At 65.3% G+C, this 56,592-nt stretch carries 57 protein-coding genes and 1 pseudogene (2 of these 58 running past the window's edge); 12 read left to right on the plus strand and 46 right to left on the minus strand.

Annotated features, from left to right (window positions below):
• From ACOQFP_RS23455 to guaB, 3 genes are all read right to left on the minus strand, one after another.
• Positions 1-504: the beginning of an FAD-dependent oxidoreductase gene (locus tag ACOQFP_RS23455; protein WP_421585712.1), read on the minus strand. 1,251 nt of this gene lie to the left of the window's left edge; 504 of the gene's 1,755 nt are visible here — the first part of the coding sequence; its start codon is at positions 502-504; the stop codon falls past the left edge of the window.
• 186 nt (positions 505-690) lie between these two features.
• Positions 691-1,830 (minus strand): GuaB3 family IMP dehydrogenase-related protein, encoded by a 1,140-nt coding sequence (locus ACOQFP_RS23460; protein ID WP_206491801.1) that lies wholly within the window; start codon positions 1,828-1,830, stop codon positions 691-693.
• 58 nt (positions 1,831-1,888) lie between these two features.
• The gene (gene guaB, locus ACOQFP_RS23465; protein WP_206491803.1) at positions 1,889-3,412 is read right to left on the minus strand and encodes an IMP dehydrogenase; all 1,524 of its coding nucleotides are present in this window, start codon (positions 3,410-3,412) and stop codon (positions 1,889-1,891) included.
• 300 nt (positions 3,413-3,712) lie between these two features.
• On the opposite strand from guaB, the gene ACOQFP_RS23470 reads away from it, so the two are divergent.
• A complete protein-coding gene (locus ACOQFP_RS23470) occupies positions 3,713-4,117 on the plus strand; it encodes a DUF5319 domain-containing protein (RefSeq protein WP_206491805.1) in 405 nt (134 codons plus the stop codon).
• Between the two features lie 156 nt (positions 4,118-4,273).
• Here ACOQFP_RS23470 and ACOQFP_RS23475 read toward each other — a convergent pair whose 3' ends face one another.
• The 3 genes from ACOQFP_RS23475 to ACOQFP_RS23485 form a co-directional block, all read right to left on the minus strand.
• Positions 4,274-5,290 (minus strand): anti-sigma-D factor RsdA, encoded by a 1,017-nt coding sequence (locus tag ACOQFP_RS23475; RefSeq protein WP_421585713.1) that lies wholly within the window; start codon positions 5,288-5,290, stop codon positions 4,274-4,276.
• Positions 5,283-5,861, minus strand: coding sequence for a sigma-70 family RNA polymerase sigma factor (locus tag ACOQFP_RS23480; protein ID WP_206491807.1), 579 nt, complete (start codon positions 5,859-5,861; stop codon positions 5,283-5,285). The genes ACOQFP_RS23475 and ACOQFP_RS23480 overlap by 8 nt, the downstream gene beginning before the upstream one ends.
• A gap of 136 nt (positions 5,862-5,997) precedes the next feature.
• The gene (locus tag ACOQFP_RS23485) at positions 5,998-6,825 is read right to left on the minus strand and encodes a hypothetical protein (protein ID WP_421585714.1); all 828 of its coding nucleotides are present in this window, start codon (positions 6,823-6,825) and stop codon (positions 5,998-6,000) included.
• Between the two features lie 745 nt (positions 6,826-7,570).
• Between ACOQFP_RS23485 and ACOQFP_RS23490 the strand changes: the two genes are divergently transcribed.
• Positions 7,571-7,864, plus strand: a complete 294-nt coding sequence (locus ACOQFP_RS23490) for a WhiB family transcriptional regulator (RefSeq protein ID WP_027496361.1) — start codon at positions 7,571-7,573, stop codon at positions 7,862-7,864.
• A gap of 69 nt (positions 7,865-7,933) precedes the next feature.
• Here ACOQFP_RS23490 and groL read toward each other — a convergent pair whose 3' ends face one another.
• Together groL and groES are read right to left on the minus strand one after the other, a co-directional pair.
• On the minus strand, positions 7,934-9,547 hold the full coding sequence (groL, locus tag ACOQFP_RS23495) for a chaperonin GroEL (protein ID WP_206491810.1): 1,614 nt from the start codon (positions 9,545-9,547) through the stop codon (positions 7,934-7,936).
• Between the two features lie 97 nt (positions 9,548-9,644).
• Positions 9,645-9,944: a co-chaperone GroES gene (gene groES / locus ACOQFP_RS23500; protein WP_008718149.1), complete on the minus strand. Its 300-nt coding sequence runs from the start codon at positions 9,942-9,944 to the stop codon at positions 9,645-9,647.
• Positions 9,945-10,474: 530 nt separating this feature from the next.
• On the opposite strand from groES, the gene ACOQFP_RS23505 reads away from it, so the two are divergent.
• On the plus strand, positions 10,475-12,127 hold the full coding sequence (locus tag ACOQFP_RS23505; RefSeq protein WP_421585715.1) for an Hsp70 family protein: 1,653 nt from the start codon (positions 10,475-10,477) through the stop codon (positions 12,125-12,127).
• Here the strand turns inward: ACOQFP_RS23505 and tsaD are convergent.
• The 8 genes from tsaD to glmS form a co-directional block, all read right to left on the minus strand.
• Positions 12,112-13,149 carry a tRNA (adenosine(37)-N6)-threonylcarbamoyltransferase complex transferase subunit TsaD gene (gene tsaD / locus ACOQFP_RS23510; RefSeq protein WP_206491814.1) on the minus strand — a complete coding sequence of 346 codons (1,038 nt, stop codon included), beginning with the start codon at positions 13,147-13,149 and terminating at the stop codon, positions 12,112-12,114. The genes ACOQFP_RS23505 and tsaD overlap by 16 nt on opposite strands.
• Complete coding sequence (rimI, locus tag ACOQFP_RS23515; RefSeq protein WP_341244215.1) at positions 13,146-13,637, minus strand: ribosomal protein S18-alanine N-acetyltransferase; 492 nt, start codon at positions 13,635-13,637, stop codon at positions 13,146-13,148. The genes tsaD and rimI overlap by 4 nt, the downstream gene beginning before the upstream one ends.
• Complete coding sequence (gene tsaB / locus ACOQFP_RS23520; RefSeq protein WP_341244216.1) at positions 13,634-14,308, minus strand: tRNA (adenosine(37)-N6)-threonylcarbamoyltransferase complex dimerization subunit type 1 TsaB; 675 nt, start codon at positions 14,306-14,308, stop codon at positions 13,634-13,636. Before tsaB ends, rimI begins: the two co-directional genes overlap by 4 nt.
• Positions 14,309-14,409: 101 nt before the next feature.
• Positions 14,410-14,904, minus strand: a complete 495-nt coding sequence (tsaE, locus tag ACOQFP_RS23525) for a tRNA (adenosine(37)-N6)-threonylcarbamoyltransferase complex ATPase subunit type 1 TsaE (RefSeq protein WP_206491821.1) — start codon at positions 14,902-14,904, stop codon at positions 14,410-14,412.
• Complete coding sequence (locus tag ACOQFP_RS23530; protein WP_421585716.1) at positions 14,897-15,916, minus strand: alpha/beta fold hydrolase; 1,020 nt, start codon at positions 15,914-15,916, stop codon at positions 14,897-14,899. Before ACOQFP_RS23530 ends, tsaE begins: the two co-directional genes overlap by 8 nt.
• Positions 15,917-15,919: 3 nt before the next feature.
• Positions 15,920-17,092 (minus strand): alanine racemase, encoded by a 1,173-nt coding sequence (alr, locus tag ACOQFP_RS23535; protein WP_421585717.1) that lies wholly within the window; start codon positions 17,090-17,092, stop codon positions 15,920-15,922.
• Positions 17,093-17,181: 89 nt separating this feature from the next.
• Entirely contained in the window at positions 17,182-18,624 is a 1,443-nt protein-coding gene (locus ACOQFP_RS23540; protein ID WP_421585765.1) for an NAD(P)H-hydrate dehydratase, read from the minus strand.
• 79 nt (positions 18,625-18,703) lie between these two features.
• Positions 18,704-20,566 (minus strand): glutamine--fructose-6-phosphate transaminase (isomerizing), encoded by a 1,863-nt coding sequence (gene glmS, locus ACOQFP_RS23545; protein WP_206491825.1) that lies wholly within the window; start codon positions 20,564-20,566, stop codon positions 18,704-18,706.
• A 100-nt stretch (positions 20,567-20,666) separates the two neighbouring features.
• Here glmS and ACOQFP_RS23550 point away from each other — a divergent pair, with 100 nt between their 5' ends.
• Positions 20,667-21,527: a chlorophyllase/cutinase-like alpha/beta fold protein gene (locus tag ACOQFP_RS23550; RefSeq protein WP_421585718.1), complete on the plus strand. Its 861-nt coding sequence runs from the start codon at positions 20,667-20,669 to the stop codon at positions 21,525-21,527.
• A gap of 10 nt (positions 21,528-21,537) precedes the next feature.
• Here the strand turns inward: ACOQFP_RS23550 and ACOQFP_RS23555 are convergent, their stop codons facing one another.
• Genes ACOQFP_RS23555 through ACOQFP_RS23565 form a run of 3 tightly spaced genes read right to left on the minus strand, consistent with a single transcriptional unit; the run spans position 21,538 to position 24,022 of the window.
• Positions 21,538-21,807 carry a hypothetical protein gene (locus ACOQFP_RS23555; protein WP_421585719.1) on the minus strand — a complete coding sequence of 90 codons (270 nt, stop codon included), beginning with the start codon at positions 21,805-21,807 and terminating at the stop codon, positions 21,538-21,540.
• A complete protein-coding gene (locus ACOQFP_RS23560) occupies positions 21,804-23,720 on the minus strand; it encodes a hypothetical protein (protein ID WP_421585720.1) in 1,917 nt (638 codons plus the stop codon). Before ACOQFP_RS23560 ends, ACOQFP_RS23555 begins: the two co-directional genes overlap by 4 nt.
• Positions 23,717-24,022, minus strand: coding sequence for a hypothetical protein (locus ACOQFP_RS23565; RefSeq protein ID WP_421585721.1), 306 nt, complete (start codon positions 24,020-24,022; stop codon positions 23,717-23,719). The genes ACOQFP_RS23560 and ACOQFP_RS23565 overlap by 4 nt, the downstream gene beginning before the upstream one ends.
• A 148-nt stretch (positions 24,023-24,170) precedes the next feature.
• Between ACOQFP_RS23565 and ACOQFP_RS23570 the strand changes: the two genes are divergently transcribed.
• The gene (locus tag ACOQFP_RS23570) at positions 24,171-25,211 is read left to right on the plus strand and encodes an LLM class F420-dependent oxidoreductase (protein WP_206491834.1); all 1,041 of its coding nucleotides are present in this window, start codon (positions 24,171-24,173) and stop codon (positions 25,209-25,211) included.
• Positions 25,212-25,215: 4 nt separating this feature from the next.
• On the opposite strand, the gene glmM is transcribed toward ACOQFP_RS23570, so the two are convergent.
• From glmM to eccCa, 8 genes and pseudogenes are all read right to left on the minus strand, one after another.
• Entirely contained in the window at positions 25,216-26,571 is a 1,356-nt protein-coding gene (gene glmM, locus ACOQFP_RS23575) for a phosphoglucosamine mutase (protein ID WP_421585722.1), read from the minus strand.
• A 107-nt stretch (positions 26,572-26,678) separates the two neighbouring features.
• A complete protein-coding gene (gene rpsI, locus ACOQFP_RS23580) occupies positions 26,679-27,206 on the minus strand; it encodes a 30S ribosomal protein S9 (RefSeq protein WP_206491839.1) in 528 nt (175 codons plus the stop codon).
• Positions 27,203-27,646 carry a 50S ribosomal protein L13 gene (gene rplM / locus ACOQFP_RS23585; RefSeq protein ID WP_027496344.1) on the minus strand — a complete coding sequence of 148 codons (444 nt, stop codon included), beginning with the start codon at positions 27,644-27,646 and terminating at the stop codon, positions 27,203-27,205. The genes rpsI and rplM overlap by 4 nt, the downstream gene beginning before the upstream one ends.
• A 167-nt stretch (positions 27,647-27,813) precedes the next feature.
• Positions 27,814-28,155, minus strand: a complete 342-nt coding sequence (locus tag ACOQFP_RS23590; RefSeq protein ID WP_421585723.1) for a TraR/DksA C4-type zinc finger protein — start codon at positions 28,153-28,155, stop codon at positions 27,814-27,816.
• 106 nt (positions 28,156-28,261) lie between these two features.
• Positions 28,262-28,543, minus strand: a complete 282-nt coding sequence (locus ACOQFP_RS23595; protein WP_206491842.1) for a WXG100 family type VII secretion target — start codon at positions 28,541-28,543, stop codon at positions 28,262-28,264.
• Positions 28,544-28,606: 63 nt separating this feature from the next.
• Complete coding sequence (locus tag ACOQFP_RS23600) at positions 28,607-29,056, minus strand: WXG100 family type VII secretion target (protein ID WP_341244647.1); 450 nt, start codon at positions 29,054-29,056, stop codon at positions 28,607-28,609.
• Positions 29,057-29,131: 75 nt separating this feature from the next.
• Positions 29,132-30,589, minus strand: coding sequence for a type VII secretion-associated protein (locus ACOQFP_RS23605; protein ID WP_421585724.1), 1,458 nt, complete (start codon positions 30,587-30,589; stop codon positions 29,132-29,134).
• Positions 30,586-34,582 (minus strand): annotated as a pseudogene (gene eccCa / locus ACOQFP_RS23610) (type VII secretion protein EccCa). The gene ACOQFP_RS23605 and the pseudogene eccCa overlap by 4 nt, the downstream one beginning before the upstream one ends.
• 233 nt (positions 34,583-34,815) lie before the next feature.
• On the opposite strand from eccCa, the gene ACOQFP_RS23615 reads away from it, so the two are divergent.
• The 3 genes from ACOQFP_RS23615 to mycP all read left to right on the plus strand — a co-directional run bounded on the left by ACOQFP_RS23615 (position 34,816) and on the right by mycP (position 38,912).
• Positions 34,816-35,805 carry an LLM class flavin-dependent oxidoreductase gene (locus ACOQFP_RS23615; RefSeq protein ID WP_421585725.1) on the plus strand — a complete coding sequence of 330 codons (990 nt, stop codon included), beginning with the start codon at positions 34,816-34,818 and terminating at the stop codon, positions 35,803-35,805.
• Between the two features lie 126 nt (positions 35,806-35,931).
• Complete coding sequence (eccD, locus tag ACOQFP_RS23620; protein WP_421585726.1) at positions 35,932-37,524, plus strand: type VII secretion integral membrane protein EccD; 1,593 nt, start codon at positions 35,932-35,934, stop codon at positions 37,522-37,524.
• A gap of 50 nt (positions 37,525-37,574) precedes the next feature.
• Positions 37,575-38,912: a type VII secretion-associated serine protease mycosin gene (gene mycP, locus ACOQFP_RS23625; protein ID WP_421585766.1), complete on the plus strand. Its 1,338-nt coding sequence runs from the start codon at positions 37,575-37,577 to the stop codon at positions 38,910-38,912.
• A gap of 6 nt (positions 38,913-38,918) precedes the next feature.
• Here the strand turns inward: mycP and eccB are convergent, their stop codons facing one another.
• The gene (eccB, locus tag ACOQFP_RS23630; protein ID WP_421585767.1) at positions 38,919-40,373 is read right to left on the minus strand and encodes a type VII secretion protein EccB; all 1,455 of its coding nucleotides are present in this window, start codon (positions 40,371-40,373) and stop codon (positions 38,919-38,921) included.
• A 130-nt stretch (positions 40,374-40,503) separates the two neighbouring features.
• On the opposite strand from eccB, the gene eccE reads away from it, so the two are divergent.
• Positions 40,504-42,192: a type VII secretion protein EccE gene (gene eccE / locus ACOQFP_RS23635; protein ID WP_421585727.1), complete on the plus strand. Its 1,689-nt coding sequence runs from the start codon at positions 40,504-40,506 to the stop codon at positions 42,190-42,192.
• A 9-nt stretch (positions 42,193-42,201) separates the two neighbouring features.
• On the opposite strand, the gene ACOQFP_RS23640 is transcribed toward eccE, so the two are convergent.
• From ACOQFP_RS23640 to infA, 9 genes are all read right to left on the minus strand, one after another.
• On the minus strand, positions 42,202-42,759 hold the full coding sequence (locus ACOQFP_RS23640) for an NADPH-dependent FMN reductase (protein WP_421585728.1): 558 nt from the start codon (positions 42,757-42,759) through the stop codon (positions 42,202-42,204).
• A 27-nt stretch (positions 42,760-42,786) separates the two neighbouring features.
• Positions 42,787-43,683: a tRNA pseudouridine(38-40) synthase TruA gene (gene truA / locus ACOQFP_RS23645; RefSeq protein WP_421585729.1), complete on the minus strand. Its 897-nt coding sequence runs from the start codon at positions 43,681-43,683 to the stop codon at positions 42,787-42,789.
• Positions 43,684-43,688: 5 nt separating this feature from the next.
• Complete coding sequence (gene rplQ, locus ACOQFP_RS23650) at positions 43,689-44,276, minus strand: 50S ribosomal protein L17 (protein ID WP_206491852.1); 588 nt, start codon at positions 44,274-44,276, stop codon at positions 43,689-43,691.
• A 34-nt stretch (positions 44,277-44,310) separates the two neighbouring features.
• Positions 44,311-45,375, minus strand: a complete 1,065-nt coding sequence (locus tag ACOQFP_RS23655) for a DNA-directed RNA polymerase subunit alpha (RefSeq protein WP_027496332.1) — start codon at positions 45,373-45,375, stop codon at positions 44,311-44,313.
• A 99-nt stretch (positions 45,376-45,474) separates the two neighbouring features.
• Complete coding sequence (gene rpsD / locus ACOQFP_RS23660) at positions 45,475-46,080, minus strand: 30S ribosomal protein S4 (RefSeq protein WP_206491853.1); 606 nt, start codon at positions 46,078-46,080, stop codon at positions 45,475-45,477.
• Between the two features lie 21 nt (positions 46,081-46,101).
• The gene (gene rpsK, locus ACOQFP_RS23665; RefSeq protein ID WP_027496331.1) at positions 46,102-46,515 is read right to left on the minus strand and encodes a 30S ribosomal protein S11; all 414 of its coding nucleotides are present in this window, start codon (positions 46,513-46,515) and stop codon (positions 46,102-46,104) included.
• Entirely contained in the window at positions 46,515-46,889 is a 375-nt protein-coding gene (rpsM, locus tag ACOQFP_RS23670; protein ID WP_027496330.1) for a 30S ribosomal protein S13, read from the minus strand. The genes rpsK and rpsM overlap by 1 nt, the downstream gene beginning before the upstream one ends.
• A gap of 204 nt (positions 46,890-47,093) precedes the next feature.
• Entirely contained in the window at positions 47,094-47,207 is a 114-nt protein-coding gene (gene rpmJ / locus ACOQFP_RS23675) for a 50S ribosomal protein L36 (RefSeq protein ID WP_025347279.1), read from the minus strand.
• 89 nt (positions 47,208-47,296) lie between these two features.
• Positions 47,297-47,518 (minus strand): translation initiation factor IF-1, encoded by a 222-nt coding sequence (gene infA / locus ACOQFP_RS23680; protein ID WP_005140011.1) that lies wholly within the window; start codon positions 47,516-47,518, stop codon positions 47,297-47,299.
• 322 nt (positions 47,519-47,840) lie between these two features.
• On the opposite strand from infA, the gene ACOQFP_RS23685 reads away from it, so the two are divergent.
• Complete coding sequence (locus tag ACOQFP_RS23685; RefSeq protein WP_421585730.1) at positions 47,841-48,734, plus strand: glycosyltransferase; 894 nt, start codon at positions 47,841-47,843, stop codon at positions 48,732-48,734.
• Positions 48,735-48,756: 22 nt separating this feature from the next.
• Here ACOQFP_RS23685 and map read toward each other — a convergent pair whose 3' ends face one another.
• The 9 genes from map to rpsH form a co-directional block, all read right to left on the minus strand.
• Positions 48,757-49,554, minus strand: coding sequence for a type I methionyl aminopeptidase (map, locus tag ACOQFP_RS23690; RefSeq protein WP_421585731.1), 798 nt, complete (start codon positions 49,552-49,554; stop codon positions 48,757-48,759).
• Entirely contained in the window at positions 49,555-50,109 is a 555-nt protein-coding gene (locus tag ACOQFP_RS23695) for an adenylate kinase (protein ID WP_421585732.1), read from the minus strand.
• On the minus strand, positions 50,106-51,428 hold the full coding sequence (secY, locus tag ACOQFP_RS23700) for a preprotein translocase subunit SecY (protein WP_206491857.1): 1,323 nt from the start codon (positions 51,426-51,428) through the stop codon (positions 50,106-50,108). The genes ACOQFP_RS23695 and secY overlap by 4 nt, the downstream gene beginning before the upstream one ends.
• A 311-nt stretch (positions 51,429-51,739) precedes the next feature.
• Entirely contained in the window at positions 51,740-52,183 is a 444-nt protein-coding gene (gene rplO / locus ACOQFP_RS23705; protein WP_206491858.1) for a 50S ribosomal protein L15, read from the minus strand.
• Between the two features lie 2 nt (positions 52,184-52,185).
• Positions 52,186-52,365: a 50S ribosomal protein L30 gene (rpmD, locus tag ACOQFP_RS23710; RefSeq protein WP_008718256.1), complete on the minus strand. Its 180-nt coding sequence runs from the start codon at positions 52,363-52,365 to the stop codon at positions 52,186-52,188.
• On the minus strand, positions 52,365-53,036 hold the full coding sequence (rpsE, locus tag ACOQFP_RS23715) for a 30S ribosomal protein S5 (protein WP_206491859.1): 672 nt from the start codon (positions 53,034-53,036) through the stop codon (positions 52,365-52,367). Before rpsE ends, rpmD begins: the two co-directional genes overlap by 1 nt.
• A gap of 34 nt (positions 53,037-53,070) precedes the next feature.
• Entirely contained in the window at positions 53,071-53,487 is a 417-nt protein-coding gene (gene rplR / locus ACOQFP_RS23720) for a 50S ribosomal protein L18 (protein ID WP_241257311.1), read from the minus strand.
• Between the two features lies 1 nt (position 53,488).
• Positions 53,489-54,028 (minus strand): 50S ribosomal protein L6, encoded by a 540-nt coding sequence (gene rplF, locus ACOQFP_RS23725; RefSeq protein ID WP_206491860.1) that lies wholly within the window; start codon positions 54,026-54,028, stop codon positions 53,489-53,491.
• A gap of 13 nt (positions 54,029-54,041) precedes the next feature.
• Positions 54,042-54,440, minus strand: coding sequence for a 30S ribosomal protein S8 (gene rpsH / locus ACOQFP_RS23730; protein WP_008718266.1), 399 nt, complete (start codon positions 54,438-54,440; stop codon positions 54,042-54,044).
• Between the two features lie 397 nt (positions 54,441-54,837).
• Between rpsH and ACOQFP_RS23735 the strand changes: the two genes are divergently transcribed.
• Positions 54,838-56,205, plus strand: coding sequence for a glutamine synthetase (locus tag ACOQFP_RS23735; RefSeq protein ID WP_421585733.1), 1,368 nt, complete (start codon positions 54,838-54,840; stop codon positions 56,203-56,205).
• A 1-nt stretch (position 56,206) separates the two neighbouring features.
• Positions 56,207-56,592: the 5' portion of a DUF6885 family protein gene (locus tag ACOQFP_RS23740; protein WP_421585734.1), read on the plus strand. It continues 313 nt past the right edge of the window; 386 of the gene's 699 nt are visible here — the first part of the coding sequence; the start codon lies at positions 56,207-56,209; its stop codon lies beyond the right edge, outside the window.

The raw sequence follows: 56,592 nt of genomic DNA on the forward strand, positions 1-56,592 counted from the left end.
GAACACACCCACCGGCGTCTGGATGAAGGTGTCGGCAACGCCCATGTCCTCGGCAACCGACTTCATCACGTCGTCGGCCGGCGTCATGTGCGGATTGCGAACGACACCGAGCATGCGGCTGGCCTGGTCGTAGAACGGGGAGAGCTCACTGCTCCAGTCGGTGATGTGTGCCCACTGCTTGTCTTCGAAGAACGGCGCCTGAGGCTTGTACAGGGTGTTCGCGTAGTTGAGTGAACCCCCGCCCACCCCCGCTCCGGCGAGGATCAGGCAGTCACGCAACAGGTGTACGCGCTGAATACCGAACAGACCCAGTTTCGGTGCCCACAGGAAACGCTTGAGATCCCAACTGTTCTTCGCGAAGTCCTTGTCCTCGAAGCGCTGTCCGGCTTCGAGGATTCCGACGCGGTACCCCTTCTCGACGAGCCGGAGCGCGGTGACACTTCCACCGAAGCCCGAACCGACGATCAGGACGTCGTAATCCGTTGCGCGAACAGCTGAACCCATGGTGACCTCCGCTACATCCGATGCTGTCGAACAGTATGCACACCGGGGTGTGACTACCGCCACAAGCGATTCTAGCTGTTACGAGAAGTATCACCAACCCAGGGTGGGCTTATCTGGACGACATGCAGCAGAAAGGGCGCGTACCCCCGAGCGAAAGGAGTACGCGCCCTGCTGAAACAGACCAGATCAAGCCCTGACGTTCAGACCCACCTTCTGGAATTCCTTGAGATCGGAGTATCCCGACTTCGCCATCGACCGACGCAGCCCACCGACGAGGTTGATCGAGCCGAACGGCTCGCGCGACGGTCCGTGCAGCACCTGATCGAGGCTGGGACGCTCTCCCGCCGACATCGGCAGCAAGGCACCACGCGGCATCGATGGGTGCGCCGCGGCAGACGGCCAATACCAGCCGCCGCCGGGAGCCTCGGCCGCGACCGCGAGCGGGGCACCGAGAACAGCGGCATCGGCCCCGCACGCGATGGCCTTCGCCAGCGCACCGGACGTGGTGATGTCGCCGTCGGCGATGACATGCACGTAGCGTCCACCCGTTTCGTCCAGGTAGTCCCGACGTGCCGCGGCCGCGTCGGCGATCGCGGTGGCCATCGGCACGCCGATACCGAGCACCTCACCTGTGGTCGTGCCGCCCTCGACCGAGCCGTAACCGACGATGACCCCAGCCGCGCCGGTGCGCATCAGGTGCAGCGCAGTGCGGTGATCGCTGACGCCACCGGCGATGACCGGGACGTCGAGCTCGGCGATGAACGTCTTGAGGTTGAGCGGTTCGTCGACACCGTGTGCAACGTGCTCGGCGGAAATGATGGTGCCCTGGATGACGAGAAGATCGAGGCCCGCGGCGACCAGAGCAGGTGTCAGCGAGCGAGCACTCTGCGGGCTCACCCGCACGGCAACGGTCACCCCGGAATCGCGAATCTGGCCGACTGCAGCAGCCAACAGATCGGGTTGCAGCGGAGCGGCGTGCAGTTTCTGCAGAAAGGCGATCGGCGCGTCCGGGTCGAGATCGGTCTCGGCAATCTCGATCAGCTGCTCCAACTTGGACTGCACATCCGCATGGCGCGCCCACAGTCCTTCACCGTTGATGACGCCGAGCCCACCTTGGCGGCCCAGTTCGATCGCGAACTCGGGGGAGACCAATGCATCGGTCGGATGCGCGAGCACCGGGATGTCGAATCGATAGGCGTCGAGCTGCCAGGCAGTCGACACCTCCTTCGACGACCGGGTACGCCGCGACGGCACGATGTCCACGTCGTCCAGCTGGTAGGTGCGGCGAGCTTCTCTGCCCATGCCGATTTCAACGAGGTCGCGCACGCGCGCACCTTTCTACTTCGAGGGCGAATCGGGGTCGGCCGAATACCGGCCGACTCCACTATCGGGTGGTGTAGTTGGGGGCTTCTGCAGTCATCGTGATGTCGTGCGGATGGCTCTCCTTGAGGCCGGCCGCAGTGATCTGCACGAACTGGGCCTGCTGAAGTTCCTCGATCGAGGTGGCACCGGTGTAACCCATCGCCGCCCGCAGACCGCCGGTGAGCTGATGGATCACCTGATTCAGCGGGCCCCGATACGGCACCCGTCCTTCGATACCTTCGGGCACGAGCTTGTCCTCGGCGAGGACGTCGTCCTGGAAATAGCGGTCCTTGGAGAACGACTTCGCTCCCCCACGCCCCTGCATCGCCCCCAGCGATCCCATGCCGCGGTAGCTCTTGAACTGCTTGCCGCCCACCAGAATCAACTCACCGGGAGATTCGGCGGTGCCTGCCAGCAGCGATCCGAGCATCGCGGTCGACGCACCGGCAGCGAGTGCCTTGGCTATGTCGCCGGAGAACTGCAACCCGCCGTCGGCGATGACCGGGACACCGTGCGGCTTGCACGCGGCCACGGCTTCGAGGATGGCGGTGATCTGCGGGGCACCGACACCGGCAACCACGCGGGTCGTGCAGATCGATCCCGGACCGACGCCCACCTTGACCGCGTCCGCGCCCGCCTCGACGAGAGCGAGCGCACCAGCGCGAGTCGCGACATTGCCACCGACCACCTGCACCCGGTCACCGACCTCGGCCTTGAGCTTGCTGACCATCTCGAGCACCTGCGAATTGTGGCCGTGCGCGGTGTCGACGATGACCACATCGACACCCGCGTCGGTCAGTGCCATCGACCGGGCCCACGCATCCTGTCCGACGCCCACCGCGGCACCGACGAGCAGACGACCGTCTCGATCCTTGGTGGCGTCGGGGTGCTGCTCGGTCTTGACGAAGTCCTTCACCGTGATCAGACCGGTGAGCGCACCCTTGCCGTCCACGATCGGCAGCTTCTCGATCTTGTGGCGACGCAGCAAGCCCAGGGCCGCCTCCGCGGTGACGCCCTCCTGCGCGGTGATCAACGGTGCCTTGGTCATGACATCGGCGACGCGGCGGTTCTGATCGACCTCGAAACGCATGTCGCGGTTGGTGATGATGCCCACGAGCGCGCCCGTCTCGTCGGTGACCGGTAGCCCCGAGATACGGAACCGGGCGCACATGGCGTCGACCTCGGCCAGAGAATCGGTGGGCTTGCAGGTGACCGGATCGGTGACCATCCCGGCTTCGGAGCGCTTGACGGTTTCGACCTGGGACGCCTGATCCTGCAGCGACAGATTGCGGTGCAGCACACCCATTCCGCCTGCCCGGGCCATCGCGATCGCCATCCGCGCCTCGGTCACGGTGTCCATGGCCGAACTGACCAGAGGCACCCGCAACCGGATCTCACGAGTGATCTGACTGGACGTGTCGACCGAGCTGGGTATCAGGTCCGAAGCGGCCGGCAGCAGCAGGACGTCGTCGAACGTGAGGCCGAGCATCGCGACCTTGTTGGGATCGTCGCCGCCAGTGCGGACGTGGGCTCCGGGACTACTCATGCGAATCTGGCCCTCCCTAGAGCCTGGTTGCACCTGGGCGCGGCCTGTGAGCGGAGAAAGCCTCGCAAGCGCACCGCAGTGCGGTGTTTGGAGAACGGATGGAGTTTCGGCACCTGCACTCATCTGTTCAGCGCCGTGAACCATGGTATCGGCTAGTGCGCAACCAGTGCGAACGCCTCCCACTACGGCTCACCTGCGGCACCGAAATCCGGCCCGAATCGACGGCCCGGAGCGAGTGCGTCCGGCATGTCGGTTTCGAACAGCTGGCGCAGACCCACCAATCCTGCGTACCGTGGAGGCGTGCGCGATCAACTGCCTCCCGGTTTACCCCCGGATCCCTTCGCCGGAGACCCAGCCGACCCGTCGGCCGCCCTCGACGCTATCGAGCCAGGCCAGCCCCTCGATCCCCAGGAAAGACTGGCTGTCGAGGAGGACCTGGCGGATCTGGCCGTCTACGAAGCATTGCTGGGACACCGCGGCATTCGCGGCCTGGTCGTGTGCTGCGAGGACTGCCAGCAGGATCACTACCACGACTGGGACATGCTTCGGGCGAACCTGTTGCAGCTGCTGGTCGACGGAACGGTTCGGCCACACGAACCTGCGTACGACCCTGTTCCCGACGCGTACGTGACCTGGGATTACTGCCGCGGCTTCGCGGATGCATCGATGAACGACGCCATGCATGGTGACGGATTCGACAGCTGATCTGCGAAAACACCTCGACGACAGAAGAAGCCCGACACGATGATCGTGTCGGGCTTCTTCTGTCGTATGGAGTGACTGTCGTTCGGAGTGACTGTCGTTCGCAGTGACTGTCGCATCCTGTGACTGCGGTCCGGAAGGCCGCGGTCCGATGCTCGCTCAGCTACCGCCGGCCGGAACCGACGTGCGATCCCGAATTTCAGGCGAGGTGCTGCCGCTGGCAGTTGCCGTCGGCTGATCCGGCTCTTGCAATACCGTCGGTTGCACCGCGGTGGTCGTCGGGTCCGGGCTCGTCGTGGCCGTCGGCGGTTCCGGCGTCGATGTGACCGGACTCGGCGACACGGGCGGAGCACTCGTCTCCGGTGCCACCGTGTCCACCGTGGTGGGAGCCGCGGACACGTCGGGGCTCGAAGCAGAGTCCGGCGCACTCGGAGCCGGAGCCGGGGGCGGCGGCGGGGGCATGGTCAGGGCCTGCAATTGCTGCAGCAGGCGCTCGAGCCACTGATCGAGCTCGGCACGCTGGCCGTCGTCGAGCACGGCAGAGCTGAGGTTCGATGCCCCGTCGAGAACAGTGCGAGCGGCGTCGGCATTTCCCGAGGACAGCAGGGTCTCCGCTTCTTTCAGCTTCGACGTCGTGTCGATCTGCGCGACGGTCGAATCGGCCTGGTCGGAGAAGACGACGGACTTGACGCTCCACAACGGATCGTCGGGTGTGGAATTGTAGGAGATGACAACAAGGCCACCCATCACCACGGCGATCGCGGCGGCGGCACCGGCGATGGGACGCAGCAATCGCATCCGTCCACCCGTTTTCGCCGAGTTCGACCGAGCCATGTCGGCGGCGAGCTTCTCGCGCTCGACCGAGGCGACCACGACCTCGAGGGGCGGACCGGCAGGCATAGCCGGCGTGATCACCTCTGTTCGCCAATTGGCCAGCAGAAGCGCGAGCTGATACTCGTCCGCATCATCGGTGGCGATCGGTCCGTCTCCGCTTATCGCGTCGATGAAGGCATCGTCGCGACGTACGGCGGCGAGGTCCACCGGACCACCGTCCGCACCGATGTCGGCGTAGGGATCGTTCCGCTTCGGTTCAGTGGAGCTCATGTGGTCGCCGATACGCGAGATGCCGCGACGCGGCGTCTCATCGGGGCCACCCTGACCATTGTCCCTAGCCATACATTTCACCTGCTCTCACAACTTCGTTCTTCAGTTTTGCGATAGCTCGGTGCTGAGCCACGCGGATAGCGCCTGCAGTGCTGCCGACCGCTGCTGCTGTCTCCTCGGCCGACAATCCGACGATGAGTCGGAGCACCAGAATCTCGCGGTGCTTGGCGGGCAAGGTGTCCAGCAGTGCAGCCATCTGCCGACTCGACTCGGACTCGAGAGCACGTTGCTCCGGTCCGTGTTCCATCGACACGACATCTGGTACTTCGGCGGCCGGGTCCGATTTGTTACGCGAGGCGCTGCGATGGGCATCGGCGACCTTGTGCGCCGCGATGCCGTACACGAATGCCATGAACGGACGACCTTGGTCCTGGTAACGCGGCAAGGCGGTCATGACTGCCAAACAGACCTCCTGCGCCACGTCGTCGGCCGACAACTGACCGCGCTCAGCCGAACCGACTCGCGCCCGGCAGTACCGGACGACGAGTGGACGGATGAATTCCAAGACCCGGGACAGAGCCAGCCGATCGCCTTGCGCTGCGGCAACGACGAAAGAGTCCAACTCCTCACCCGCTGTGTTCATCGTCGACAAATTTCCCCGCGTTACAGGTACGCACCCGCCAGGGAGCGCTTCCACGTGGTGGTGGAACGAGACCAAGGATAGCGATACCCCCCATGCGCAACCGAACCGCTCGGTCCGTGTCCGATCGCGATCCTGGTCAGTCGACCGAAAGCGCACCTCTGGCACGGATCGATGCAGCCAGGTCGACGGACGAGACCATCCCGGTGTCGGTACCTCCCGTTCCTTCGCACAGCATGGTCGCGGCCCATCTCAACGGCAGCAGACCGTGCATCGCCGCAGTACAGGCCACGTGCACGGCCGAGTCGCGAGCGCGTGCGGTCTCGCCGACACAGCTGAGCGCGGCGGCCAGAACGAGATCCGTCTTGATGCTGTGGCGTAACGAATCTGCATCGTCGGCAAGAGCTCGAGCGGATTCGGCGTGTCGGACGGCCGCGGGGCCGTCACCGCGCACCATCGCCAACTCTGCCGCTACCCACGCTGCTCTCAACGCCGGACGCCACGAGCCACGAGCCACCGGGAACAGCCGCTGCTCTGCACTGCGGTCCAGCAGGGTCTGCGCCAACCGGAATCGGCCGCTGCCGAGTGCATCCGCGGCCAGTCCGGTCAACGCGTCACTGCGAGCCTGACTCGCATCATTCGACCTCGGTGGCCCTACGAGGCCGACAAGGAACACAGCCCTCCCGTCGAAACGGCCCGCCCGCACGTGCCGGCTCTGCTGGCGTAACCACGATGCTCTGGTCGAGGCGTGCAGCGACGCCAGTTCCGGGCTGTGCGGTCGATACCGCTGCAGCTCCATCTCCGCCGCGCTGTATCTACCCTGGCCTGCCAACGCGACACTGCGGTGCCAGCTCTCATGCGCATCGGCCGCCGGAGGAAGCGGGAATCGGCCGGGGTTCGCACCGAATGCCGCATCGAAGAGTGCGGACTGCGACGCGGCGAACAACGAGCTCTGTTCCGAGGACACGACGCAAGGGTAGGACCTTCGAACAGGCTCGTCTTCGGTAGCTGCCGCCCCCGCTCGAATCAGCCATGGCCCTCGCCCGGCGGGCAATCATCGGCGAGCAGACAATCATTGTTTCGGGCCGGTTCTCCTTCGACCACCACTGTCGAATGCATCCGTGACTTTCCGGTGCGAATGCAGTTTTCAAGGAATTAACAATGTCGGCCAAGGGCGATCAGGAAACAGGAATCTGAACGCCGTGTGGCGAATAGGTTAATTGCCATCACGAGAACTCGAATCGCACGCGGGCGCGCGGCGCACCTTCGGATGAGGTCTTCACTCGTACCGACTGGTCTGCGCATGCACGGCCGGCGGCCGCGCGTCGGGTCGAGGATCGAAACGATCGGACTCTTTCCAGCGTCCCGCACCGCGACCGACCTTGACTGAACCACCCTTGACCTGCATGAACACACGCGAACGTGGTGCTTTCCTGTACTGCGAATCGGCAGGCGACGGGCGTTGCAGTGCAGCCGAACGGCACGAGAGGCACCGCCGCTGCCTCCCCATACTCTCCCGCCGTTCCACTTTCTTCAACAGGAAGAGCACGCACGCCGGGGGTTCCAAGTAAATATCGCCAGTGTTAATTCTTCGCCCCACAACTATGCATTTGCCCACGACAGAGAAGTGTTGACTCGTTTTCGTCGATCCACATAACGTTGTCGGCATTCGGATCACGAATCCGAGAAGCCACACCACCCTAGGAGTTCTCATGCCGCAGCCGAACCACCTCCCTGGGCCGAATGCCGACATCTGGGATTGGCAGATGCACGGCTTGTGCCGTGGCGTCGACTCGTCCATGTTCTTCCACCCGGACGGAGAGCGCGGCCGGGCCCGAGCACAGCGCGAGATGCGCGCCAAGGAAATGTGCCGAAGCTGCCCCGTTCTCGCACAGTGCCGCACGCACGCCTTGAACGTCAGCGAGCCGTACGGCATCTGGGGCGGGATGTCGGAGACCGAACGGGAACTGCACGCCCGGCACAATCGTCGCCGCATCGCGGTGTAGCCGGACAGACAAAAGAAAGAAGCCCCCAACCCTGGGCGGGTTGGGGGCTTCTCCCTTGTCACCGAACGGTCAGTGAGCGTGTCCGTGTCCGGCCGCAGGCTCGGGATCCTCTTCCGGCTTCTCCACGATCGCGCTCTCCGTCGTCAGGATCATGCGCGCCACAGATGCCGCGTTGACCACTGCGGAGCGCGTCACCTTCACCGGATCGACGACGCCGTCGGCCAGCAGGTCGCCGTACGTCAGAGTCGCAGCATTGAATCCGTGACCCTTCGACAGCTCGGCAACCTTGTTGACGACAACCGAACCGTCGATGCCCGCGTTGGAGGCGATCCAGAACAGCGGAGCGTTGAGTGCCGTGCGCACGACGCCCACTCCGGTGGCCTCGTCTCCGGTCAGTCCGAGATCGTCGGCCAGAGCCAGCGCTGCCTGGGTCAGAGCCGAACCACCGCCGGGAACGATGCCCTCTTCGATGGCGGCCTTGGCCGCTGCGACAGCATCGTCGACGCGGAACTTGCGTTCCTTGAGCTCGGTCTCGGTGGCGGCACCGACCTTGATGACAGCGATACCGCCCGAGAGCTTCGCCAGTCGCTCTTCGAGCTTCTCGCGATCCCACTCGGAGTCGGTGTTGTCGATCTCGCGGCGGAGTTGCCCCACACGCGCATCGATGTCGTCCTGGGTGCCGGCTCCGTCGACGATGGTCGTCTCGTCCTTGGTGACGACCACGCGGCGGGCGCGTCCGAGCAGCTCGAGGCCTGCTTCCTTCAGACTGAGACCGACATCGGCGGTGATGACCTGACCGGCCGTCACAACCGCAAGGTCATCGAGGAACGCCTTGCGGCGATCTCCGAAGAACGGTGCCTTGACGGCGACGGCCTTGATCGTCTTGCGGATGGAGTTGACGACCAACGTCGAGAGCACCTCGCCTTCGGTGTCCTCGGCGATGATGAGCAACGGCTTACCGCTCTCGGCAACCTTCTCCAACAGCGGAAGGAAGTCGGGAAGCGAGGTGATCTTCTCGCGGTAGAGCAGGATGTACGCGTCCTCGAGGACGGCCTCTTGCGTATCGACGTCGGTGACGAAGTACGGCGAGAGGTAGCCCTTGTCGAACTGCACGCCCTCGGTGACCGAGAGTTCGGTGTGCAGAGTCGAGGACTCCTCGACGGTGACGACGCCGTCTGCACCGACACGGGTGAGGGCCTCGCCGACGAGCTCGCCGATCTCGGGGTCACGGGAGGACACAGTGGCAACCTGGGCGATGGCCTGCTTGCCCTCGACTGGGGTGGCGGCCGCGAGCAGTGCCTCGGCAACCTTGTCGGCGGCCTTGGAGATGCCCGATCCGAGCGCGATCGGGTTTGCACCCGCTGCGATGTTCTTCAGACCCCCGCGCACGAGCGCCTGCGCGAGAACCGTCGCGGTGGTGGTTCCGTCGCCTGCGACGTCGTTGGTCTTGGTGGCGACACTCTTGACCAGCTGCGCTCCGAGGTTCTCGAACGGATCTTCCAGGTCGATCTCACGAGCGATGGATACACCGTCGTTGGTGATCGTGGGACCACCGAAGGCCTTCGACAGGACGACGTGGCGTCCACGCGGTCCGAGCGTGACCTTGACTGCGTCGGCCAGCTTGTCGACGCCGCGTTCGAGTGCTCGGCGAGCTTCCTCGTTGAACTGAATTTGCTTTGCCATGTTTCGGTGTTACTCCTTCGAGTAAAGAAACTCGATCGAACGCACACCGCCCCGGGACCGACACGAGATCGGCTACCGGGGCGGGATGCGTTGTGGCCTACTTGGCGATGACTGCCAGCACGTCGCGTGCCGACAGAATCAGGTACTCCTCGCCGGCGTACTTGATCTCGGTGCCGCCGTACTTGCTGTAGATGACGGTGTCACCTTCTTTGACGTCGACCGGAATGCGGTTGCCCTTTTCGGTGACCCGGCCTTCGCCCACGGCGACGACGGTGCCCTCCTGGGGCTTCTCCTTGGCTGTGTCGGGGATGACCAGACCGGAGGCGGTCGTCGTCTCGGCCTCGTTGGCCTGGACGAGGATCTTGTCCTCGAGCGGCTTGATTTTCACGCTCGCCACGTTGAGCCCTCCAAAGTTATGGGGTACGCGCCCGAGGTCGGATCCCCGGGCAGCTGTGTGTAGGTACTTCTCGTACGGTCCTGACAAACACGGCACGAACTCGTTCCCGTCGTCGCGGGTGCCGGGACTTCGCTCGGTGCCAACTAGCACTCTATACACGAGAGTGCCAGCACTCAAGGGCTGGGTTCGCCAGGTTCGGATCGAGGCCCGCTCGAACGATTCCGAGTCGAGGACAACGCACGGAATTTCCATGGCAGCCGCGGGAGGCGATGTGCTGATTCGGAGCCGAATCGCCGAAAGCAGACGCCTTTTTCTTGTTTTTTTCGAGGACCCGAAATTGCACCGAAACCCCAGGTAGAACATCTCGATATTCCGCAAGACAAGCAACCGAACGAAGCCGCGGACTCGCATCGACGCTGGAAGTAACGTTACGATAACGGAGCTGTCCGAACGATAACGATCGACAACTGTGCCGCGACAAGGCACCTGAAGCAGTCGATTCAGCGCATATACAGGGTGGGAGGTTCACGATGAGAATTGGCGTGGGCATCTCCACCGGCTCCGAGGTCGTGTGCGCCGCTCTCGTCTCCGTCGACAGCGACGGCAGCCGCGAGGTCGACTACCGCACGGTCTCGGCCGATCGCCAAGCCAATACCGACATGGGCGATCTGGTCGTTTCCGCCATCGAACTCATGGCCTCGCTCATTCCCGGGCACCGAGAACCCGACGCCATAGCCGTGACCTACCGTACCGAGGAGCACGCTGCAGGTATCCGAGCCGCGCTCGCGCACACCACCCGGGACGTTCGACTGGTTCCCGAATCTGCGGCCGCGACAGCACACCTGACGACCACCGGTCTGATCGACCGATACGCCACGATCTCCCTGGTGGATCTCGGAGCATCGGGCCTGTCGGTCACCGTGACCGACCGAGCCACCGGCACAGTGCTCTCCCACGGCCGCTCGGAGACCGTCCACGGCAACGCACTGAACGCGCTGGTCAAAAATCTCGTCCAGGACATGACCCGCGACAACCTCCGAGACGATATCCGCGACGACCGCGGAATCGGCTCGGCCCGGTACCGGTCGATCAAGGAGCAGCTCTCCCGCGTGGACGAGGTCCGGATAGAGCGGTACAGCGGGGTACCGCTGACCGTGACCCGGGACGCGTTCGACGCCGCTGCCTCCCCGATCTTCGACACCGCCGCTCAGTACGTGCGCGAGGTGTTCGACAACAGTGCCCGTGAGCCCGAGGCGATCGTGTCGATCGGTGGCGGCGCACACATACCTCTGCTCGCCGCAACGCTCACCGCGAAGTTCCGCGTTCCGGTGATTCGACTCCCCGAACCCGACGCCGTTCTCGCCATCGGCGCAGCCACCGTTGCCGCATCTTCCGTCTGCGGCGAGTACCAACTGGTGACGGCAGCCCGGAACGCCACTGGAAAGGTGAGCCGATACGCCGGTGCGATCGCCGCAGCCGTCGTCGCAGGCGGTCTGGTTCTCGCCTACGGCGTGCAGACGATGAATCCGGCCGATGATCCCAATGTCTCGCCTGCCGGAAGCGCCGCCCAATCAGCGGCTCGATCGGACAACGGCGGACCGGTCGCGCAGGATTCGTCACTCGACGGTCGGACGACACCCGGCAGCACCCCCGGCGAGCGTCCCGGTCCGAGCGCAACCACGATCGACTCCTCGGAATTCTCGGCGACGCCGACCACGTCGGCACCTCTCACCACGACCCCGACGCTGCGTCCTGGCCCCGATCTGCCGTCGATCGAATGGCCGGTCGACTCCGCACCGGAACGCACGTCCCTGGAAGCCACCAGCGAGGAATCGACCCGACCTCGGCCTACGATCACCACCGCTCCGGCCGACCCCTCGGACACGACCGACGCCACCGAACCGAGCCAGTCGAGCCCGGTCAGCCCGGAGCCGACGCCGGAAAACACACCCGAGGCCACCGATGAGTACACCGAGGTGCCGACGGAATCGATCGTCGTGCCGACCACCGACGCGAGTGCGTCGGAATCGACGCCGGAACTGACTCCGCCACCGACCGTGTGGTCTCCTCCGGTGACGACGCCCGAGGCGTCACCGCAGACGAGCGAGCCGCGCACCTCGGAATCATCGACGCCGAGCACACCCTCCGGCTCCACCACCCGAGGCAGTCAGCCAGGCACCTGACTGGTCGCCACCGACAGCCCCGGATCGGTCACCGCGGTGAGAGCGGACGGCTCGGCGCCGCCCGCAACGAGATGAGCGCCCAGGGCCGCGATCATGACGCCGTTATCGGTACACAATCGCGGCTTCGGAATTCTCAGAGTCAAACCCTGCTCAGCACAACGACTTTCGATCAACGATCGAATCCGCGAGTTGGCAGTGGCACCTCCACCCAGAACGATCGTATCGACATCGACATCGGTTGCCGCTCGGACCGCTTTCATCGTCAACACATCGGCGACGGACTCCTGGAACGACGCCGCGATGTCCGCAACGGGAATCGGATCACCGGCGCGTTGCCTGGCCTCGACGAACCGAGCCACGGCGGTCTTGACTCCGGAGAACGAGAAGTCGTAGCGCGCATCCCGCGGTCCGGTCATACCGCGCGGAAACGCAATCGCGGCCGGATCACCCTCGCGCGCAGCCGCATCCAGAGCCGGCCCGCCGGGATAACCCAATCCGAGCAATCGCGCGACTTTGTCGAACGCCTCCCCGGCGGCGTCGTCGACGGTAGTCCCGAGCTCGACGATCGGTCGTGACAAATCATCGACGTGCAGCAGATGAGTGTGCCCACCGGAGACCAACAGCGCCACGCACGACGGCATCGGACCGTGTTCGAGCGTGTCGACCGCAACGTGACCACCGAGGTGATTGACCGCATAGAACGGCACTCCCCACGCGGCGGCATACGCCTTGGCTGCGGCAACTCCGACCAACAATGCCCCGGCCAACCCGGGACCGATCGTCACCGCGACGGCATCGGGGCGCTCGATATCGGCGGCCGCCAGCGCCCGCCGCATGGTCGGCACGATGGCCTCGAGGTGTGCCCGTGATGCGACCTCCGGCACCACCCCGCCGTAGCGCGCATGCTCGTCGACGCTCGATGCGACCTCGTCGGCCAACAGCTCGCAGTGACCCGCATCGGCCCACCGAACGATTCCGACTCCCGTTTCGTCGCAGGAACTTTCGATACCCAAGACGATCATCGGGATGATCCTTCCGTGTTCTCCGGCCGACGCATGGTGAAGGCATCGGCTCCGCTCGGCTGGTAGTACTTGGCCCTGGTACCCACGATCTCGAACCCCTCGCGTCGGTACAACTCGATGGCAGGTTCGTTGTCGGTGCGGACCTCGAGAAAGACCGGGCCACCGTGTTCGTCCGCCACCCGAAGCAGTTCCCCGAGCAATTGCCCCCCGATCCCTCTGCGGTGATGATTCGGGTCCACGCCGATGGTGTGCACCTCGGCCTCACCGACGGCGAACGCGCCGCGGGTGGGCTGCCCGAGCAACGCAACCCCGGCGTAGCCGACCACCTCGCCGTTCTCGCGTGCCGTGACGTAATGATTGTGCGGCGCAGCCAGTTCCGCGATGAACGCATCCTCGGGCCATGGACTGTCGCCCTCGAACAGCACCGTCTCGAGATACGCACAACGCGGGGCGTCCTGCACCGTCATCGGCTCGATGGATGCTGTCACTGCCGTGCCTTCGCTGCCGCCCGCTCGTCGAGCGTCTTGGCGTCGGGGCGGCGGAGGTACAGCGGAACGAGCGGACCCGGGACTGCCCGGCCCTCGACATCAGCGGCGGCGACCGCGACCAGACCCGCCGGAGACGGTGCCTGCACGTCGCGAACAGCAAGCCCGAACGCCGCCGCATGCGGGGCGGACCCGGCGACCGCATCGACTCCGCCGTACTCCAACTCCGCCGGAGCAATGACATCGGGGCCGCCCACCCGAACGCCGGCTTCGTAACGTGCCCAATAGATTTCGCGTCGACGCGCATCGGTCACCACCAGCAGGCAGCCAGGTTCGGCGACATCTGCAGCGATGGCATCGAGGCTGCAGACGCCGTAGACCGGCGCACCGAGCGCGTCACCGAACGCCGCCGCCGTCGCCATTCCCACCCGCAACCCGGTGTACGGGCCGGGCCCGACACCGACGACAACGGCATCGAGGTCGGCAGCAGTGATACCGGATTCGGTGAGGCACTCGAGAATGTTGGGGGTCAGAATCTCCGCATGCGACCTTGCGTCCACCCGAACCCGCATGGCCACAGTCGTCACTGCGGCATCGGAGTCGGCGGACTCGGTCAAGCGCACCACACCTGCGGTGACGGCGGGAGTCGACGTATCGACGGCAAGTACCAGCACGAGGTTTCAGGGTACCCGCCCACCGACGAGCAGAGTCACTCCCGTGGCGCATGGATCCGTTGGAATGCGGCGGTGACATCGTCGGTCGCGTCGACCATCGCCTACGTGACGACAGATTCCACTCGGCTCGCCACCACGCGTCGGATCTCGGAATCCGGGTCTCGCGTCAACCGGACCGACACGTGCCGCTCCGCGAGTTTCTCCACCAGCCCCTCGCCCCATTCGACGACGACGATCGCATCGGTGAGATCGGTGTCGAGATCGAGAGCATCGAGCTCGTCGAGGGCGGACTGTCCCGTCAGGCCGAGCCGATAAGCGTCCACGTGCACCAGTGCCACCGGCGGCAATCCACGAGGCCTCGGCCCGGGCCGATGCTCACGGGCAATGACGAAGGTGGGCGAGGTCACGCGCCCCTGCACACCGAGGCCCGCCGCGATGCCTTTGGTCATGGCGGTCTTACCGGCACCCAACGGACCGTCGAGAATCACCAGATCTCCCGCAACCAGAACGTTCGCCAGTCGCGCACCGAACTCGGCGGTCTCTGCGGCGGTGGCCAAGTCGGCTTCCACCGGCAAGGTCAGTGACTCCTCAGACAATGCCCCACCGGCGTTTCTTGCCTGCGGCCTCGACCGCCCGAGCCACCAGACGCACGATCGCGGCGTTGACCTGATCCGGAAATTCGAGCTGGACCAGGTGCCCACCCTGGCGAACACGCACCATCTCCGATCGCGGCAAGGACTCGGCCAGTGCCTGCGAACTACTGAACGGAATGATCCAGTCCTCGTCGCCGCACACCACCGCCACCGGAATGTTCTCGAATTCCGCCAGCGCCTCCGATTCGTCGTGCAGCTCGAGCGTCTCGAGAAAGTTGACGATGGTGACGACGGAGGTGTCGTCGATCATCGATTGGGAGAACTCCACCAATCGAGGCGAGACCCTGGTGCCGTAGGAGGCCGCGCGCAGCACAGGTGAGATGAGCGCGCGCACCGCGCCACGCCCGAATTGCACGAGACCCGGCGACGTACGGACCGCGAGCCGAAATGCGTCGACCGCCGGGTTCTGCAAACTCCGACCCACTCCGGACCGAGCCAGACCCGCTGCGGTCGTCGAGATCAGCACCGCCCCGATCACTCGCTGACGCAGCACATCCGCTCGTTGCCGTGCCATGGACAGTATCGACATCCCGCCCATCGAGTGTCCCACCAGGATGATGCGTCCCTCGGGTACCACCGCGCGGATCACCGCGTCTAGATCGAGACCGAGCTGGCCGATAGTGCAGCTCTCCGGGGTGGGCACACCCGAGCGTCCGTGCCCGCGCTGGTCGTAGAACACCATGCGCACCGTCCCGCCCCACTGCTGTTCGAGCCCGCGGCGCTGAAAATGCCACGAGGAGGTGCGCAGGCAGTAGCCGTGCACGAAGACGACGGTCAGATCTGCATCCGACGGGCCGACCTCGCGAATCGCCAGTGGCACACCGTCGTCCGCGGTGACGATGCTGCCGCGGTCGGCATCCATGAGGTCGAGATTCTCGGTTGCCAGTGGATCCTTGTTGGACCGAAACACCGTCTCGCGCACTACGATTGAAATACTTTCCAGAAATCCGAGCATGATCTAATGTGTCGCCTCCCCTGAGCGCGCGTCGACGAACCGTCGTCGAACACGTCCACGAATGCCGGTGACGACTTCGTAGCTGATCGTGTCGAGCGCGTCTGCCCAATCCTGAGCGTTCGCCTCGCCCCTGTCCCCTGTGCCGAACAATAACGCCTCGTCGCCGAGCGCGACACCCGAGCCGTCACCGCCGAGGTCGACGACGAACTGGTCCATACATACTCGTCCCACCGAGGGATAGCGCCGACCTGCGATCGTCACCTCGAACCGACCACTGAGGCTCCGGACGACGCCGTCGGCGTATCCGAGCGCGACGAGGGCGACCACGGTGTCGGTCGGCGCGGTCCAGGTATAGCCGTACGACACCGATTCACCTTCGCTCACCGCCTTGATGTTCACAACCTGCGCCGACAGGGTCATCACCGGCCGCAAGCCGAACATTCCCAACGACGGCACGGGCGACAAACCGTACAGAGCGATACCCGGACGGACCATGTCGAAACCGAGATCGGGCCGGGTCAGGGTGGCTGCCGAGTTGGACAGGTGCACAACCGCCGGAGGCGTTCCGCGCCTGGTGGCGCGAGCGACCGCATCGCGGAGACGCTCGGCCTGAGCATCGTTGGCCGGGTGATCGGGTTCATCGGCGCAGGCCAAGTGCGAGAACATTCCGGTCAACCGCACACTGCCCGACGCGACGGCCGCTGCCGTCGTATCGAGCACGGCATCGAGATCTGCCTCCGCGACCCCGTTGCGGTTCAAACCTGTATCGATCTTGAGCGAGACGTCGGCGGTATCCCCGACACGCTCCGCTGCATCCACCACTGCGTCGAGTTGCCGCGAAGTGGATACGCCGATTCCCACCCGCTCGGTGATGGCAGCAGCGAAATCCGAATCCACACGGTGCAACCACGTCAGCACCGGCACGTCGATCCCCGCTGCGCGCAGTTCGAGGGCCTCGCCGATGGTTGTGACGCCGAGTTCCTGCGCGCCCGCCGCGACCGCAGCACGCGCCACCTCGACGCCGCCGTGGTTGTATCCGTCGGCCTTCACGACCGCCATCACGGAGGCATGTCCGGCGAACTGCTGCAATACGCGAACGTTGTGGGCCACCGCATCGAGACCGATCGACGCCACCGCGCCCGAATCGGTTCTCGCAATGCTGCAGCCGGTAGTCACAACGTTCGATAGTGCCACCCGAGCCACGCGTACGACGGACCAGGGTGGCACGACACATGACACACTCGGTCTCTCGAGCGACGCAGAAACTATCCGGACCCCACTGTGAGTGAGCGCACGATACGAATCGCCTCCGGGATGGCCGCGCACAAACGACTCGCCGACACCGGTGCCGCGAGTTCTCCCCCTGACCCCTGCGCAGCGCGCGCTGCGGCCAATGCGTGAACTCGCGCCCCACAGGCCGCCGCCGTCGACGGTGCCATTCCCGATGCCAGCAAGGATCCGACAATGCCCGACAGCACATCACCGGACCCTGCCGTCGAAGCGGCCGATCCACCCGCGTCGCTCACCACGGTGGTGCCGTCCGGATCGGCGATGATCGTTGCGCGCCCCTTGAGCAGCACGGTCACACCCCACCGGGAGGCGAGATCACGCACAGCACCCACGCGGTCGGGACCGGGGTCCGCTCCGGTCAGACGGGCGAATTCTCCTGCGTGCGGGGTCAGCAGAGTCGGTGCAGTGCGCCCGGCGACCCAACTTTCGTTGCGAGCGAGAATCGTCAGCGCGTCCGCATCGACGACCACCGGTAGATCTGTCTCCAACACGGTCCGCACGATCTCTGCCGAATCCTCGCCGGTTCCGAAGCCAGGGCCGACCGCCCACGCCTGCACTCTCCCGGCCGCCTCGAGATCCGGGGCGACGACGACCTCAGGATGGTGCGAGACAACGTCGTTACCTGCACTGCCCACGTAACGGACCATGCCGGAGGTCGCCGAGACAGCGGCTCCGACACACAGCAGCGCCGCACCGGCGAACTCCGCACTGCCCGCGAGGACACCTACGACACCCTGCGAGTACTTGTCGTCCGAGGCAGTAGGAACAGGCCAGATTCGCCCGACCTCGGCCGGCTCGAACGATGTCATCGCCGGAGCCGGGAGCTCCAGTCCGATATCGACCAGATCGATGCGGCCACAACGAGGCACGGCGAGGACGTGCACCGGTTTGCGGGCACCGAACGTCACCGTCACATCGGCCGTCACGGCAGGCCCCGGCGCCGCACCGGTCTCGGGATCGACTCCGCTGGGTACATCGACAGCCACGATCGGTGCGGTGACCTGCCCGAGAACCGCAGCGGCGTCGGGTCGCAGCGGGCCCTTTCCCGAAATTCCCACGATGGCGTCGATGACGATATCGGCCGGTCCGCACCGGCTCACCACTCGTCCGCCCGACGCGCGTAACGCCTCCAGCCCCGCGGCATGTGCCCTCGCCGGGTCGAGTAGCAGCGCAGACACCGACACGCCACGCCGACGCAGAAACGCCCCGGCCCACAGACCGTCGCCGCCGTTGTCGCCCGTGCCCACCAGAATCGTCACTCGTCGACCGGCGACGCCACCCGTGCGCTCGGCCAGCTCGCGGGCCACGATCGTCGCCACACCGTACGCAGCGCGGCGCATCAGCACACCGTTCGGCAACGACTTCAGCAGCGGCGCTTCCGCGTTCCGAATCTGCTCGGGTGTGTAGTAGCCACGCATGTTCACGTCCTCTCGTTGCAACACCGCTGCACCCTTACGTCCCGAGACGACCGGGGTGCCGCCGCCGGCAGGTCGACTACTACTCGACGGTGACGGACTTGGCCAGATTTCGCGGCTTGTCCACGTCGTAGCCACGCGCCTGCGCGACCTCGGCGGCGAACACCTGCAACGGGATCGTCGACAACAGCGGCTGCAACAACGTGGATGCGGCCGGAATCTCGATCAGATTGTCCGCGAAAGGCCGGACGGCCTCGTCGCCTTCCTCGGCGATGACGACCGTCCACGCACCACGGGCCTGAATCTCGCGAATGTTGCTCAGCATCTTCGAATGCAACACCGCGCGACCCTTCGGTGACGGCATCACGATGATCACCGGCACACCGTCCTCGATGAGCGCGATGGGTCCGTGCTTGAGCTCGCCCGCCGCAAAGCCCTCCGCGTGCATGTACGCGAGTTCCTTGAGCTTGAGCGCGCCTTCGAGCGCAACCGGGTACCCCACGTGGCGGCCGAGGAACAGAATTGTCGTGGCCGTCGACAATTCACGCGCGAGCGCTCGCACCGGTTCCACCGTTTCGAGAACCCGCTGCACCAACTCCGGCATGGCTTCGAGTTCGGCGAACTCGCGGGCGACCTCGTCGGGGTACTTGGTGCCGCGTGCCTGGGCCAACGCCAGACCGACCAGATAATTGGCAGTCACCTGAGCGAGAAATGCCTTGGTGGAGGCCACGCCGATCTCCGGACCCGCCCGGGTGTACAGAACAGCGTCGGCCTCGCGAGGAATCTGCGAGCCGTTGGTGTTGCAGACCGCGAGAACGCGCGCCTTCTGATCCTTGGCATGCCGCACGGCTTCGAGCGTGTCCGCGGTTTCGCCGGACTGCGAAATGGCGACCACCAGGGTCGATCGATCCAGGACCGGATCGCGATAGCGGAATTCGCTGGCCAGTTCGACCTCGACCGGGAGCCTGGTCCAGTGCTCGATGGCGTACTTGGCGAGCAGACCCGAGTGGTACGCACTGCCGCAGGCCACGACGAACACCTTGTCCACGTCGCGCAGTTCCTGATCGGACAGGCGCTGCTCGTCGAGCACGATTCGACCGTTGGCGAAATGCCCGAGCAGCGTGTCCGCCACTGCGGCAGGCTGCTCCTGGATCTCCTTGAGCATGAAGTAGTCGTGGCCGCCCTTCTCGGCAGCTGCCAAATCCCAGTCGATGCGGAACGGACGCCCCTGTACTTCGTTTCCTTCGAAGTCACTGATGTCGTATCCGTCGGCGGTGATGACGACGACCTGATCCTGGCCGAGTTCGACGGCATCGCGGGTGTGCTCGATGAACGCAGCGACATCGGATCCGAGGAACATCTCGCCGTCGCCGACACCGAGCACCAGCGGCGTGGAGCGGCGCGCCGCGACGATCGTGTCCGCATGATCGGAATGGGTGAACACCAGGGTGAAAGCACCTTCGAGTCGCCGCAGTACTGCTTTCGCGCTGGCAACGAAGTCGCCTGCGGTCGGGCCGTCTGCGTAGGCGCGAGCGACCAGGTGCACCGCGACCTCGGTGTCGGTATCGGAGAGGAACTCCACCCCTACCGCTTCGAGCTCGGCGCGCAGCGGAGCAAAGTTCTCGATGATGCCGTTGTGCACCACTGCGACCGTGCCCGACGCATCACGATGTGGATGGGCATTGCGGTCGGTCGGCCGTCCGTGAGTCGCCCACCGAGTGTGGCCCATCCCGGTGGTGCCCACGAACTTGTCGGTGCCGACGTCGTCGAGCTCGGCTTCCAAATTCGCCAGCCGACCCGCCTTACGCTCGATCGCGCTTGCGCCCGCACCATCGAGTATCGCGATCCCCGCCGAGTCGTAGCCCCGATATTCCATACGCCGAAGCGCTTCGACCACCACACCCAGAGCTGGGCGGTGGCCGACGTAACCCACGATTCCGCACATGGTGATTGAGGGTACTCGGCACGACCCGCACGACCCATTCGCTCAGGTGAACGTGTCCGGTGTGCCCGCCACGAGCCAAGGTTCGGTACCGTCATCTCTCGTGGCGAAACCCAAGAAGCTGGCATCTGCTCTCTCCAAGCGCGGCCCGCACAAGGTACTCCGAGGCAACCTGGCCTTGGCCGGGCAACCCGGCGTCGTCTACACCCCGGCCGAGGGCTTCGGCCTGCCCGGCGTGGCCTTCGCGCACGGCTGGATGCTCCGACCTGGCCATTACACCGACACCTTGAAGCACTTGGCGTCCTGGGGCATCGTCGTTGCAGCACCTGATTCCGAGCGCGGGATCGTTCCCTCGCACCGGGGCCTCGCCACCGACCTGGGCACTGTGCTCGACATCATGACCGGAGTGCGGCTCGGGCCGGGCAACATCAGCGTGCATCCGGAGAAACTCGCCACAGCCGGTCACGCGATGGGTGCCGGAGCCGCTGTCCTCGCCGCCTCGACCCGGTCCGACATCAAAGCCGTCGCAGCACTGTTCCCGGCACCGACTGCCCCCTCGTCCGAGCACGCCGCAGCCGGTCTGACCGTGCCCGGGCTCGTCGTCGGCGACAACTCGAACGCGGATTCGCTCACCGACAACTCGCTCGCACTTGCCCAGGCCTGGCCCGGAAACCCCGTCCTGCGACGGGTGGACGGCTCGTCAGCGGATGGATTCGTCGAGGGTCGGCGGATTCTCGGTGCCCTCGGCATCAACAAACCCGATCGCAAGACCCAGCAGCGCACCCGAGCCGTACTGACCGCGTTCCTGCTGTTCCACCTGACCGGTGACTCCGACTACGAGGAGCTGGCCGGATCGACCGGCGAGATCGACGGCACCAGGGCTGTCGATCCACACTCACCGCTCGACGCGCAGCCCAAGCCGAAGGCCTCTGCGTCGATCAAGGCTCTGCTCGGACGCGGCTGAACGCCGGCCTTCAGACCAACCACGATCGGGGCCGCTGTTCGGGTTCGGTCTCGACATGCGATGACGGCTCTCGACGATCCAGATGAGCGGGCTGCAGTACCGAACCGCGATGGGGATCGATGTCGTGATCGGGACTGATCGCGATGTCCGAGTCGAGGTGGTCTCGAACAGCGGTGGGAGTTCGGGCCCGACGAATCACCTCGGCTGCATCCGCCAGCCCCCGTCGATGTTCGTCGCGTATCCGATGCAGCTCTCGCCGCCACCAGCCGTCCGAGCTCACAGTGCCCCCGCCTCGCTCAGGCCGGCACCGGTGCCCGGCCCGGGCTGCGGTCCATCGAGGTGGGGCTGATCGTCGGATGCAGGGCGATCCGCCGATACCGAATGTGCCGCCGCGAGCGGTTCATCCACGGCAGGTGCGCCAGCCGAGTCCTCACCGATGGGCGGGGCATCCCCGCCCGGCTCGGTCCGGCACTGCTCCTGCGCGTCCTCCCCCGGATCGGACGAGACATCGCCGAGACCCGATTCCGTCGGCGCTGGTTCGGTCGGCACTGGTTCCGTCGGCGCTGGTTCCGTCGGCGCTGGTTCCGGCACCATGTGGTCCCGAGATATCGGGTCCGGGGCCATCGGTTGCGGCGCTACCGGGCCCGGCGCTACCGGGTCCGGGGGCATCGGGTCGGTAGTTTCGGGGGCCGGTACTGGTTCGGCCGCCGCAGCCTGCTGTGAGTTCGCCTCACTGCCGGGAACCTCGACGACCTCGGGCAGTCCCAACGGACCAATTCGTAGCTCGAACGAGCGAATCCCGAGCCCCGGGGTGTCGAGTTCCAGCGAGACCGCACCATCGTGCTCGAGCGCGATACGGGCCCGATGGCCATCGAGCTCCGCTTCGAGATGGCCGCGCTCATCCGCGTCGGCAGCTCCAGGCGGCGACGGCGATCCAGCACCGGAGATGCCGTCCGGCATCGACGCCCCGCCGTCCGCCTCCCGAGGACCAGCTGCCGATGGACCCTCGGTACGGGCGCGGTCTGCACTGCCGCTGGGCTCGCGGTCGGCACTGTTATCGCGGTCGGCACTGTTGTCAGGGCCCTCGGTATCCAAGGCGTCCTCGACCCGCCCGACGATCTCGGTCACCACCCGATCCACCAACCCGTCCAGTGCATGGCCGAGCGCGGCACCGGGCACCGCCCCGTCGAACAGTGCGCCGGGTTCCGCGCCGCCACCGCCGCCACCGCCGACTGTGGCGGGGTCGTTCGCCGACCCTGTCGTCGTCGGCCCCGCTGGTTCCGGTGCCGCAGATCCCGCAGGTATTGCCGGGGGCGACGCAGGCCCGTCGAACACCGGCCATGGATCGGCTGGTGCCACTACACCGGGGGTGATCGTCCAACCCCGGTCGTCCAGCTCGGCGAACGAGGGCTCGTGCACGCTGTCCAGCGCCTTCACGACCAACGCCAGACAGTCGCGCACGGCGGTATCGGTGCAGCTGCAGGCATGCATGACGGCGTCGCACGTGCCCTTCATCCGTGGCACGAACTCGGTGTCGATCCAGCTCCGACAACGCGCCGCCACCTCGGCCGCGAACTCGTCGGAGAGATCGGGGCTGCCCGCTCGCTCGGCGAGGTCGGGGAATGCCGAACCCAAGCGGGGGAACACCGACTCCCGATCGACCGGAAGGCATTCGATTCCGGACGCCAGCAAAATCGCGTCGATCTGATCGGCGTTCTTACCGTCGACAGTCTCGATATCCAGACCTCCGACCAGTTCCGCCTTATCGGTGACAGCCTCGCGGAGAACGTCGACGGCGGCGCACATCGTTTGATGGGAATCCTCGATCGCAAGGAGAAAGTCCGCCGCGGTCTGCTGCTCCGCTGCGAGGTAGCTCTGCACGGCATCGCCTGCGTCGCCGTGCCATCGCAACCTCAGAACTCGGCGCAATTGAATGTGTTCTTCGAGTTGTTCGGCGAGTACTGCAGACATCGCCTCGACCGCGTCTGCATCGGCATCTAGCGCCGCCAGGTTCAGGCCCCGTTGCTCGTCGTATCTCGCACACACCTGCTCGTACTCCGGGCAACCGCCCCTACCGGGCACTCGACCGACCAGAGGCAGGAAGCGCTCGAAATGCAGCAGACCGGTCGCGTGCGCGTCGAGAATGTCCTCGACCGACGAGCCCGGCGTCAGCGAGTCGCGTGGAGGCGTCATCGAGGAAACTCGATCGCCCGGACGGTGGCCTCGTCCTGGCTTTCGTACTCGTTCATCGACGCGGTGAGGGCGTCGGAAATGTCGTCGACCGAGGATTTCCACGCCCCGACTGCGCGGCCGAGCCCCAGGTGAGCCCGAGTGTAGGCGGCTCCGAGATCGCGGTAGTTCCGCCCGGCCCCCGCCGCACCGAAGCCTGGATCGGCCACGCTGTCTGCAGCGCCGCCGAGGACATCGGCCGATGCCGCCAGGGCATCCGCAACTCCTCTGACGCGGACCACGTCCACCACGAATCCATCGCTCATACGTCCCGCCCCCTTCACGTGCCCCTTTCCGACTATGACGTGCGCCGACGCACATCGGTTCCGCACGGAGCGGTAACGTCCCGATGTGAAATGTCAGTAACAGGTACCTGAAGTAGCTTCACCAGCTGCTCAACGACCGAGGAGTCCCATGCACATCGGAACGATGCTGAATTACAGCGGTGGTTTCAACGAGACCGTTGCCGAGGTCGCCGAGCTCGAGAAGGCAGGTCTCGACATCATCTTCGTGCCCGAGGCCTACTCGTTCGACGCCGTCAGCCAACTGGGATTCCTCGCAGCCAAGACGAGCACCATCAAGATCGCGTCGGGCATCTTCCAGATCTACACCAGGACACCGTCATTGACCGCCATGACCGCGGCGGGGCTCGACTACGTCTCGGAGGGTCGATTCGTCCTCGGGCTGGGGGCCTCGGGACCGCAGGTGGTCGAAGGCTTCCATGGGGTCAAGTACGACGCACCCATCGCGAGAACCCGTGAGGTCATCGAGATCTGCAGGCAGGTCTGGCGACGCGAAAAGGTGCAACATCAGGGCAAGTACTACCAGATTCCGCTGCCCGCCGACCGAGGCACCGGGCTCGGCAAGCCCCTCAAGCTGATCAATCACCCTGTGCGCGATCGTATTCCGGTTGTGATTGCTGCTCTGGGCCCCAAGAACGTCGAGCTCACCGCCGAGATCGCCGAAGGCTGGCAGCCCATCTTCTACTTCCCCGAGAAAGCTGCCGACGTGTGGGGCGATTCCCTCGAGGCAGGCAAGGCCAAGCGTGATCCTTCACTGGGCGAACTCGAGGTGTTCGCAAGCCCCACCCTGGCCATCGGCGAGGATGCGGAGAAGTACCTTCCCTGGGTCAAGCCGCATCTGGCGCTCTACATCGGCGGCATGGGAGCCAAGGGGAAGAACTTCTACAATTCGCTGGCTCAGCGGTACGGCTACGAGGCCGAGGCCGCGAAGATCCAGGACCTCTACCTTGCCGGCAAGAAGGAAGAAGCTGCAGCCGCCGTCCCCGACGAGCTCGCCCGCTCGGTCAATCTCATCGGGCCGGAAAGCTACGTCAAGGAGCGGGTCGCCGCGTTCGCCGAAGCGGGAGTCACCACGCTCAATGTCGCGCCGCTGGCCGAGAACACCGCGGGCCGCGTCGCGCAGCTGACTGCACTGCGCGAACTCACCGACTGAAAGATCAGACCGACGCGACCCGGCCCGCCAGCTCCTCGGCGAGCCGGGTCGCCAGGTCGAGTTCGGACGCTTCGACCATCACTCGCACCAACTGTTCGGTACCGCTGGGACGCAACAGGACTCGACCCGTCTCCCCGAGCTCACGCTCGGCCACGGCCACCGCGTCGGAGACGGACGGAGCCGATGCCACGGCTGCCTTGTCCGATACGCGCACGTTGATCAGCACCTGCGGCAAAGTCCGCATCACCGACGCGAGATCGGCGAGAGTACGTCCGGTCTGCGCAATCCGTTCCATCAGCCGCAACGCGGTCGCGATTCCGTCGCCCGTAGTTCCGACCGCGGGAAGCACGAGGTGCCCGCTCTGCTCACCGCCGAGCGCGAATCCCCCGCGACGCAATTCCTCGAGCACATATCGGTCCCCGACGGCGGTGGTACGCAGCGTGATTCGAGCCTCACGCATCGCGATGTGGAGCCCGAGATTGCTCATGACCGTGGCGACCAACGTGTTGTCGGTCAACTGACCCGCATCGCGCATCGCGATGGCCAGCACCGCCATGATCGCGTCCCCGTCCACCACTGCACCCGATGCGTCGACGGCGAGGCATCGATCGGCATCTCCGTCGTGCGCGATGCCGAGGTCGGCTCCGTGCTCCACGACGGCCTTCTGCAACCCCTCGAGGTGCGTCGAACCGCACCCGTCGTTGATGTTGATGCCATCGGGCTCGGCATTGATCGCTACGACCGTGGCACCGGCCCGTCGATAGATCTCCGGTCCGACGACGGAGGCGGCACCGTGCGAGCAGTCCACCACGACGCGCAGGCCGTCGAGTCGATGGGAGACCGAGGCCACGAGATGCTCGGTGTAGCGGCCTCCCGCGTCCTGCGCGAGTTCGATACGGCCGATCGAGGCACCGGTGACGTCGAGCGGGAGCCCGTCTCCGCGGGAGGGGCCAGTCGAATCGAGGGCCGCCTCTATTCGGTCTTCCACGTCGTCGTCGAGTTTGTGGCCACCTGCGGCAAAGATCTTGATCCCGTTGTCGGGCATCGCGTTGTGGGATGCAGAGATCATCACACCGAGTGCCGCACCGTATTCGGCTGTCAGGTATGCGACCGCGGGCGTGGGCAGCACACCGACGTCGATCACGTCGACACCCGAGGCAGTGAGACCGGCCGATACCGCGGCACCGAGCATCGCACCACTGATGCGCGGATCTCGGCCGACCACTGCCACGCACCTGCCTGCGTCGGTGTTCGGTGCCAATACGCTGGCTGCGGCTCGCGCGATCTTCATCGCCAGTTCTGCAGTCAGAACCCCGCCTGCGAGTCCCCGAACCCCGTCGGTACCGAACAATCGCGCCATGAACCAAGAACTCCTTCGAGCGGAGAGAAAGTCGTGAGAAACGGCTCGAGGGCAGGCGTCCGATACTGCTGGATGCCTGCCCTCGAGGATGAAACGGGTAAGACGCGTCAGCGCTTGGAGTACTGCGACGCCTTACGGGCCTTCTTCAGGCCGTACTTCTTGCGCTCGACTGCACGAGCGTCACGCGTGAGGTAGCCGGCAGCCTTGAGTGCCGGGCGATCATCGGGCGTGACCTCGATGAGGGCTCGCGAGATGGCCAGACGCAACGCGCCTGCCTGTCCCGACGGTCCGCCACCATGCAGCAGTGCGGTGATCTCGAAGGACTCTGCGCGGTCGACGAGCACCAGCGGAGCCTTGATGAGCTGCTGGTGCACCTTGTTGGGGAAGTAGTCCTCCAGGGTGCGACCGTTGAGCTTGAAGCCGCCGCCACCCGAGGACAGCCGGACGCGAGCGACAGCTTCCTTACGACGACCGACGGTCTGGATCGGGCGATCGAACACGATCGGAGCCGGAGCCGCGGCAGCAGCCTCGATGTCCGAGGTCACCTCGGGCTCTTCGACTGCCACGAACTCGTCGGCGGCGATCTCTTCGATGTTCTCCTGCGACGTCACGTCATTTCCCTCCGGCGCCGTCACTGGGACACCTGCTTGATCTCGAACGGTACGGGCTGCTGAGCGGCGTGCGGGTGGTTCGGACCCGCGTAGACCTTCAGCTTGCTCGCGATGGCATTACCGAGCTTGTTCTTGGGGATCATGCCGACGACGGCCTTCTCCACGAGACGATCGGGGTTGTTCTCGAGCACCTGGCGAGTCGAGCGCGACTTCAGACCGCCCGGATGGCCGGAGTGGTGGTGATGGAACTTGCCGTCGAGCTTGTTGCCACTGATGGCAACCTTCTCGGCATTGATGATGACGACGAAGTCGCCACCGTCGACGTTGGGTGCGTAGGTGGGCTTGTGCTTGCCACGGAGCAGAGTCGCAGCCTGGACGGCGAGGCGTCCGAGCACGACGTCCGTGGCGTCGATCACATGCCACGTCCGGGTGGTGTCCCCGGCCTTCGGGGCGTAAGTAGACACAGAAAATTCCTGTCTTCATGATGTCGCTGCTGGCCAAGACGAGTGAGTGCCCTCGGCGGCCAGTTGAGACCCGAGGACAAGAGCTCGATACGCATCGACAATGCGCGGCGAGCCCATACACGCCAACGGGAGACGATACCGGGAGTGCTCGCCCAGGTCAAAACGCCTCAGCGCAGTCGGACGCACAGCACGCACCGCCGAGCGGCGGGAAGCGCGTCGAGCCGCATCAGCGGAATCTCGCGGCCACACCGCTCGCAGGAACCGTACGTGCCGGCGGCGAGCCGCGCTCGGGCCGCGTCGATCTCGCGGAGCTCGGACTCGGTGTCGTCGATCAGAGCGGCGATCTTCGCGCGCTCGAAAGCGATCGTCGACCCCTCCGGGTCGTGCTCGTCGTCGTCGGTGGTCCAGCGCGATCCTTCGATCACCGACGCCAGTTCCTCCCGAAGGGACTCGAGCCGGTGTTCGGAACGCGACCGTTCCCCCTCGAGGACGGCTCCGAAATCCATCATCACAACAGTAGACACCGAACAGCTGCCGGATCGAGTGAAACTGCCTGTGCCCCGACCGATTCCTCGGCCGGGGCACAGGCAGTTTCAGAACGTCGAGAGAGAAAAGTCAGCGCGCCATCCGCGCTTTGTTGGCCATTTCGACGCCGTGCATGGTCTCGCCACCGGTGCGGGCGGCCGCCACGAGGCTCGACAGGATGAGGTTGAGCTCGTCGGATGCAGAATTCCACTGGCGCTGCAGCTCGAAGTACGACGTCATCGCGTCGCCCTCCCACGACTGATAGAGCCGCTTAGCGGTGCTGTCCACGTCTGCCAGCAGGTCCTTGGTCACGTTCGCCTGCTTGTTCATCGCCTCGGTCAACGCCGCGATCTGCGCGAAGTCGTATTTCATGTCGGTTCGGTCTCCTAGGTCGGGCTTGGTCGGGTGGTACGTGCGGTCACCGGATACGAGGGTCTATTTGAAGCTGGACAGGCCCGAGTTCAGGGATCCGGCTACCTGGTTGACGGCCGCGACATTGTCGTCGTCGGCGTCCGAGTAGCCGTGGCCGTTGGTCTTGATATCCGCCGAGATCTGCTCCAACGCACTGCGCATCTTCTGCGCACTGGTATCCCATTGCGCCATGACATCCTGAAACGACTTGCCCGCCTTACCGACCCAGGCCTGGGCGGTCTGCTCGACGATGGAGCGAACCGCCGAATTGGAGGCGTTGATCGACACGCTCAGACCCTCGATCGTGGCACCGGCAGCCATCAGCTCCTGTGGTGTGACTGTGACGCCGTTCGACGAACCCGTAGATTCCGGTCCCCCTGGATATCCCACTTCGACTCCTTGTTTCGTTGTTCGATTCCGTGCACCCGCGGTACACGTGATGCTCGACCGAGTAGCCGTGTTCGGCCCTCTCACTCCCCTACATCTCCTTGGACGCAGCGACCCCTCGGTTCGGTTCCGACCGGGCCGGAAATACTCCGACTCGGCTGCTCATGACGAGGGGACGATCTCGAGCGTCTGGGTGGCCTGTCCGCATTCGGTGTCGATCACGGCCGAATCGTCCCCCTCGAACTGGCAACCGATACTGACCTGAAGATCGGACTCGACGAAGACCCGCCAGAGCACTGTCGAGTCGTCGGCGGGCGACTCCAGATAGGCGATCCCGATGCGAGAACCGAAGTCCTTGGTGGGTTCGAGGGATCCGATTGTCGAGTCCGGGCCACGGGCATCGACAGCCACTCGGAGGTCGGCGGCCACCTGAGCCTGCGTTGAACCCGGGTTCAGGTCTGCCACCGTGACCACGATGCGCCGTTCGGGCGGGGTCGGCGGAATCAACACCATGCGGGCCGGGTCGTCGAGCCTCGTCCATCCGGCCGGAAGACGCACCGAGGCCCGCCCCGATACGAACGTCACCGATTCGGCCGGCCGGGATGCCTCGGGCGAGGCCGTCGGAAGCGCCGGCGGCTCGGCCTCGGACGACGACGGTGCGTCTGCAACCTCGGTCGTCGACGACGGTTGCACTGCTGCAGCACCGATGGTCTCGGCACCTGCGGATGCGAAATACAGTGCCGCACAAGCCGATGCGATGACCACCGCCGTGACGGCCGCAACCGCAGGCCCCACCGTGCGCCGGTTCGATCGACGGTTCGTAGACGATGATGTGACGTCGTCGAGCCACGCAGCTGATCGCGTCGTCGCGGCTCGAACCGGCGGCACCGAGTGGATCTCGGCACCGGCCCGCCGATACAGCGACCGGGCAATATCGAGTCCGGTCAGCCAGTGCGTGCTGCGATCGGCAATGGGCTCTGAGCGACCGCGCGACGGTGCCACCACGAACACCTCGTCGGGACAGGGGCCCACCGACGACCGAACGTACTCGTCGACCGCTCGCCGCCACTCGTCATCGATACCGAAGGCGAGAACGGCACCGGTGTCCCCGCCGCAGTCCCCCGTCTCATCGACGACCAGCACGGACGTGTCCAAGGGCCCCACTTCGACGACCATCGCCGCGGACGGGGCCCGTTCACCCCATGACGCCACCGCGGCCTCGGCCGTCTCCACCAGCACCACCTCGCTCGCCGAGCCCGCGAAGACGGCACGAATCGAACTCGACCGCTGCTCACCCCAGATCGACGGATACGCGATCTCCAACACGTCGAGTCGATCGGACACCCCGGCACCCTGCAGCGCCGAGGACACGATTCCGAGCAGCACATCCGCGCTGTCCCATACCGAGGTACCCACCGCCATCGCCGGATCGTCGATACACAGCAGAGGAGATATCTCCCCTCCCGCATCGGCGGACCCGAAGACCAGATCTCCGCCCTCGGCCGAAGCGAACGCCGAGCCGACGCTCTCCCTCGGTCCCTCGAGCAGACCGCCTGTAGCGACGACGGAGATCTCGGTGTATCCCAGATGCACTGCGGCATAACGCCACGACGTACTCAACTCGAATGCCCCAGCTGAACGAGGACCTGCCCGGAGCGGTCGACGAACACACCACGTCCGGGCGGCATGGCACTCGGCCGCACCGTCCCCAGCAGATTCCCTTCGTCGCGGCTCCCGCTCATCACCAACCCGGGCGTCACGAGATCGCGCAAGCGCCCGATCACCGGGTCGAACAGCGCCCGGCCTGCACCGCCCGAGCGTCGGGCCACGATGAGGTGAAGCCCGATGTCTCGGGCATGCGGAAGATGTTCTACCAACGGTGCCAACGGGTTTCCCGACGATGTGGCCACCAGATCGTAATCGTCGACGATGACGAATACCTCGGGACCGTCCCACCAGGACCGCTCACGAAGCTGTTGTTGCGTCACATCCGAACCGGGCATGCGGTCGCTCATTCGACCGGCCAGGTCGACGATCATGGCGGTCAGCGCAGGCTGGGAGGCTGCGTATCCCGCAAGATGGCCGGAATCGATTGTCCCGAGCAGGGTTCGGCGATAGTCCGCGATGATGATCTTGACCCGATCGGCGGAATTCGCGGCGACGAGCGACCGGCACATTCCCCGCAGTAGCGAGGTCTTCCCACATTCACTGTCGCCGAACACCACGAAATGTGGATTCTCCGAGAAATCCACCAGTACCGGTGCCAACTCGGCTTCGTCGATGCCGATCGGAATCCCGAGTTCGGGAATCGACCCACGCGATCGGGGCCACGTACCACCGAGCCGCCCGAGAATGTCGGATCGATCGAGCAATTCCGGCAACATCCGAACCGGAGGTGCAGACAGTCCTGGCGACGCCGCCGCGGCAGCCGCAACCGCATCGCCCACCGCGGACGACAGGTCCTCGACCGAGTTCAGCTCGTCCACCCGCGGTAGCGCGATCAACAGGTGCAAGCCGTCCCTGGTCATCCCTCGCCCCGGTCGTCCCTCCGGGACGCTCGCCGCCTTGGCTCGCCCCATATCCGAATCGGAGGGATCCCCGAGCCGAAGTTCCAACCGGGTACCGATCAGGTCCTTGGTCGCGGGCCTGACTTCGGCCCAGCGCGATGCAGTGAGGATCAAATGCAGTCCGAAAGCGAGTCCTTGCGTGGTCAACGTTGCGATCTGCTGTTCGAGGCTCTCGAAATCCGATCGGATGGACGGCCATCCGTCGATCACCAGGAAGACATCGCCGAATCGATCGTCGGGATCGACCGGTTGCCCGGCACGTCGACGTCGAAACTCTGCCATCGAGTCGATCCCGCGCTCACGAAACGTCTTCTCCCGCTGCCGAACGACAGCGGCGACCTCGGCCACCGTCCGCCGAACTCGGTCGACGTCGAGCCTGTTGGCCACCGAGCCCACGTGCGGTAGATCTGCCAGACCGGCCAGCGTTCCGCCGCCGAAATCCAGGCAGTAGAACTGGATCTGCGCAGGCGTATGAGTCAGCGCCAATGCCAGGATCAACGATCGAAGAGCCGTCGACTTCCCCGATTGCGGAGCTCCGACGATGGCGACGTGCCCGGCGGCACCGGACAGATCGACAGTCAACAGATCGCGGCGCTGATCGAACGGTCGGTCCACGATGCCGATCGAGGCACGCAGTCTGCTGAGCGGATCGATGCGCTGGGGCACGACAGATCCCGGTAGCAACTGGGCCAACGTGGGAGCGGCGTCCAACGGGGGCAGCCACACCTCGTGAGCCGGCGTCCCGCGACCACGGATTCGTCCGACGACGACATCGAGAACCGAGACACCCGTGCCATCGGGGTCCACCGAACGCGGTTCCTCCACGGGTACCTCGGCCGGATCGACGCGAGGGAGGTCGAGCGGGTCGAGCGGTACCGCGTAGGCCGTGAAGGGCTTCGGGCGGATGTCGACTCCCAGCGCGGTTCTCGCTCCGGTGGTCACCCGCGGAGGCTCGTAGGGACCGGACACGTAGGCCGCAGCAAACCTGACGATTTCAGCGGAATCGCATTTGAGGTAGCCAGCGCCGGGCTGAGCAGGCAGGTGATAGGCATCCGGAACGCCGAGAACCGAACGAGACTCGTTCGCGGAGAATGTCTTCAGGCCGATTCGGTAGGACAGGTGACTGTCCAGCCCACGCAGTTTGCCCTCTTCGAGGCGCTGACTGGCCAGCAGTAGATGCATGTGCAGAGAACGTCCGAGCCGGCCGATCGCAACGAACAGCTCGGCGAATTCCGGCTGCTGACTGAGCAGTTCCGAGAACTCGTCGACTACCACGAACAGGGCAGGCATCGGCACCAGATCTGCTCCCGCGGCACGTGCCCGCTCGTAGTCGGAGACGTTGGCGAAGTTTCCGGCCGAGCGCAGCAGCTCCTGGCGACGGTTCATCTCCCCGGCCAAGGCGTCGCGCATCCGATCGACCAAGGCCAAGTCCTCGGACAGGTTGGTGATCACCGCGGCGACATGTGGTGCGGACTCGAGGCCCGCGAACGTGGCACCGCCTTTGAAATCGACGAGCACCAGGTTCAGCTGTTCCGGTGCATGCGTCGACACCAATCCAAGAACGAGCGTGCGGAGAAACTCGGACTTTCCCGAACCTGTTGCGCCGATGCACAACCCGTGAGGGCCCATGCCGTTCTCGGCGGATTCCTTCAGGTCGATTTCCACCGCACTGCCATCGGGCGCGACGCCGATCGGTACCCGCAGCCTGTCGCGTCCGCGACGCATCGTCCAGGCGCGGTCGGTGTCGAGGGTACCGACATCGGCGATCCCGACCAGACTGTTCCATCCCGAGACTCGGACCCCGTCGTCGTCGACGACCTCGACTGCCGACGAGGCCGCCGGAGCACGAAACGGCGACAGGCGCCTGGCAACGGCGTCCGCCTGGGTGGTACTCATCGAGTCCGCGACGGCGAACACCTCGACCGTCGTTCCGCTGACTGCGCCGATCGTCCCGTTCTCGGCGAGCAACTGAAGACCACGTGAGGCCGCGAGTCTGGGGCACAGTCCGGACAGGTCGATGATCGTGACGGAATCGAGTCCGGTGTCGGTGAGATCGGTCGACCGGTTGTCGAGGAGCCCACCGTCCACCACGATCACCAACTGCACGACACCGGCGACCGGCACTGCGCCGCGGGCGAATCGAGCGCGCAGGCCGAGCACCTCCCCCAGAGCGCCCTCGAGTTCGAGGAAGCTTCCGAAGATCATCCGTGCCGATCCGGCCCCGTCGCGCAGGCTCTCGTGCTGTGTGCGGAAGCCATTTCGTCCACTCCCACTGTTCCACGGTGTCCGGACCGCAGACGATCGCGACCGCGAGGTGGTCGGGGCCGTGAAAGCTGCACAGCGAAGCCAACATCGCCCGTGTCATGGCCCGGGCGCAATCGCGATCCCCCGCTATCGAGAGCGCAGCGAATCCGCGCAGCGATACGGCAGTGGGCAATGCGGCGACCACCGAATGCGCCCGTACGAATCGGCGCAGTGAGACGGCCGAGACCGGTTCGAGCTCCTCCACCGGCCCGGTCTCGGGCGGTACCAGACGGGTGGCCAGTCGCTGATCCCCGCATCCGACGCGCACGTGAGCGAAATCGGGATCCGATAGACGTCGCTCCCACATTCGCTCGGTTCCGGCGACCGACCACAGAGTTTCGGGATCCGGGTGACTCCATTCGAGAGCCTTGCGCTGCGCCCGTTCGGTTTCGGCGACGTCACGGCGGAGCTGATCGAGATACCGCAGGTAGTCCTTGCGATCCTCGTTTGCCTCCGCCGTGCGTGCCCCGCCGGACTTTCCGCCGCCGGCGAGCATTCCCACCATCGACATCAGCATCATCGCGGGGAACATCAACATCATCGGGTTTGCCGCCGCACCCGATGTGAACATCAGCGCGACCATCCCGACCATCGCTGCAACCATCACCAACGGCATCAGCTTCATCAGCAGATTGCCGGGAACGGCCCGTGGAATTTCCGGTGGTGACTGCAGGTTGACCTCGCCGCCCGGCGATCGGGGCACTTCACGCCGCGCGCCTCGAACGAAGCGCACAGTACTCATCGATCCGCCCCCACCGCTGCGCCCCCACAACTGCCTCGCGGCGACCTCCCCCCGAGGCCACGTGGACGACAGGCTAACGCATCGGAGACCGAGTGGTCCATACATCTCCTCGGGCGCGCTCGGTCCGGTTGCGCACGCGCTCGTCGACGAGAAATAGAACACCGGCCGGCGCCGTTGCACAGGAATGTGGCTCCTCGGCCGCGTGCTCGTCGAACGAAAGGTTGGCCCCCACCGTGCCTGTACCCCTGTCCATCCTCGATCTCGCTCACGTGGGCGAGGGCGAAACAGTCCGCGACAGCTTCGACGCGAGCGTCGCACTCGCTCAGCACGCAGAGAACTGGGGCTACCGCCGAATCTGGTACGCCGAGCACCACAACATGAAGACGATCGCGTCGTCTGCCACGTCGGTGCTGATTGCGCACGTAGCTGCCCATACCGAGAAAATCCGGTTGGGGTCCGGCGGCGTCATGCTGCCCAACCACGCGCCCCTGACGATCGCCGAGCAGTTCGGCACGTTGGCGACGCTGCACCCGGGACGGATCGATCTGGGTTTGGGTCGCGCCCCCGGAAGCGACCAGGTGACGATGCGGGCAATGCGCCGCGACCCCACATCGGCGGACCGCTTTCCGCAGGACGTGCAGGAGTTGCAGGGCTACCTGTCGTCGGAATCGCTGGTACCGGGGGTGAGTGCAACGCCCGGGGCCGGTACCGAGGTGCCGCTCTACATCCTGGGGTCGTCGTTGTTCGGCGCTCAACTCGCCGCTGCGCTCGGGTTGCCGTACGCCTTCGCCTCGCACTTCGCGCCGGATGCCCTCGAACAGGCCGTCGAGATCTACCGTCGTGACTTTCGACCGTCGGCGCAACTGGCGGAGCCTCATCTGATCGTGGGTGTCAACGTGATCGCCGCCGACTCGGTTGCCGAGGCACAGGCGCAGTTCCTGCGCACCAAACGCAGCCGGGTGAGCTTGCTGCTCGGACGCGGCCGTACGTTCACCGACGAGGAAGCCGACATGGTCCTTCAAGCGCCGGCGGGCCAGCAGATCGCGAACATGACCAAGTACTCCGCCGTCGGTACACCGGACATGGTGAAGGAGTACCTCGATCGCTTTGCCGAGCGCACTGGTGCCGACGAGCTGATCGTGGCGTCCGGAGTCTCCGACCGCACGGCATGGCTGCGATCTTTCGAGCTGCTGGCACAGGTGAGCGACTTGGTTCCGGCCTGAGCGCGTACCGGGCGGAGGTGCGCGTGACGGACGATTGCGTGTCCTGGTGATGTCGTAAGGTGTGCACGCAGATGCCCATTGGGGCGGGCATCGCACGCGAACAGCACGCATCCGGGGGGATCTTTGATGACACGCGCCGAGAGCCGTCCATCGGCCGGCATTGCGCCGTCGACCATCGCAGCAGACGCCAACCGCCGCGCGCAGGGCACGCACGCGATCTTCGCGCAAGAGGTCTGTCGGGTGACGGTGTTGGCCAGGTCCACCCAGGTGGACATCGCGCTTCCCGTGGACGTTCCGGTCTCGCTCCTGGTTCCCGGAATCGTCGACATGCTGGCCGGAGTGGAGCCTGCGGAACGACCCCGAGGAGCTGCGGAGCCTGCGGAACGACCCGGGGGAACTGTGGAGCCTGCGGAACCACCGGGCGACTCGTCCGGGGTGAATTCCGATCAGGCAGGGCTACCGGTCGCGTGGACGCTTGCCCGGATCGGGTTTCCCCCGCTGGCGCCGACTGCGACCTTGGCCGAGTCGTCCGTGCGAGATGGTGAGTTGCTCGTGTTGGGTATCGCCGAGCGGCCTGCGCCGGCTCCACTGTTCGACGACCTGATGTATTCCGTTGCCAGGGCGGGTAGTGACGATGTTCCGCACTGGACTGCGCACACGGCCCGCACTGTGGGTTCGGTCGTCACCGGCGCGATGGTGGCACTGGCCTGCGGGATCGTCCTGCGTGGGCCGATCCGCGCCGGGGCCGACAATCTCGGCAATCTCGTCGAAGGTGTCGCGGCTGTCACCGTGTCGATTCTGTTCGCGATAGCGGGGATGATTCTGGCGCGGGTGTATCGACAGGATGCCGTCTCGGTGCTGTTCGGTGGATGTGCGGTGGTGCTGGTGTTCACCGGTGGAACGCTGCTGGTGCCTGGGCAGTTCGGTGCGGCGCAGTTGATGCTGGGTTCGGCGATGGCCGGTGCTGTCGCCCTGTTGTCGCTGCGTATCGGGGGGACGGGTTTCGCGCTGTTCACGGCCGCGATCGTGCTGGCACTTGCGACGTTCCTCGCCGCGGTCGCCACGTTGTTCACCACGGTGTCTCCGGCCTCGATCGGCGCTGTTGCGGCTCTGTGTGGTCTCGCCGGCATCGCGATGTCCGCACGTGTGTCGATGATGCAGGCGAAGTTGCCGCTTCCACCGGTTCCCACCGCTGGTGCGCCGTTGGATACCGTCGAAGAGGCCGAGCTCGACGCGATCTCGTTCGACGATCTGCAGGGGGCGGCGGCCAGGGCACGTAGTTACCTGACCGGACTTCTGGTGTCGTTCACCGTCGCGGTTGTGGCAGGAGTTCTCGTCGCCGCGGCGACCGGTATCGACGGCGGCGTTCGGTGGCCCGCAGTTGCTCTGGCGGCGCTGTGTGCGCTCGTTCTACTCCTTCGCGGACGGACATATGCTGTTGTGGCACACGCTGTTCCGCTTGTCGCGGGCGGTACGACGATCCTGCTGTCGCTGCTTGTCGGTGCCATGCTTGCACTGCCTCAGCACACTCTCGCATTCTTCGGCGCAGCAGTGGCCGGAGCGGTGACGGCCTCGGTCTTCGGAGCGTTCGTCCCTACCCGCACGTACTCGCCGGTGATGCGAAGATCTGCCGAGTTGCTCGAGTACGCCGTCATCGCCATGGTCATTCCGATTGCCGTGTGGGTGTGCGGCCTGTACAGCGCCGTCCGCGGTCTGTGACTCCGCGTCGGCAGCGATCGCTCGCCGTTGCGGCGCTCACTGCATGTGCGCTGTTCGTCGATGCCGCTTTCTCCATTTCGCCTGCACATGCCGAACGTCCACTGGTCGATCCTGCCCAGTTGCCTGCCGCGAGCGCGCCCGCCCCACTCGAGCCGACGGAGCAGAGGAATGCATGCGCGCTTCCTGCGGAGACAACCGACTCGCCGGAAGTACCGACTGCATCGAAGGCACTGGACTTCGCGTCGGTCTGGCCGATCACTCGCGGGGCCGGTCAGGTGGTTGCCGTCATCGATACCGGAGTCACAGCTCATCCGCGTCTTCCGGGTCTGATCCCTGGTGGCGACTATGTCAGTGACGGGGACGGGTCGTTCGACTGTGATGCGCACGGCACCATGGTCGCTGGTCTGATCGCCGCCCAGACCGTACCGGGCAGCGGATTCGCCGGTGGCGCGCCCGATGCCCGCATTCTTTCGATTCGGCAGTCCAGCAATGTTTTTCAGATCGTGGACGACCGGAGCGAGGAAGAGAAGGAAGCCGAGCCGGAGAACGCTGCGGGGTACGGCAACGTTCGTACCATGGCCATGGCGATCAGGACCGCGGTCGATGCGGGGGCATCGGTGATCAACATCTCCGAGGTGGCCTGCGTGCCCGCGGGCAACGGTGTGGCCGACGGCCCACTCGGTGCTGCGGTGCACTATGCGGTTCGCGAAAAGAACGTCGTCGTAGTCGCCGCTGCCGGCAATCTCGGCAGCGCCGCCTGTCAGGCCCAGAACCCGATGGTCGATCCCCTCCGGCCCGATGCGGACCCATGGGCAGCGTTCGCGACCATCGCGACCCCGGCATGGTTCAACGATGTGCTGACGGTCGGCTCGGTGGAAGCCGACGGCACCCCGTCCTCGTTCAGCTTGGCCGGTCCGTGGGTCGATGTTGCCGCTCCGGGATCGAACATGATCTCGTTGTCGTCCTCGGGCAACGGGTTCGCAAACGGTACTCGGGGTCGCGACGGCGTGATCCCGTTGACCGGGACGAGTTTTGCGGCACCGCTGGTGGCTGCAGTCGCGGCCCTCGTTCGGGCCCGTCGCCCGGATCTGTCGGCGCTCGAGGTGGTGGACCGAATCGAACGAACGGCGCACGCGCCTGCCGAAGGATGGAACCCGCTCGTCGGTCACGGGATCGTCGATCCGCTCGCTGCGGTGACCGATCTCGTGAGTTCCGCTCCCCCACCGGCAGTCACGGACAGTGTTGCCATGAGTCCGCCGTTGCCACCGCCTGCGCCGGATCATCGCCCTCGAACTGTGGCGGTGACCGGTTCGGTGCTGGTGGCGGTCGCTTTGGCGCTCGGCCTTGCGCTGTCGATACCGTTGCGCAGGCGGGCCGTGCGCGACTGAGCCACGCTACTTCGGAGGGAGGGACGCGGCCTGCGGGTCGGGTGCGACTCCGTCGTGCATCGTCAGGGCTTGGCCTTGGCCGAGGGTGGGGCCGCTACCGAGCAGTCGGAGTATCTGCCACGGCGCTGGTGCGGGTGGTCCGAATCCCAGTGCCGACGCCGCCTCTGTGTTGTCGACTCCGTATCGGACCCCGGTATCGGCGACGAAGAAGAGGCTGTCCTGGCGAGTGCTCGACGTGGAGATTCCGGTGCTGCGGACGTACCCGCCGCTTCCGGGCGGCAGATAGACCTGATCCACGGCGTCTGCGCCTCCATCGGCTTGAGCCAGCACGACCGGGTGTGCGCCGGGCTCGAGCGGTAGCCCGCGCCCCGCGGACTCGACGAGTCGAGCGGACGGTCCGCCGTCGGCGACCTCGAGCGGCTCCCAGGTCAGGCACGAGACGGGACGCTCGCCGGTGTCCACGATGACGGGGGTGGTGGCCGGGAAAGTCGACACCGCAACCCCTGCCGAGGTCTTGGGTGCAGCCCGGAGAACGTCGGGGTTGACCGCTGCGATATCCGGACTGCCCTGTGAATCGGTGAACTTGATGAGCAGCGCCGCAGTTTCGTTGATCGCCTGGATACCGTCTTCGAGTACGACGTAGTACTGCACGTCGCGCCCGGCGACCTGGACGACCGAACCTATTGTTCGACCTTCGAAGGGGAACGGCGGAATCTCACCGGCTCGGGCAATGAACGGTGCCGCGACAGCAGGTGCCGTGGGCACCGCATTGAGCAGTCCGGCACTCACCGGGGTCGGGACGGCGTCCTCGAGTCCGAGTGCGCGCACCACTGCCCTGTCGGCCAGATCGACGGGCGATTTGGTGCCCTCGTGCACCAGGTACGCCGTGTCGTTCGATGTCCACAGCAAGGCTTCGGATTCGGTCAGCGGAGCGGCACCGTCACCGTAATGAGGACTACCTGCCACGACTGTCGTCGAGGTCACACCGGCGATCGGATCGACGGTGTCGCATACGGTCCACGGTTGGGCTCGACCGTTGCCGTCGTACGCGAGTGCCGACGGGGCTCCGGGAATACCCACCAGCGCCCCGCGCGGCCGCGACGCGATCTCCGAGTCGTCGACCGTCACCGGATTGTCGGGTGCACCGACCACCAGCCGGGCCGACGCGAGATTGAGCACCGGGTGGAAAACCTCGTCCACCTTCACGAACATCGCGGCCGAATCCTTGCCGACCACGATAGCTGCGTCGCCGATCTTGTCCTGGGGCCGAAACAGGGCCAGTGCGGCGCACCCCGCCAAACCGATGCATGCGATGACGACGCCCACCAATAGTGCCCTCGACTGCGATCTCATCGGATCGTGCAGCATGCGCGCATCGCGCCGGATCAGTGCGTGTTCCATTCGGCGAACGAGAAAGCGGTACCCGCCAACCTGCCACTTCGTTGTCGGCGTGGACGCCACAGTTCCTCCCCAGGATTGTGCAGACCCGATCCCCATTCGGGTCACGCGACACAGTACAGTTCGTCCGCATACCCAGGCGACCGCGTCGGAGACGGTCGATGGGTAGTGCGACCTTCGGGGGGAGGGTTCGATGGCACGTTCGTATTCGGTGGCGGGTGGGCGAGAGGCCGTGCCTTTCGTAGCGCCGACGGTACGTCGCGTGCTCGCGGCCGAGATCGCTGCCGTGGCAACAGGTCTTGCGTTGCTTGCAGCATCGGTGCGGCCCATGTGGGCGCTGCTCGGCGCTGTCGTGGTGGCGCTCCTGCCGTTCGTGACCGTTCGCCGTAAACCGGTCTTCGACTGGTGTCGAGTCTGGCGGCGGTTCCTCACGAATCGCAGTCCCGAGGTGGGCGTCACCACCGAGTACACCGACACGAACGGTGCCCCGGTCGGTGTCCATTGGCACCGCAACACGGTCACCTGCACCCTCGAAATCAGTCCGCCTCGACATTCGAGCACTGTCTTGGGTAGGTCGAGTGCCGATACGCAGTACACACTGCCCGTCGACGCACTCGCGTCGAGCATGCATCAGCACGACATCGAGGTGTGTTCCATCGACGTCCTCGCTCTCGGCTTTCGTAGCGAGTCGGGCTCGGCAGCCACCCAGGTGTACGAGGAACTCATCGGTCCCCTCCCTGCTGTGGCGCTGCGGAGGGTCTGGATCTCGGTCACAGTGGACCTGCGGGCGAACGCCCGAGCAATCGCGCGCCGCGGACACGGCCGGGCAGGGGCAGCGCGAACAGCCGTCGTCGCGACCACACGCGTCCGCCGTGCCCTCCAGACCCACGGCGTGTCCTCACGACTGTCCACGAGCTCCGAACTCCACGCGGCCGTGGCGCACCTGTGCCGGGGGGTAGGTATCGGCGACCTCACTCAGACGTGGTCCGCGGCACCTTTGCCGGGAGTCTCCAGTGTCGGTTTCGGAATCGATTGCAGCGCAATCACTGCCGAGGAGATTGCCACCATGTGGGCGACGCCGTCCCTCGGCACCGGCATCGCGTTTCATCTCGAACCCGGACGCGCCGACGGCGAGTTCCGCGTCCGTGCGTCGTGCCGGTTCGCAGCCCGTGAGCCGGTTGCAAAACCCAGGATCCGCGGGGTGACATCGATGGGCGGAAGCCAGCGGGACGGCATCTTCGCGCAACTACCGCTCGCGGTTCCGTCGCTGACGTCGCTCTCGCCCACGCGATCCGTCGAGACCGCTGTGCTCGACGAGCTGAGGCTGCCGGTCAGTGGCTGCGGCCAGCTGCTGGGATCCGATGCCGGTGGCCACGGTGTGGCGGTGCGCGTGTTCGGTTCCGGTGTCTCTCGGGTTCGGATCGCCGGGGAGCTCTATCTCGCCCAGCAAATACTGTTTCGTGCCATCGCCATCGGGGCGAGGGTTGTCGTTCGAACCGATCGCCCGCACGCATGGCGATCGCTCGTCGACGCGATCAATGCCCCCGACCGCTTGTCGGTGCACACCGACGCGACACCGCCTCGCGGATCGTTCGACGTGATCCTGGACGACTTCGCGCACGGGTCGATGCCGCTCGAGCCACAACGCGGTTCCGGGGTGACCCGGATGTCGTTGGCCGAGCACGAGCCCGGATCGGACCGATCCGAGCGTGGCCGGCAGCGCCAGGAGGCAGATCTGTCGATCGTCCAGCCGCACGCCTCGGGTGATCGAATTCAGGTCCGCTCGGGGCCGATCGACATCGAACTGACACTGGTGACGATCCCCCAGGAGACAGCGTTCATCGGTCGTCCGCGGAGTCTGCGGCCTGCAGTGCGTGCCTGATCGGTGCTCTCAGCCCGGGTACTCGGCGCGCTGTCGAGCTCCGGTCACTGCATCGGCCCACCATTCGATCTGGTCCAGCAAACGCCCCAGTGCATCGACCGCTGCTGCGTCATCGATCCCGCCTGCCGAATCGAACCTCTTGCGCACCCTGTGCAGCGACACGCTGTCTCGAACCGAGACCATGTGCAGCTCGGCGGTGATCTGGCGCAGCTGTTCGGTAGCGCGGACTCCGCCGCCGAGTCCTCCGTAGGAGACGAACCCCACCGGCTTTGCTCGCCATTCGTATTTCACCGTGTCCAGTGCGGTCTTCAGCGATCCAGGAACGCCGTGGTTGTACTCGGGTGTGACGAATACGAAGGCGTCGCAGGCACCGATTGCCCGCGTGAATCTCTCGGTCTCGTCGCTCGGGATCAGCGTGTTCGGCAACTCGAACTCGGCCAGGTCCACCTCGACCACCTCGAGGGTGTTCCGCTCGGCGGCGATGCCGCGAACCCACTCCGCGACGATCGGTCCGACGCGGCCGGCGCGGACACTACCGACGACGACCGCAAGCTGTATCGGCTGCATCGTTCGACACTAGTCGGTGTCGGATGATCAGCCCTCTCCCCCGCAGCACCCGTCGCCCGCGATCGCCGAGCGCACCTCTCTCGTGGCGGCATTTCGCGCGGCGAGCATCTCGGCCGGTGGATAGTCCACTCCAACCAGCGCCAATCCGTGTGCAGGGGCCACCGTCACCTCGCTGGATCGTTCTCGCCGCGTCAGAAGCGACCGCGCCCATTCGGGTGTCCGTCGGCCCTCACCGACTGCCTGCATGGCACCGACGAGGCTGCGCACCATCGACCAACAGAATGCGTCGGCACTGACGAACGCGGTGACACGATCACCGTCGCGCTCCCAGTCGAACCGCTGCAGTTCTCGTACGGTGGTGGCGCCGTCTCGCCTCTTGCAGAACGCCGCGAAATCGTGCAGTCCGATCAGGGCGGCCGATGCCTCGCGCACTGCGTCCAGATCGATGGGCCTGGGCCAGGAAACGACTCCGGCGACGTCGAGCGGGTCCACCCCGTAGAGCGCTGTGCTGAATCGATACTCGTAATGTCTGCGGAACGCCGAGAACCGTGCATCGAAATCGCGGGAGACGGCGCTGATCGCCCGCACGCGAACATCGGTCGGCAGAAAGCGGGCCATGCGCCGGACGAGTCGCTGATGATCGGCGGGAACCTCGACGGCATCGAAGTGGGCAACCTGACCTGTTGCATGCACTCCTGCGTCGGTTCGGCCTGCGACCGTCAGCTCGATCGGTTGCCGCAGCACGGTCGAGAAGGCTTCCTCGAGTACGCCGCAGACGGTACGGATTCCCGGCTGGCGAGCCCATCCGGAGAAGTGGGTGCCGTCGTAGGAGATGTCGAGGCGGTACCGGGTGGGTACCGACAAAGCGGGCCCGCCTTCCCCGGGGGGAATGGCGGGCCCGCTTCGATCGTGCGCGGAAGACAAAAGGACTAGTCCTTCTTTGCTTCCTCGGCCTCGGGCGCGTCCGACGCGTGTGCGTCGTTGTCCTCGATGCCATCGATGACTGCGTCGGCGTTGGCTACCTCGGAGTCGGCCGCGTCGGCTTCGACAGCCTCGACGACGTTCTCGTCGGACGCATCCTCGGCCGGAGCCTCGGTTGCGGCGGGAGCAGCCTTCGAAGCCTTCACGCGGCGTGCGCGATCGGCTTCGTTGGACACCGTCTGCTCGTTGACGAGCTCGATGATGGCCATCGGCGAGTTGTCACCCTTGCGGGGGACGGTCTTGATGATGCGCGTGTAGCCACCGTCGCGATCGGCGAAGAAAGGCCCGATCTCGGCGAAGAGCTTGTGCACGACATCTTTGTTGTTGATGGTCTTGAGAACCTCACGACGATGCGCCAGATCACCCTTTTTGGCGTGGGTGACGAGCTTCTCGGCGTGCGGACGGAGGCGCTTGGCCTTCGACTCGGTGGTGGTGATGCGGCCGTGCTCGAAGAGTGACGTCGCCAGGTTGGCCAGGATGGCCTTCTGGTGCGACGCCGACCCGCCGAGACGGCGGCCCTTGGTGGGCTTGGGCATGATGAATCTCCTAGTAAGAGCTCCAGCGAGCTGATTACAGCTGTTCTGTCTCGGCGTAGTCCTGCTCGGCACCTTCGGTGTCGCCGAAGGAGCCGGCGTCGGTGTCACTCCACGTGCCCGTGGTGGCATCGTAGCCAGGCACGGTGCTCGGATCGAACGACGCGGGGCTGTCCTTGAGGGAGAGGCCGAGCGAATGCAGCTTGACCTTCACCTCGTCGATGGACTTCTGCCCGAAGTTACGGATGTCGAGCAGATCGGACTCGGTACGACCAACCAGCTCGCCGACGGTGTGAACACCCTCGCGCTTGAGGCAGTTGTAGGACCGGACGGTGAGGTCCAGATCCTCGATGGGGAGTCCGAAGGAAGCGATGTGATCGGCCTCGGCGGGCGAGGGTCCGATCTCGATGCCTTCTGCTTCGACGTTCAGCTCACGGGCGAGGCCGAAGAGCTCAACCAGGGTCTTGCCCGCCGAAGCGAGCGCGTCCCGCGCGGTGATGGAATTCTTGGTCTCCACGTCGAGAACGAGCCGATCGAAGTCGGTGCGCTGTTCGACGCGGGTGGCCTCCACCTTGTACGTGACCTTGAGCACGGGCGAGTAGATCGAGTCGACCGGGATACGGCCGATCTCGGCACCCGAGGCCTTGTTCTGAACGGCGGGGACGTAGCCGCGACCGCGCTCGACGACGAGCTCGATCTCCAACTTGCCCTTGTCGTTCAGGGTCGCGATGTGCAGATCAGGGTTGTTCACCGTCACGCCGGCCGGGGGAACGATGTCGCCTGCGGTGACAGCGCCGGGGCCCTGCTTGCGGACGTACATGGTGACCGGTTCGTCCTCTTCGGAACTGACCACGAGGCCCTTGAGGTTCAGGATGATGTCGGTGACATCTTCCTTGACTCCCGGAACGGTGGTGAATTCGTGGAGGACGCCGTCGATGCGGATGCTGGTGACAGCAGCGCCGGGAATCGACGACAGCAGGGTGCGGCGGAGCGAGTTGCCGAGTGTGTAACCGAAGCCGGGCTCGAGCGGCTCGATGACGAATTTCGAGCGGTTGTCGGCGATGACCTCTTCGGTCAGCGTCGGGCGCTGTGAAATGAGCATTCTGTGTTCCTCCTGTACGGGCGTCCGCTATTTGACGCCCACGTGTGGAGGCGAAGACGCAGGTGAGTCTCGCGGGGAGACTCACCTGCGTACCGCGCCTTACTTCGAGTAGTACTCGACGATGAGCTGCTCCTGGAGCGGCACGTCGATCTGTGCGCGCTCCGGCAACCTGTGCACCAGGATGCGAAGACGGTTGGGAACGACCTGCAGCCACGGGGCGACGGGGCGGTCGCCGTAGCTCTCGCGGGCGATCTGGATCGGCAGTGTCTGCGCGGACTTCTCGCGGACGTCGATGATGTCGTACTGCGAGACGCGGTAGCTGGGGATGTCCACGCGCTTGTTGTTCACCAGGAAGTGACCGTGCGTGACCAGCTGACGGGCCTGACGACGCGTGCGTGCCAGTCCGGCACGGTAGATGACGTTGTCGAGGCGGCTCTCGAGGATCGTCAGCAAGTTCTCGCCGGTCTTGCCGACGGTCTTGTTGGCTTCCTTGTAGTACAGACGGAACTGCTTCTCCATGACGCCGTAGGTGAAGCGAGCCTTCTGCTTCTCCTGCAGCTGGAGCAGGTACTCGCTCTCCTTGATCCGCGCGCGACCGTGCTGGCCGGGCGGGTACGGACGACGCTCGAACGCCTGGTCGCCTCCGACGAGGTCGACGCGCAGACGACGCGACTTGCGGGTGATAGGACCGGTATAACGTGCCATTTTCTAAACCTTTCCTTCCCGCTAGACCCGACGCCGCTTGGGCGGACGGCAGCCGTTGTGCGGCTGAGGGGTGACATCGGAGATGGTGCCGACCTCGAGGCCAGCAGCCTGAAGCGAGCGGATAGCGGTCTCACGGCCGGAGCCGGGACCCTTGACGAACACGTCGACCTTCTTGACGCCGTGCTCCTGTGCCTTGCGTGCAGCGTTCTCGGCTGCAAGCTGTGCGGCGAACGGAGTCGACTTGCGCGAGCCCTTGAAGCCCACGTGTCCCGAGGAAGCCCACGAGATGACGTTTCCGGCGGGGTCGGTGATCGACACGATCGTGTTGTTGAATGTGCTCTTGATGTGCGCAGATCCGTGCGGGACGTTCTTCTTGTCCCTGCGACGCGTCTTCTGCGCCTTCTTCGGACCGGTACCGCGTGCTTTGGGGGGCATTACTTCGCCTTCTTCTTGCCGGCAATGGTGCGCTTGGGTCCCTTACGGGTACGCGCATTGGTCTTGGTGCGCTGCCCACGAACGGGCAGACCACGACGGTGGCGAAGACCCTGGTAGCAGCCGATTTCGATCTTGCGGCGGATGTCGGCCTGAACCTCGCGGCGCAGGTCGCCCTCGACCTTGAGGGACTCGTTGATGTAATCGCTGAGCTTGCGCAGATCGTCGTCGCCGAGATCCTTGCTCCGCAGGTCGGGGCTGACGCCCGTTGCTGCGAGGATTTCCTTGGAGCGGGTACGGCCGACGCCGTAGATGTAAGTCAGTGCGATCTCCATGCGCTTTTCGCGCGGCAGATCCACACCTGCGAGACGTGCCATGTGGCATTTCCTTTTCTTGTCCGGAGGTCTGCTCCCAGTCCGTCCCCTGTGTCCTTCTCGCCACTGGGGCGTGAAGCGTCTTTCAACAAACTCAGTGGGGCCCCGGCCTCCGTGCCGGGGGTCTGCCGCAACGCGTCTGTCGCGGTTGGTGCTGGGAGGTCATCTTCTAGCTGTTGCCAAGCCGACGTGCGAAATGCTCGGTGGTTATCCCTGACGCTGCTTGTGACGCAGGTTGTCGCAGATCACCATGACGCGTCCGTTACGACGAATCACCTTGCACTTTTCGCAGATCTTCTTGACGCTCGGCTGAACCTTCACGTCGTTGATCTCCTGTGTGTAGCTCGGCACCACTGCGTGCAGTGGTTCCCAGCATGGTTCCCCCCGACCGGACGTGGCCGGGGAAGCTCTTACTTGTAGCGGTAAACGATGCGTCCACGCGTGAGGTCGTAGGGCGAGAGCTCCACGACGACGCGATCCTCGGGAAGGATGCGGATGTAGTGCTGACGCATCTTTCCGCTGATGTGAGCGAGTACCTTGTGGCCGTTTTCGAGCTCAATGCGGAACATCGCATTGGGCAGCGGTTCGACAACTCGGCCCTCGACCTCGATAGCACCGTCTTTCTTGGCCATATCCTCCGCGATCCTGGCTCTCACACCTGGTTGATTGCATCTGTTTCCGTTACCGTGATGCGCACCCACCGATCCGAATTCTCGGGCCGGGTGACACCGGAAGAACTCGCGGGCCCCTCGAGGCACGCGAACATCCGGCGCGCAGGGCGCACCGTCGATCTATGTTACCGGCAAATGCACACCAGGCCAAATGCGCTGTGCGTGGTTCTCGGCGCGGCCGCAATTTCGTGGGTTCAGGTCTTCGCGCTACGGTGAGCGCAGCTTCTTCACAAGCTTCACAGTCGGCGTGCGCTCTGTGATGTCCGACGCCACGAGGTACTTCTTGAGCTCGAACTTGCCCGACGACACTGCGACCGTGTCGGTGATCATCCCGGTACACAACTCGAAAGCCGTACTCGACCACCAACTGCGAGCCCTCGCGGCGCAGGACTATCTGCACCGGTTCACCGTCATCATCAGCGACAACGGATCGACGGACGGACTTCGAGCACATATCGAGAGCCATCCGCTTCGTACCGCCCTCGACCTGACGTACGTCGACGCCTCCCAACACATCGGGGCGTCGTTCGCTCGCAATCGTGGGGCCGATGCCGCCGACGCTCCCATTCTGGCCTTCTGCGACGCCGACGACGTCGTACACCCGACGTGGCTGCGGCGTCTGACTGCCGAGCTCGAGCTGTGCGATCTCGCGGGGACCGGCCTGAGCACCGAAGCACTCAATTCCGACACCGCGCGCGCCGCAGTTCCGTTCGCGCCACCTTCGAAGCAGGGAAAGTCTGCCTTTCGGCCGTTCGTGATCGGGGCGAGTATGGCGTGCCGTGCATCGACCTACCGAGATCTCGGCGGGATGCTGGAATTCGTTCACGCCGGCGAGGACATGGAATTCTCGTGGCGCGCACAGCAAGCGGGCCTGCGACTGCACTTCATAGCCGAGCCGTTGGTGCACTACCGGCTGCGTACCGGCTACCGGGACAACTGGCGGCAAGCAGGAGCACTGGGATACGGATCGGCCCATGTTCGCGGCATGTACCGAGCTGCCGGATGCCCGCCGTTCCGCATCCGCACCAGCGCACTCGCACTGCTCGTACTGGGACTCCGCAATCCGCTCCTGCCGACCGCGCTGACGCAGATGCCGACGCGACTGTGGCTACGTTCGACGGCTGCCCACCTCGGCATCATCCGCGGTGGCCACCGGTACGGCTCGTTGACCTGGTAGTTCTGGCGAGCGCCTGGTAGCGCTAGTGAGGGCGAAGGGTCAGGATTCGGGGACCGTCTTCGGTCACGGCGACCGTGTGTTCCCAGTGCGCCGATCTCGACCCGTCCGTGGTCACCACGGTCCAGCCGTCGTCGAGGGTGTCGGTCTCGTAGGTGCCGAGCGTCAGCATCGGTTCGATCGCCAGTGTCGACCCGACCACCAACTCCGGGCCCTTGCCCGGTGCACCCTCGTTCGCCAGGAACGGTTCCATGTGCATTTCGCGCCCGATGCCATGACCGCCGTAACCGTCGACGATTCCGTACTTACGGCCGTGCGCCTGCTCCGCCGCGTGTGTTCCGGTTTCGATGGCGTGCGAGACATCGGTGAGGCGGTTGCCGGGAAGCATCGCGGCGATGCCTGCTTCCATCGACAGCCTCGTGGCCTCGCTCAGCATGGAATCGGCCTCGATGATGTCGCCGACGCCGAAGGTCCACGCGGAGTCGCCGTGCCAACCGTCGAGCACGGCTCCACAATCGATGGACACCAGATCTCCGGCCACCAACAACTCGTCGGCCGACGGGATGCCGTGCACTACACGATCGTTGACCGAGGAGCAGATGCTGCCGGTGAAGCCGTGGTAGCCCAGGAACGAGGGCACGGCCCCGGCGTCCCGAATGACCGCCTCGGCCACCCGGTCGAGTTCGAGCGTCGATACCCCGGGGACCGCGGCTTCTCGAACGGCCACCAGCGCAGCACCGACGACCGCACCGGCCGCGGCCATGGCATCGAGCTCGCCTGCACTGCGGAACGGTACGACCTTGCGTTTACGGCCGAATGCCATTTACTTACCGTGATCCTCGATGGCTTCGAGCGCGCGTGCGTTGACTTCTTCCACCTCGCCGATGGCGTCGACCGTGACGAGCTGCCCCGCGTAGTAGTCGAGCAGCGGAGCGGTCTCGTCTCGGTACACCTTGAGCCGGTTGCGAATGACGTCTTCTTTGTCGTCCTCACGACCGCGGGCGAGCATGCGGTCGACAACGACATCCTCGTCCACGACGAACGAGAGAACGGCGTCGAGCTTGGTGTTCAGATCGGACAGGATGCCCACCAATGCCTCGGCCTGGCCGACCGAACGCGGAAACCCGTCGAGCAGAAAGCCGTTGACGGCGTCGGGCTCGGCGAGACGACTGCGGACCATATCGACGGTCAGCTCGCTCGGCACCAGATCGCCGGCATCGAGGTATTTCTTCGCTTCCAATCCGAGCGGGGTCTTCTCGCCGATATTCGCACGAAACAGATCTCCGGTGGAGATGTGGGGCACGCCCAGCTTCTCGGACAGGAGCACTGCCTGGGTGCCTTTGCCGGCACCGGGGGGACCGAGCAGGACAAGTCTCACTTGAGGAACCCTTCGTAGTTGCGCTGCATGAGCTGGCTTTCGATCTGCTTCACGGTATCGAGTCCGACACTGACCATGATCAGCACGGCCGTACCACCGAACGGAAGATTCCCGCCGCCACCCGAACTGCCGATGTCGAGGAACAGGTTCGGGAGCACGGCAATCGTGCCCAGGTAGATCGAGCCGGGGAGCGTGATGCGACTGAGGACGTAGTTGAGGTAATCCGCAGTCGGCTTGCCGGGACGAATCCCGGGGATGAACCCGCCGAATTTCTTCATCTCGTCGGCCCGCTCTTCGGGATTGAACGTGATCGCCACGTAGAAGTACGTGAAGAAGACGATCAGACCGAAGAAGATGGCGATGTACACCGGGTTGGCGGGGTTCACCAGATACTCGTTGATGATGCGCTGCCACCAACTCGGATTTGCGGCTGTATTGGCCGAGGTGAGCTGCGCGATCAGATTCGGCAGGTACAGCAGTGAGGACGCGAAGATCACCGGGATGACGCCCGCCTGGTTGACCTTGAGCGGCAGGTACGTCGAGGAGCCGCCGTACATCTTTCGACCGACCATGCGCTTTGCGTACTGGACGGGAATTCTGCGCTGGCCCTGCTCGACGAACACGACGCCGGTGATGATGAGGAACGCTGCGAAGCAGACGAACCCGAACACCAGGCCACCACGGCTCTCGAGGATCGAGTTGCCCTCGGACGGAATGCGCGAGGCGATTCCGGCGAAGATCAGCAGCGACATTCCGTTGCCGACACCGCGTTCGGTGATGACCTCGCCGAACCACATGACGATCGCTGCGCCTGCTGTCATGACGAGGACGATGATGACGAGACCGAAGATGGATTGGTCGGCAATGATGTCCTGTTGGCATCCCTGCAGAAGCTGTCCGCGCGAAGCGAGGGCCACCAGGCCGGTCGCCTGCAGGATGGCCAGCGCGATCGACAGATAGCGCGTGTACTGCGTCATCTTGGCCTGTCCCGACTGTCCCTCCTTGCGGAGTTCTTCGAACTTCGGGATGACGACGGTGAGCAGCTGCACGATGATGCTGGCGGTGATGTACGGCATGATGCCGATCGCGAACACCGACAGCTGAAGGAGCGCTCCACCGGAGAACAGGTTGATCAACGAGTAGATGCCTGCCGAATCTCCACCGGAGACCTGGTCGATGCATGCTCGGACATTGGCGTAATCGACACCGGGCGACGGCAAGGTGGCACCGAAGCGATACAGGGCCACCAGACCGAGCGTGAAGAGGATCTTCCGTCTCAGGTCAGGAGTCCTGAGGGCCGACACGAAGGCGGAAAGCAAAGATCCTCCTGGCACGACTGCGTTGACGCCGCGAGCGCTTCGCAGGGAGCGTGTACTCCCATGAGCCTCACGAGCATGGACTGCTGGCGACATTCATCGCCCGCATCGATACGAACTTCTGTGAACTCTAGAACTCTAACAGTGCGCCGCGAACCACCCGACGGTCAGTGTTGGCCCCTGCCCGTTCGGTCGCGCTGCGGGGCGCACCGCGTAGGCAACGATGGCCGCAGCTCAGCTGCGAGAGCTGTGGCTGCGGCCATCGTCACGAACGGATGTCCGGCGCACTACCGATCAGTGCACCGAAGCGGTGCTCATACCTCGGTAGCAGAACCGCCGGCAGCGGCGATCTTTTCCTTGGCGGAGCCCGTGAACTTGTTGGCCGAGATATCGACCTTCACGGTGAGGTTTCCGTCTCCGAGAACCTTGACGAGCTCGTTCTTGCGAACAGCTCCCTTGGCGACCAGCTCGGGGATACCGATCTGACCACCCTCGGGGAACAGACGCTCGATATCGCGCAGGTTCACGACCTGGAACACGACACGGTTGCGGTTGGTGAAGCCCTTGAGCTTCGGGAGCCGCATCTGGAGCGGCATCTGTCCACCCTCGAAGCGGGCCGGCACGTTCTTGCGTGCGCCGGTTCCCTTGGTACCGCGACCTGCGGTCTTGCCACGCTTGCCACCTTCACCGCGGCCGACGCGAATCTTCGACGACTTGGATCCGGCTGCGGGGCGCAGGTGGTGCAGTTTGATGGTCATGGTTAGACCTCCTCAACAGTTACGAGGTGGCGCACCGTGTTGACCAGTCCGCGGTTCTGCGGGTTGTCCTCGCGGACGACCGTCTGGCGGATGCCCTTGAGCCCGAGAGTACGCAGGCTGTCACGCTGGTTCGCCTTCTGGCCGATGGTGCTCTTGATCTGGGTGACCTTCAGCTGAGCCATTACTTCACCGCTCCTGCCTGTGCGCGTGCGCGCAGCATTCCGGCGGGTGCAACCTCTTCGAGGGTCAGGCCGCGGCGAGCCGCAACTTCCTCGGGACGCTGCAGACCCTTGAGGGCTGCGACGGTTGCGTGCACGACGTTGATGGCGTTGTCGCTACCGAGCGACTTCGACAGCACGTCGTGGACACCGGCGCATTCGAGCACCGCGCGCACCGCGCCACCGGCGATCACACCGGTACCGGCACTGGCCGGACGCAACATGACGACGCCTGCAGCGGCCTCGCCCTGGACGGGGTGCGTGATGGTGCCGGCGATCATCGGGACGCGGAAGAAGCTCTTGCGAGCCTCCTCGACACCCTTCTGGATGGCCGCGGGAACTTCCTTGGCCTTGCCGTAGCCGACGCCGACCAATCCGTTGCCGTCACCGACGATGACGAGGGCGGTGAAGCTGAAGCGTCGACCACCCTTGACCACCTTGGAGACGCGGTTGATCGTGACGACCTTCTCGATGAAGTTCGACTTGTCCGCAGCGTTGCCGCCACGGCCGTTGTCACGACGGTCACGACCGCCACCGCGGTTGTCGCCGCGCTGGTTGTTGTCGCCACCTGCGTTGGGGCCACTGTTCTGTCCGGCGGGGCCGCTTCCGCCGTCACGCCGTTGACGTCCCGGCATCAGGCTGTCCTTCCGTTGTCAGTCATTGTCATCATCAGAACGTCAACCCGCCTTCGCGAGCCGCGTCTGCCAGGGCCGCGATGCGGCCGCTGTAGCTGTTTCCGCCACGGTCGAACACGACCGCTTCGATACCGGCAGCCTTGGCACGGGCAGCGATGAGCTCGCCGACCTTCGTGCTGACGGCCTTCTTGTCTCCGTCGAGTGCACGCACGTCTGCCTCGATGCTCGACGCGCTGGCCAGCGTGTGGCCCGCGAGATCGTCGATCAACTGGACGTGGATGTGACGCGAGGACCGGTTGACGACCAAGCGGGGACGCTCGGGGGTACCGGAGATCTTCTTGCGAAGGCGGAAGTGGCGACGTGCCTTCGACAGGCGACGCTTCGTCGAGACGTCGGTGCCACGCGGAGTGCGCTTGACGACGTTCGCCTTGTCTGCTGTTTGCTGGCTCATATCACTTACCCGTCTTTCCGACCTTGCGGCGGATCACTTCACCCTCGTAGCGGATGCCCTTGCCCTTGTACGGGTCGGGACGCCGCAGACGACGAATGTTGGCCGAGATCTGACCGACCTTCTGCTTGTCGATGCCGACAACGGTGAATCGCGTGGGCGACTCGACCGTGAACGTGATGCCTTCCGGTGCTTCGATCAGCACGGGATGGCTGTAACCGAGTGCGAACTCGAGGTCCTTGCCCTTGAGCACGACGCGGTAACCGACACCGTGAATCTCCATCTTGGTGGTGTAACCGTTGGTGACACCGGTGATGAGGTTCGCGACGAGAGTGCGCGAGAGACCGTGCAGCGAGCGGCTCTTACGCTCGTCGTCGGGCCGGGTGACGGCAATGGAGCCGTCGTCGGCGCGCGCGATCTGGATGGGCTCGGCAACCGTCAGGCTCAGGGCACCCTTGGGGCCCTTGACCGCAACGTTCTGGCCGTCGATGGTGATATCGACGCCAGCGGGAACTGCTACTGGCAGCTTTCCAATACGTGACATGGTGGTGGCCTCCCTACCAGACGTAGGCGAGGACTTCTCCGCCCACACCCTGCTTGGCCGCCTGACGCTCCGTGAGCAAACCGGTGGACGTGGAGATGATCGCCACGCCCAGGCCGCCGAGAACCTTGGGCAGATTGGTGGATTTTGCGTAGACCCGGAGACCGGGCTTGGAGACGCGTCGCACGCCGGCGAGGCTGCGCTCACGGCTCGGGCCGTACTTCAGATCGACGATGAGGGTCTTGCCCACCTCGGCGTCTTCCGTGCGGTAATCGGAGATGTAGCCCTCGCGCTTGAGGATCTCGGCGATGTTCGCCTTGAGCTTCGAGTGGGGAAGCTTCACCTCGTCGTGGTACGCCGAGTTGGCGTTGCGCAGACGGGTCAAGAAGTCTGCAATTGGATCGGTCATCGTCATGGTGTGACCTGTGCACCTTTCTCGCAGCGGTTCCCATGCAGCACGCGCGGGCTGGTGCCTGTGAGTTTCGTGGAAACAAACGGGCCTGGCTCGTCACATCGTGGGCCTACAGCGAAGTGAACATGTCCTGACCGACTGTTGCCGGTCAGGGGTTGCGCTCCAAGCAGTGCATCGCTGCACTGCCAGGTGTTACGAGCTTCCGCATGTTCAATGCTGACGTACGGAGTACTCGAGGTTGCATTGTGTATTGCAAGGACTCGCGTGCAGGCACGACGAAGCCCGGGCAACCGCTCTAGTGTAGGCATCGCGCACCCGAAGACCAAATCGCCCTACCATTGCGCGGTAGCTCTGGTCCAGTCGGACACCCCGAGAGTCACTTCTTCGCTAACGTCGGCACATGACGGACTCGCAGCCAGTTGATCTCGCACACCTGACTCACACTCTGCGGGACGACAACATCGTCGGGGTGACCATCGGCTGGGTCGACAACAACGGCGTCGTGCGTTCCCGGACCGTGCCGACCGCAGAACTGGCCGCCGCCGCACGTCGCGGGGTCGGCATCACCTCGGTGTTCGCGGTGTTCGATTCGCACGACGGGATCACCTTCGCCCACGGTGGACTCGCGACGCCGTCCGGCGATGTGCGGTTGATCCCGGTGATCGACACCACGTCGAGTGTGGTCCCCCTCGCCGGGCAGCCCGGTCTGGCCTGGGCGCACGGCAGGCAAGTCTCGGCCGACGGCTCGGCGTGGCCCTACGATCAGCGAGCCGTACTCGAGCGTCAGGTGAGGCGCGCAGCCGACGCGGGCTTCGAGGTACGGGCCGGATTCGAGATCGAATGTGCGCTCACCCGCGAATCCGACGGGCTGCCCGCTCATCGAGGGCCGGCGTACTCCGCCAACGCGATGCGCGATGTCGACGAATTCGTTGTGCAACTGCTCCGAGACCTGTCCCGGAACGGTCTCGGTATCGGTCAGATCCATGCCGAGTACGGCGGTTCCCAGCTCGAGATCGCGCTCAGCCCGCTCGATCCCCTTGCCGCAGCCGATGCACAGGTGCTGGCCAGGCAAACCATCCACGCAGCGGCACGAGCACGGGGATTGCGTTCGAGCTTCGCTCCCCTACCGTCGTCGAGCAATGCGGGCAATGGTTGGCACCTGCACACCTCGCTCGTTCGCGACGGTCACAACGCCCTCACCGGCGACGGAGAACACGGCTTGTCCGAGACAGGGCGGTCGTACATTGCCGGTCTGGTGCGCGAGCTGCCCGGTCTGGTCGCCGTGACGGCACCGAGTTCGGGCTCGCTGCTGCGTCGTCGACCCGGCTACTGGGCGGGGGCCTTCGGGTTCTGGGGCGTCGAAAACCGCGAGGCAGCGGTACGACTGGTGCCGGCCACCCCTCTTCTCGGCTCGGAGCACACCAATGTCGAGTTGAAGGCCTGCGATGCGTCCGCGAACCCGTATCTGGCGCTGGCGGTGACGATCGCGGCCGGCCTGTCGGGGGTGGCAGATGCGGCACCGTTGCCGCGACCCGTCCAGGAGGACGTGGGCGGTTGGGATGATGCGCGTCGCGAGGCCGCCGGTATCTCCCCGTTGGCAACCACCCACGACCAGCAGCGCGAGAATCTGTTGTCCTCCGCACTGGTCGCGGACGTGTTGGGCTCGGACCTTCTCGGCGCGTTCGTCGCCTGCCGCGACGCCGACGCCGCGTGGGCGGCAGGTCACACCGAGGACGAACTGCTCGAATCGCTGCGCTGGATCTACTGACATGCTGCACCGCTTCACCGGCGCAACAGCGCTGCTGTCTGCCCTCGATCATGCCCTGCCACAACCGGATCAACTCTGTGGACCGTTCTCGGCTTCGGTCGCGCTGACGGCCGTTCTCGACGATGACATTCCCGACATCACAGCCATCGCGGTCGCGTCGGGCTCGACGATCTGGCCGGGTGAGGTCCAGGCCGCTCGCCCTCCCGGTTCTCCGAGGATTACCGATGGGTGGGATGTGCTGTCGGCGTCCGAGTCCATCGAAGCGGCCGGGACGAGCGCAGCGGGTCTGGCGGCGGGCATCGAAGCTGCGACCGGGAACCGCGTCCTCGTCGTGCCGATCGCGCAGCCGGGTGCATCGGAGGTGTCACTGCTGCTGACCCGCCTCGC

It is taken from the genome of Rhodococcus sp. MALMAid1271, from assembly GCF_049195265.1.
In the GTDB taxonomy this organism is placed as follows: domain Bacteria; phylum Actinomycetota; class Actinomycetes; order Mycobacteriales; family Mycobacteriaceae; genus Rhodococcoides.

Coding starts and splice junctions, on each gene's coding strand:
- guaB (WP_206491803.1), bottom strand. CDS start 3,412: ATGAGTAGTCCCGGAGCCCACGTCCGCACTGGCGGCGACGATCCCAAC.
- ACOQFP_RS23475 (WP_421585713.1), bottom strand. CDS start 5,290: ATGGCTAGGGACAATGGTCAGGGTGGCCCCGATGAGACGCCGCGTCGC.
- ACOQFP_RS23480 (WP_206491807.1), bottom strand. CDS start 5,861: ATGAACACAGCGGGTGAGGAGTTGGACTCTTTCGTCGTTGCCGCAGCG.
- ACOQFP_RS23490 (WP_027496361.1), top strand. CDS start 7,571: ATGCCGCAGCCGAACCACCTCCCTGGGCCGAATGCCGACATCTGGGAT.
- groL (WP_206491810.1), bottom strand. CDS start 9,547: ATGGCAAAGCAAATTCAGTTCAACGAGGAAGCTCGCCGAGCACTCGAA.
- ACOQFP_RS23505 (WP_421585715.1), top strand. CDS start 10,475: ATGAGAATTGGCGTGGGCATCTCCACCGGCTCCGAGGTCGTGTGCGCC.
- tsaD (WP_206491814.1), bottom strand. CDS start 13,149: ATGATCGTCTTGGGTATCGAAAGTTCCTGCGACGAAACGGGAGTCGGA.
- ACOQFP_RS23530 (WP_421585716.1), bottom strand. CDS start 15,916: ATGCTCGGATTTCTGGAAAGTATTTCAATCGTAGTGCGCGAGACGGTG.
- ACOQFP_RS23540 (WP_421585765.1), bottom strand. CDS start 18,624: ATGCGTGGCTACTACACACCCGAGCAGATTCGGAACGCGGAAGCGCCG.
- glmS (WP_206491825.1), bottom strand. CDS start 20,566: ATGTGCGGAATCGTGGGTTACGTCGGCCACCGCCCAGCTCTGGGTGTG.
- ACOQFP_RS23560 (WP_421585720.1), bottom strand. CDS start 23,720: ATGACGCCTCCACGCGACTCGCTGACGCCGGGCTCGTCGGTCGAGGAC.
- ACOQFP_RS23565 (WP_421585721.1), bottom strand. CDS start 24,022: ATGAGCGATGGATTCGTGGTGGACGTGGTCCGCGTCAGAGGAGTTGCG.
- ACOQFP_RS23570 (WP_206491834.1), top strand. CDS start 24,171: ATGCACATCGGAACGATGCTGAATTACAGCGGTGGTTTCAACGAGACC.
- glmM (WP_421585722.1), bottom strand. CDS start 26,571: ATGGCGCGATTGTTCGGTACCGACGGGGTTCGGGGACTCGCAGGCGGG.
- ACOQFP_RS23590 (WP_421585723.1), bottom strand. CDS start 28,155: ATGATGGATTTCGGAGCCGTCCTCGAGGGGGAACGGTCGCGTTCCGAA.
- ACOQFP_RS23595 (WP_206491842.1), bottom strand. CDS start 28,543: ATGAAATACGACTTCGCGCAGATCGCGGCGTTGACCGAGGCGATGAAC.
- eccD (WP_421585726.1), top strand. CDS start 35,932: ATGACACGCGCCGAGAGCCGTCCATCGGCCGGCATTGCGCCGTCGACC.
- eccE (WP_421585727.1), top strand. CDS start 40,504: ATGGCACGTTCGTATTCGGTGGCGGGTGGGCGAGAGGCCGTGCCTTTC.
- ACOQFP_RS23640 (WP_421585728.1), bottom strand. CDS start 42,759: ATGCAGCCGATACAGCTTGCGGTCGTCGTCGGTAGTGTCCGCGCCGGC.
- rplQ (WP_206491852.1), bottom strand. CDS start 44,276: ATGCCCAAGCCCACCAAGGGCCGCCGTCTCGGCGGGTCGGCGTCGCAC.
- ACOQFP_RS23655 (WP_027496332.1), bottom strand. CDS start 45,375: ATGCTCATTTCACAGCGCCCGACGCTGACCGAAGAGGTCATCGCCGAC.
- rpsD (WP_206491853.1), bottom strand. CDS start 46,080: ATGGCACGTTATACCGGTCCTATCACCCGCAAGTCGCGTCGTCTGCGC.
- rpsK (WP_027496331.1), bottom strand. CDS start 46,515: ATGCCCCCCAAAGCACGCGGTACCGGTCCGAAGAAGGCGCAGAAGACG.
- rpsM (WP_027496330.1), bottom strand. CDS start 46,889: ATGGCACGTCTCGCAGGTGTGGATCTGCCGCGCGAAAAGCGCATGGAG.
- infA (WP_005140011.1), bottom strand. CDS start 47,518: ATGGCCAAGAAAGACGGTGCTATCGAGGTCGAGGGCCGAGTTGTCGAA.
- map (WP_421585731.1), bottom strand. CDS start 49,554: ATGGCATTCGGCCGTAAACGCAAGGTCGTACCGTTCCGCAGTGCAGGC.
- rplO (WP_206491858.1), bottom strand. CDS start 52,183: ATGACCATCAAACTGCACCACCTGCGCCCCGCAGCCGGATCCAAGTCG.
- rpmD (WP_008718256.1), bottom strand. CDS start 52,365: ATGGCTCAGCTGAAGGTCACCCAGATCAAGAGCACCATCGGCCAGAAG.
- rpsE (WP_206491859.1), bottom strand. CDS start 53,036: ATGCCGGGACGTCAACGGCGTGACGGCGGAAGCGGCCCCGCCGGACAG.
- rplR (WP_241257311.1), bottom strand. CDS start 53,487: ATGAGCCAGCAAACAGCAGACAAGGCGAACGTCGTCAAGCGCACTCCG.
- rplF (WP_206491860.1), bottom strand. CDS start 54,028: ATGTCACGTATTGGAAAGCTGCCAGTAGCAGTTCCCGCTGGCGTCGAT.
- rpsH (WP_008718266.1), bottom strand. CDS start 54,440: ATGACGATGACCGATCCAATTGCAGACTTCTTGACCCGTCTGCGCAAC.
- ACOQFP_RS23735 (WP_421585733.1), top strand. CDS start 54,838: ATGACGGACTCGCAGCCAGTTGATCTCGCACACCTGACTCACACTCTG.